Genomic DNA, 48,120 nt, shown 5'->3' on the forward strand with positions numbered 1-48,120 from the left:
TGGCGGCAAACTTTGGCCAGCCGCTCCTGGTTCTGGGCGTAGGGGAGCAGGTACTTTTCCCTGAACTCCTTGGAGGAAGTGTTCACCCAGATGGTTTTGCCGGTCTCCTTGTCCTGCAGCGGTATAATGCCCAGTTTGGGGAAATCCTTCTCGCGCTTGTCCATGAGCTGCAGCACAATGAGATCATGTTTCTTGGCCAGCATGATGAGCTCGCGTTCGTAGTTCAGGTCAATGAAGTCGGAGATGAGGATGATGATGCTTTTGCGCTTCACCACGTTCAGGCAGAGCTTGATGCCCGCGCCAATGTTAGTTTTCAAAGACTGCGGCTGCAACACGGCCAGGGTTTTGATGAGGCTGTACGCGTGCTCATTGCCTTTGCCGGGCTTCAGGTAGCGTTCCTTGCCATCGCTGAAGCAGATCATGCCCAACTGACTTCCCTGTTTTAAGGCCGATAACGCCAAAATGCCCCCAATCTCCTTCCCAATGTCCATCTTCTGCGAGCCTGGCGTGCCTAAGGAATGGGAACCGCTTACGTCCAGCAGCAGGAACACGTTCTGTTCTTTCTCCTCGCGGTACGTCTTCACGAAGGTGCCGTGGCCTTTGGCCGATACGTTCCAGTCAATAGACCGCACGTCATCGCCGTACTGGTAGGCGCGTACGTCATCGAACTCCAGCCCAGAGCTTTTAAACACCGACTTGAAGTCGCCCTGCATCTGGGCGTCAATTGCCTTTCTGATCTGTATCTCGTACTTTCGTAGCTTCCTGACCAAGTCTTTCATACCTGTTGAGGTTGGTACAGCGTTAAAATTACCCAAACTTACGAACAACCGCGTGAAAAAACGTTTGTGCCTGCTTTTCCTGCCTTTCACCTTCCTGGCCTGCACCCCGGAGGGAGAGAAACCAGCCGATCTGATTTCTGAGGAGAAAATGGCCCGGATCATGATAGACGTTCACCTCACCGAGGCCGCCATCAGCCGTACCGTTCACCATTATGACTCTTCGCGGGTAGCCTACCGCGAGGCCCACAAGCGTATCTTACAACGCCAGGGCGTCTCAGACAGTGCCTTCAAGCACAGCTATGACTATTATCTGGCCACGCCGGCCACCATGGACAAGATCTACGAGGTCATCTTAGACAGCCTGAGTGCCCGCGAAGCCAAATTGACCGCCCAGACGGCTACCTCAGATTCTACCGTGGCTCCTTTGACGGTAGCGCGAGATACGGCAAATACCCGCCGGATCACCAGATTGAAGCGCATGCGTTCTGATTCTCTGAAATCGAGGAGAGAGGAACCTAAAATGATCAGATAAGTCGTTTCCCGTTGGGCACCTGAGCCTGCGGCTGCGCCAGCACAATGTTTCCCGCTTCGTCTTCAAAACCAGTGACCAGCACCTCAGAAAGCCAGGGGCCAATCTGCTTCTTGGGGAAGTTGGTCACGCAGATCACCTGTCTCCCCACTACTTCTTCTAACGAATACCGGCGCGTAATCTGTGCGCTGGATTTTTTTATTCCCAGTTCCCCCAGGTCTACCCAGAGCTTATAGGCCGGTTTACGCGCCTCAGGGAATGCCTCGGCACGTACAATCGTGCCTACCCTCAGCTCCACGGCCGTAAACTGCTCCCACGTAATCAGGTTTTCCATTGTATTCAGATTTTCCATAGTTAATGGCGGCAAGATAGCGGCTCCGGCCGTAAGGGGCAAATACGGCTAGATGGTCCGTAGAAACCTCTGGTGAAAGCCCGCGTATCCAAAGAGGCGGTACTTTTATTGAAGCTGCTTCCATCTAGAAACCACCAAACTATGAAAAACAACACGGGTACCACTTTATCTGTTTGGCAGCCGGGCGTAGAGATGCCGGTGACCCAGACCCTGAACAGCAACGTCACCGCCGATGTCTGCGTGGTGGGCGCTGGAATTTCTGGCCTCACCACGGCGTATCTGCTGGCCAAAGAAGGCAAGAAAGTAGTAGTGCTGGAGGCTGGCGAAATCTGCGGCGGCGAGACCAGCCGCACCACGGCGCACCTTTCCTGGGCGCTGGACGACCGCTATTCTACCCTGATCAAGGTCTTCGGGAAGGCGCAGGCGCTGCTGGCGTACGAAAGTCACCGCGATGCCATCCATAAAATTGAGCAGATCATCAAAGACGAAAACATCCAGTGTGATTTTCAGTATCTGCCGGGCTACCTGTTTCTGGGCGCCACAGACACTGAGGACCAGCTGGATCAGGAACTGGCAGCCTGCCGCGAGTTGGGCATCATGGATGTCGTGAAGCTGAAGCAGTGCCCCTTGCCCAGCGTGAGCGAAGGGCCTTGCCTGGAGTTTCCGCGCCAGGCGCAGTTCCATCCGGTAAAATACCTGTCGGTGTTGAGCCGCTACATTCTGGACCACGGCGGTGAAATCTACACCAACAGTCACGTGAAGGAGTTCGATACCGGCCTGGTGAACCGCGCCGTCACCGATGCCGGATTTGCCGTGAGCGCCAATCATCTGGTGGTGTGTACCAACACGCCCGTGAACGACCAGGTGACCATGCACACCAAACAAGCCCCGTACCGCACCTACGTGATCGGGGCCCGGGTACCCAAAGGAACTATCCCCACGGCGCTGTATTGGGACGATTCTGATCCTTACCACTACGTGCGCCTAGGTACCGTAGCGGGCGAGGAAAACCTGGAATCCGATATCCTGATCGTGGGCGGCGAGGACCACAAAACCGGCCAGAGCAACGGAGACGAAAGCGAGCGGTTCGATTGTCTCGAGGAGTGGACCCGCAAGAAGTTCCCGATGGTGCAGGACGTGGTGTTCCGGTGGTCGGGTCAGGTGATGGAGCCTGTGGACTTCATGGCGTTTATCGGCCGAAATCCCGGAGACAGCAAAAATGTGTACATCGCCACCGGCGACTCCGGGCACGGCATGACGCACGGCACCATAGCGGGCATTCTGATCACCGACCTCATCTGCGAACGGGTGAACCCCTGGGAGAAACTGTATGACCCGGGAAGAGTAACCTTCTCTACCGATTCGGCGAAGGAATTCCTGAAGGAAAACCTCAACGTGGCCGGCCAGTACCTGGATTGGGTGAAACCAGGCCAGAAAGAGAAGGACGCTATTGAGCCGGGTACCGGCGTGGTGGTGCAGAAAGGAGCAGGCAAAGTGGCCGTTTACTGCGATGCCCAAGGCACCCGTCACGAATGCTCAGCGGTTTGTACGCACCTGGGCTGTATTGTGCACTGGAACAACCTGGAGAACTCCTGGGATTGCCCTTGCCACGGCTCCCGCTTCGACCCCTACGGGAAAGTGGTGGCCGGACCAGCCTTGAAAGACTTGGAAAAGCTGTAAACTTAATAGTTATCAGTTATTGGTTGTCCGTTGTTAGTTTCTTGTCAACCGTCTGATGATGAATCGCCTTACATGATAAGAGCTTGGCAGAAGGACATCTGCCAAGCTCTTATCATGTAAGGCGATTACGTTTTAAGCATCTTTTACGGAAATCCTCTAAAAACTGGAAACCGATGACTACTTATACGCTTCTAATTGTTTTAAACGGAGCTCTACGGAGGCAATCCATTCCAGTTGTTGCTCTTTGTCTAGTCCGTGGCGGCTCTGGGCATCATAGAGGTCTTGCTCTTTGTGCCAGTTGTTGAAAGCTTCGCTGGCGTATCTGTTCAGGTCGGCGGCTCCGTTGTTGCAGGCGTTGGGGAGCTCGGCCAGCCGCTTGCGCAGGATACGGGCGTGCAGCTCGGTTAAGTCAAAGTGCAGTTGCTCGTGGGCCAGCAGCAGGGTAGAGGTCCTGTTGCGCGTCCAGGATTCTTTGGGTTTGAAAACCGCATCCACCTTAAACTTGAGCTTGTTGTTCTCGCACTTCACCTTCATCTCCATGTTGGTGGAGGTGAGGGCGTGGTGCTGGTTCGTGGGCGACGGATCACCGGCGAAATCATCCCAGGTAAGGCGCTTCTGCACCGCCCAGGGAATGTCTGCGCGAACGGAGGCAATCGGTTTAGAAGTGTTTTCAGGAAAAACGGCCAGAAACAGCGCGCTGATCCAGAGGGGTAAAAACGTAAATGACATAGTTGCTGCGGTAACACACTCCCTGCCAAAAGGAGTTTCCTCCTATCACAACTAAGTTACAAAAAAATTATTGCGGGCTAAGTCTCCTGAACCGGAAAAACAGCAGCAAAGCCGCAATGGTGAGTCCGGTAAACAAGCCCAGCCAGATTCCCACTGCACCCAACTCTAACCAGAAGCCCAGCGCAAACCCCAGCGGTAGCGCAATGAGCCAATACGAGAAAAGGGAGATCATGCTGGGCACTTTCACGTCTTCAAGGCCGCGCAGGGCGCCTAAGCCCACCACCTGCACGCCATCGGAAAGCTGAAAAATGGCCGCAATAATGAGCAGTTTAGAGGCCAACGCGTGCACCGAGACATCGTTCACGTAGAACAGCGGGATGAAGTCTTTGCACAGGATGATGAGCGTGGCACTGCTGGCCATGAACAACGCGCCCAGCACCAGACTGCTGTTACCCGCCACGTGCGCCCCGTACAGATCACCGGAGCCGCGCAACTTGCCCACCCTTATGGTAGCTGCCGCCGAGATGCCGCTGGCCATCATGTACGTCACCGAGGCCACGTTCAAGGCAATCTGATGCGCCGCCAGGTCGCGGGCACCCACCCAGCCAATCATGACCGCCGAGAAACTGAAAGCGCCCATTTCAAAGATCATCTGCAGCGAGATTGGAAGCCCGATTTTGAACATGCGGACCATGTGCGTCCAGGAGAGATTTGCCCAGCGCAGGTAGTGGCGGTACCGTTCAAACCGGCGGGCACGCAGTATAAAAGCAGTCATCATCAGGGCCATGAGCACCCGGGAGATGAGTGTGGCCCAGGCGGCACCGTTCAGGCCCAGCGCCGGAAACCCTAGCTTTCCGTAGATCATCACGTAATTCAGACCCACATTGGCTACGTTGGCGAAGATGGAGATGAACATGGATTGCTTGGTGAGGGAAAGCCCTTCGGCGAACTGTTTGAACGCCTGGAACACCATGAGCGGCACCATGGACAGAAACAGGATGTTGACGTACGGAATGGCCAGTTGCACCACTTCTTCCGGTTGGTTCAGGTAGGCAATGAGCGGCGACAGTCCCCAAAACGCCAGGAACAGCAAAACGCCCACAATCGTGTTCAGGAAAAGTCCGTTCAGCAGCACCAGCGCAATGCGGGTGTGGTTCTTACGGCCATCGGCGCGGGCCACCAGCGGGGTAATGCTGAAGGAGATGCCCAGGCCAAACACCAGCGTGATGGTGAAAATGCTGTTCCCCAGCGAAGCGGCGGCTAATTGGGCAGTGCCAATTCGGCCGGCCATGACGCTGTCTGCCACGCTCACTAGAATGTGGCCCAGTTGACTGAGCACCACTGGGTACGCCAGCCAAAACGTGTTTTTATAATGTTCGCGGTATTGAGCGGAGAAAATCACAGGTCCTTTTTTTAAGAGCCCGCAAAGCTACAGCTATTTTCCCTTGCCACTACAGACAAATGTCCGTGTTGGTATTTTGCAGCATGAAATCAGCTTTTGCTATCCACTGAGGCCAAAGGTGTAGTTTGGCTTTGGAGCTGTTTTCTGAAAAGAGGCCCCAAAACAGCATGGAATATAAACTAGAAGATGAGGCGATATTAACGATAGCTTTAGCGGAGGTCAGAAAACATGAGCATGTTCAGGTACAGCATTGAGTTAAAGCTGTGGTATGATTTTGAATAGCTAAAGCTTTGTCTTATTAATCGATATGAGGAAGCTCGATGCTTAGGAGACGAAGGCTTTGAGCCGGAGCAGCGCGCTCTCCAAAACCTCATCCGGTAAGGCGAAGGACATCCGGAGGGCGCCGGGCATGCCCATGTTGGTGGCGGGAAGCACCTCCAGACCTACCTGATCTTTCAGGGCAGCGGCCCATTCTTCCACCAACTGAAAAGGAGAGGAAGGGTTCTGCGGGGATAATAAACCGTCTACCTGTAAAGTGAAGTAGTAGCCCGCCTGCGGAACGGTGAATTTAATGCCCGGGAGCTGTTCTAAGGCTTGCTGAACGCGTTCCCGTTTTCCTTCCAACTCAGTTCTGAACTGTTGCCAGATGCGGTGCCGCTGCTGGGTGACGGCTACGGCCCCCGTCTGGAGAAACGGAGATACCCCGGAGATCAGTTTCCGCTGTAATTCGGTGGCGGTATGCAGCAGGTGGAACGGGGCAATGAGGTAACCCAGCCGCCAGCCAGACATCGCAAACGACTTAGAGAAGCCGTTTACTACCGCTATTCTATCGCGCAGATGTTCAAAGCGTAATGCGCTTGTTACCGGTCCGTGATAGCTTAGTCCGTCATAGATTTCGTCAGAGAGCAAGTGCAGGTTGGGGAACTCCTCCAGCAGGTGGGCCACCTGTTGCAGTTCCTCCCGGGAGTACACTTTGCCGGTGGGGTTTCCGGGATTCGTAAGAATCAGCAGTTTGGTATTCTGGTTGATTTTCGGCCGGATCGCCTCCACATCCAGCGCGTACGCCTGTTCTGGGTTGGCGGGCACGGTGACCAGTTTTCCCCCACTTTGCTGAATCAACTCCGGAAACGCAAACCAGTAAGGAGCCAGGGCAATTACTTCGTCTTCGGGCTGCAGCAGGCTTTGCAGGTACAGGTGAATGGCGTGTTTGGCCCCGTGGGTGATCAGAATCTGCTCCGCGGGCACGGGAACGCCTTCGTCCTCCAGGTACCGCTGCGCCAGGGCGTACCGCAGATCCGGTAAGCCTTCGTTGGGGCCATAGAACGTTTCATGCCGGGCCAACGCTTCCTGCAGGGCTTCTACGGCAGGGTTGGGTGTGTGGAAATGATTAAGGCCTAAATGCAGCGGAATGATGTCCATCGTCCTTCGTGTTTAGGATATACTACTGTTTTAAATGTAGGGGCAATCCCTTGTGGTTGCCCTTTGCTGTATTCAATGAAAGGGCAACCACAAGGGATTGCCCCTACTTAGACATTAGTGAACCGGCCGCAGCAGCACATCGGCGAAGCCGTGGCTGGGATCGGTAAATACGTCCTGTACCTTGAAGCCGCAGTCCTGCGCCATTTCCTCAACCTGCCGCAACGAAAACTTATAGGAATTCTCGGTGTGGATGGCTTCCCAGGCCTCAAACTGGAAGGTTTGGTTTAAAGCCCCGATGGTGACTTCCTGGGCTTTCCGGCTGATGAGGAAGCTACGCATGGTGCCTTCCAGCGGATCATACTCGGCGAAATGCTGGAACTCGTCCAGATCGAAATCGGCTTGCAGTTCTTTGTTGATGCGGTGCAGCAAGTTCAGGTTGAAGGCCGAGGTAACCCCGGCGGCATCATCATACGCTCTCCTGATTTTCTCCGGATCTTTCCGGAGGTCCAGTCCCAGCAGAAAGGAGTCCTCGGGGTGAAGGCTCTGCCGAAGGGTGCAGAGGAAGTTCTTCGCCTCATCCAAGTCAAAGTTCCCGATGTTGGACCCCAGGAATAGCACCACCTTGCGCTGGCGTTCGTGCTGGTTGAGCCATTCCAGCCCCTGGAAGTACTCGGCGGCCAGGGCTTTCACCGGCAGGGAAGGCCAGCGGTGGTGCATGTCTTCCAGCAGCAGGCTGAGTTGGTCCTGCGAGATGTCCAGTGGCACGTACGAAAAATCGGCCTTCATGCCCATCAGTTCAGAAAGCAGCAGCTTGGTTTTGTAGGCATCGCCGGCGCCCAGATCCACCAACTGGAAAGGCGAGGTCGTGTCCACCGCAAACAGGATCTCCTTCCGCTGCCGGGACAGAATCTGATGCTCCAGTTTGGTCAGGTAGTACTCCGGCAGCTCCATGATCTGCTGGAAGAGCTGACTTCCTTTGGCGTCATAAAAGAATCTTGATGAAAGCTTTTTGGGCGATTGGCTCAAGCCTTGCTTTACGTCCTGCGCCAGACCGTTGTCATCTGAAACGCGGGTGGGCAGCAGGTCAATCAGGTTATTCTGGGTAGTAGTGGAGGTCATAGGTACGGTGTGGTTTTATTTTTTAGCTAACCTGATGCCGGTGAATTGCCAGCGTTTGTCAGCGTGGAAAAAGTTACGGTACGTAGGCCGGATGTGGCTCTGCGGGGTGGCACAGGAGCCGCCGCGCAGAGCCAGCTGGTTCACCATGAATTTGCCATTGTACTCGCCAATGGCTCCGGGGGCCGTCACAAAACCCGGGTACGGAAAATACCCGCTGTACGTCCATTCCCAGACATTTCCGAGCAGCTGTACGACCTGTTGCCCGTCCTGGGGCACCTCTGAGGCGATGGGTTGGTACACGCCGCTCTCCAGGAAATTACCCTGCGGCAGCGGGTTGGCGTGTAACTGCGCCAGGGCTTCCCACTCGAACTCGGTGAGCAGCCGGTGCCCCGACCAATTCGCATAGGCCAGTGCCTCGTAGAAGCTGATGTGGGTGACCGGGGCCTGCAGGTCTACTTTCTCCAGGCCGTGCAACGTGAAATGCCACCAGTCCTGGTCTTGTTTCACCCAGTACAGCGGTGCCTGCCACTGCTCTTGCTGACACAGTTGCCAACCTTCCTCCAGCCAATACCTGAAATCTGAATAGCCACCCGCTTGTATAAAAGCGAGGTACTCTTCATTGGTCACCAACGTTCGGCGGGCCTGGAACTCGGCGAGGTAAACGGGGTGGGCCTGCAGTTCATTGTCAAAGCAGAAGCCGTCGCCGGAATGCCCGATGGTGTACATGCCGGCCGGTACGGTGCTCCACTCGTTTTGGGCCTGTTTTTCAGAAACGGGCCCTGAAATGAAAGTGTTCTTTGCCTGATATGCGGGGAGCAAGGGGTTGCAGCTGAGAATGTATTTGATGTCCGTGACCAGTAGTTCCTGGTGCTGTTGCTCGTGCTGCAGGCCCAGCTCCATCACGGCCTGAATATTTTCCTCAGCCAGCAACTGTTCTGAGGCCAGCGCTTTTTCCATGGCTTCGTCCACGTGTTTCCGGTAGAGGTAAATATCCGCCAAAGGCGGGCGGGACAAGGTGCCCCGGTCCGACCGGGCTACCCGGCTGCCCATGCTGTTGTAGTACGAGTTGAACAGGAAGGCGTACTGCGGGTGAAAAGGTTGGTAGCCGGAAACGTGCGGAATTAAAATAAAGGTCTCGAAAAACCACGTGGTATGCCCCAGGTGCCACTTCGGCGGACTAACATCCACCATTGGCTGCATGACCGTATCTTCGGGGGTAAGCGGAGCGCATATTTTTTCGGTCTGTTGCCGTATCTGTTGGTATCTGGTGAGCAAACTGGCGGGCTCTGGTGAAATTGGGAAAGACATGTGTATACGTATTTACCCTTTCTAAACTACTTTTGCCCCGAAAGGTTATACCTTCGCCAGCCCGACAAACGCCTATGCCCTTCGTTCTGACCCCTTTTTCCCGGGAACTGTCTTTCAAGTTTGATGCCCGTACTTCCCGCGGAGCCATGAAAACGCACCAGGCCCATTTCGTGCGGGTGCACCACACCGACCAGCCCGAACTCCAGGGCTGGGGAGAATGCTCGCCCTTGCCCGGCCTCAGCCCCGACTATTCTCCCCATTTTCCGCAGCTGCTCAGAAATCTCTGTACTCAGTACAATTCGTTGTCTGTGCCTGAATTAGGGATGGAGGAAGGAATGGAGTTCTGGAATTCCCTTTCGCAGTGGCCATCCATCTGCTTTGGGGGAGAAACCGCCTGGCTGGATTACCTGCGCGGCGCCAAACGAATCCTCTACAAAACACCTTTCGTGCGCGCGGAGCAGGGCATCAGAATCAACGGACTGGTTTGGATGGGCGATCCGGCGTTTATGCGCGAGCAGATCGTGAAAAAGCTGGACCAGGGTTTCCGGTGCCTGAAACTGAAGATTGGCGGGCTTGATTTTGCCCAGGAATTGAAGATTCTGAAAGAAATCAGGCGCGTGGCCAGTCCTGAGGAACTGGAGCTTCGGTTAGATGCAAATGGGGCTTTTTCCACCTCAGACGCCGAAGAGAAAATCCGCCGGTTGGCCATGTACCACATCCACTCGCTGGAGCAGCCCATCCAGCCCGGGCAGTTGGAAGACCTGCAACTCCTGTGTCAGGTATCGCCCATTCCCATTGCCCTGGACGAGGAACTGATTGGCATAAGAGGGAAGGAACAGAAATGGAACCTGCTTAACACCGTCCGGCCACAGTACATCATCATCAAACCCACGCTGGTGGGCGGTCTGGTTAGTAGCCGCGAGTGGATAGAAGTGGCGAAATCACTGGGCATTGACTGGTGGCTGACCTCCGCGCTGGAGTCGAACATCGGCCTGAATGCAGTCGCGCAGTTTGCCTCTGATGTGGCCAGTCCGCTGCCGCAGGGCCTTGGCACCGGTCAACTGTACCACAACAATTTCGCCTCGCCGCTGGAGATCAGGGGGGAAGAACTCTGGTACAATCCTGAAAAGCCCTGGGAATTGCCGGGATGAGTGCTTAGCGTTTTAGGGCCTTTTTTACTAAAACAGCTCTAGATCAGATTTTATTCTCCCAGCAGTTTTTTGACCAGCGCCGGAACGCCCACGGTGGCTTTTTCCTGAATGATGGTGAAGTTCCGCCGATGAGAGACGGGCGGCGTGTTGGGGTCGATGAGGTAGATGGGCGTGTCGTGCGGAGCAAAGGAAAGCAGCCCGGCAGCCGGATACACCTGCAGCGACGTCCCGATGATGAGCAGGTAATCGGCGGTCATGGTTTCCTCGGCGGCTTGCTCAATGAGCGGAACGGCCTCGCCAAACCAGACGATGTTGGGACGCAGCTGGGAGCCTTTTTCGCAGAGATCGCCCAGGTTCAGTTCCCAGCCTTCCATGGGATAAATGAGGTGCTCGTCTTGGGTGCTGCGGCTTTCAAAAAGCTTGCCGTGCAGGTGCAGGATGTGGGAGGAGCCCGCCCGTTCGTGCAGGTTGTCTACGTTCTGCGTGATGATCCGCACCTCATATTTCTGCTCCAGGTCCACCAGTGCCTTGTGGGCCGCGTTGGGTTCAACGCCCAAAGCACTTTTGCGGCGTTGGTTGTAGAATTCCAGCACCAATTTGGGGTTCTTCTGCCAGCCTTCCGGCGAGGCCACTTCCATGACGTCATGTCCTTCCCACAGCCCGTTGGCATCTCTGAAGGTGGCCAAACCGCTTTCGGCACTGATGCCGGCTCCCGTTAAAACAACAACTTTCTGCTTCATACCAGATGTTAGACGCTAGATTTAGTGTAAAATGAAGATACGGGAAAGTGCTAAAAAATACCTCCGTTTTAAGGTTTGTTTCTGAAAACAAGCCTCAAAACGGAGGTAAATACAGTCTAATTTTTAGCAACCAGCTAGTATTGCTAAAGCTTAGCTGGCTTTTTTCTTGGTAGTGGTAGATTTCTTGGCTGCTGCGGTTTTGGTGGTGCCGGTGCTCTTTTTAGCCGCGGTTTTCTTAGCCGGCGTTTTCTTTGCCGCCGGGGCATCTGCCGCCGGAGCCGCTTTCTTCTTGAATCCGCCCCGGGCTGGTTTGTCTGGGGTAGCCTCGGCTAAAGCCAGGCATTGCTCCAGGGTCAACTCAGCGGGTTCCTGACCTTTGGGGATCTTCACGTTTTTCTTGCCCACGCAGATGTACGGCCCGAAACGACCGTTCAAGACGGTCACCTCAGGGTTTTCGGGGAAGGTTTTGATCATCTTCTCGGCATCGGCTTTGCGCTTGGCTTCAATGAGGGCTACCGCTTCGGGTTCTGTTACCAGCAGCGGGTCCAGATCTTTGGGTAGCGAATAGAATTTGCTGTTGTGCTGAATATAAGGTCCAAATCGCCCGATGGCCGCTTTCATGTCCTTGCCTTCGTACTCGCCAACAATGCGGGGGAGTTTGAACAATTCCAAGGCCTGCTCCAGCGTGATGGACTCAATGAAAGTACCTTTGCGGAGGCTGGCGTAGACGGGTTTGGCATCAGTGCCTTCCACTTCCTCGCCCAGCTGCACGTAGGGTCCAAAGCGGCCCAGCTTCGCGATTACTTTCATGCCAGACACCGGGTCAACTCCCAATTCCCGCGCCCCGCTCACGGAAGAGCGTTCTACGCTGGCGCTGGTTTCAATGGTTTGATGGAAACTTGAATAGAACGTGTCCAGCATTTTGTCCCACTGCTTTTTACCGGCGGCAATCTCATCAAATTCTTCCTCTACCCTGGCAGTGAAGGAATAGTCAATCACGCTCTCAAAATGCGATACCAAAAAGTCAGTCACCACCATGGCAATATCGGTGGGGAAGAGCTTGGCTTTCTCGGCGCCAGCCATCTCGGTTTTCTTCTGGGTAGAGATCTGATCGTTCTCCAGCGTGAGCACGTTGTAGGGTCTTTCCTTCCCTTCGCGATTGTCTTTTTCCACGTAGCCGCGTTTCTGGATGGTGGAGATGGTAGGCGCGTACGTAGACGGACGGCCGATGCCCATTTCTTCCAATTTCTTCACCAAACTAGCCTCGGTGTAACGCGGGGCGGGGCGGCTGTAGCGCTCAGTGGCTTGCAGGCGCTGCAGATTCAGGGACTTACCTTCCTGCAACGGAGGCAGCATGCCTTTCACGTCATCGTCCGCAATTTCCTCGTCATCGGTAGACTCGGTGTACACTTTCAGGAACCCTTCAAAACGGATGACTTCGCCCGTGGCGATGAGTTTCTCCGGCTGGCCGCTGATGATGATACTGACGGTGGTTTTCTCAATCTCCGCATCGGCCATCTGTGACGCAATAGCCCGTTTCCGGATCAGGTCGTAGAGGCGTTGCTCGTTGCGATCAGAGCTTACCTGGATGGCCGCAAAGTCCGTGGGCCGGATGGATTCGTGCGCTTCCTGCGCTGATTTTGATTTTGTTTTGTACTGGCGCGTTTTCACGTAGTTTTCGCCAAAAGTGCGCGAAATCTCGGCCGCAGCCGCTGTCATCGCATCCTGCGAGAGGTTCACCGAGTCGGTACGCATGTAGGAGATCTTACCGGCTTCGTACAAACGCTGGGCTACCGTCATGGTCTGCGCCACGGAGAAAGACAGCTTTCGGCTGGCTTCCTGCTGCAGGGTAGACGTGGTGAACGGCGGAGCCGGGGTGCGTTTCGTGGGCTTTTTCTCTAAACTCTCAATAGAGTAGGAGGCGCCAATGCAGCGCTGCAGGAAATCCTCCGCCTCGGCCTGCGTCTTGAAGCGGGTGTTCAGTTCCGCCTCCAGACGTTTGCCGCCGGCCTCCAGCTGGGCTACTACTTTATAGGAAGAGACCGCTTTGTGGCGCTCAATTTCCCGTTCCCGCTCTACCACCACGCGTACCGCAACAGACTGTACGCGGCCGGCGGAGAGCCCGGTTTTTATTTTTTTCCAGAGCACCGGCGACAGCTCAAAACCCACCAGGCGGTCCAGCACCCGGCGGGCCTGCTGGGCGTTTACCAGGTTGGTGTCAATGGTGCGCGGGTTTTCTATGGCGTTGAGAATGGCATTCTTGGTAATCTCCCGGAACACGATGCGGCGGGTTTTGGCCTCGTTCAGGTTCAGGGCTTCAGACAAGTGCCAGGAAATGGCTTCTCCCTCGCGGTCCTCATCGGACGCTAACCACACGATTTCCGCTTCCTTGGCCAGTTTCTTTAATTGCGAGATCACCTCCCGCTTGTCGGGGTTGACCACGTAGGTGGGCTTAAAGCCGTTCTGAATGTCAATGGCGTTGTTGTCTTTGGGGAGGTCACGCACGTGCCCGAAGCTGGATTTCACTACGAAATCCTTCCCCAGGTACCCTTCAATAGTCTTGGCCTTGGCCGGTGACTCCACAATTACTAGGTTTTTTATCATATATATAATTAGAGCAGGGCGGTGCCCGAAAATTTTTTCAAAGATGTAGTAATTTATTGAGACAATCCAACCACTATCTTTAGGGCAATTGTTCCAAGTGAGGTAAAAGAATATACCTTAGGGGGGTAAAAAGGTTTTTAAGGACACACTCGCATGAAGAATCTACTGTTAATGCGCCACGCGACAGCCGAAGAAAAAGCTATCTGGCAAAAGGACTATGACCGTGAAATCACACTTTTTGGGGAGCGCCAAGCCGGAGAGGCGGGTCTCTGGCTTAAAAACCAGGCGTTGTTGCCTGATCTGATTTTATGCAGCTCCTCCATCAGAACCCGCCTCACGCTGGACAACCTGCTGGAGCAAATAGGGCAGAAGATTCCCACCCAGTACGAGCGGGATATTTACTACGGCTCTGAGCCGGACCTGCTCTCCCTGTTACACGGCGTGAGTGATGAAGTGGATACGCTCCTGTTGATAGGGCATAACCCCACCATCTCTTTCTTCGCTTCTGCGCTGGCCAATGAAGAAGTGTCATTTAACCCAGCGGCCATCGCGCACCTGCACTTCAACGGGTACTCTTGGGAGAACCTGCGGGCAGGCACCTGTAAGCTGCATTTCCTGTACCAGCAATAATCTTCCTATTTAGGGGCCGTTTTCCCGAAAGGGGTCTTAAAATGTGAAAGACCCTTATAATTATTTGTAGTTTAGCGGCTCGATCTACCTCAAGAAAATTTTTCGTTTTTTTCTGTAACCTATGGCAGCAACAATCGTATCGGTCATCAACCAAAAGGGAGGTACTGGTAAAACTACCACCACCATCAACCTGGGAAGCGCCCTGCAGAAGCTGGGCAAACGCGTGTTGTTAATCGATCTGGATCCTCAAGCCAACCTCTCGTATTCTTTGGGCATCACGGAGCCCGCCTGCACCCTCGCAGATGTTTTTTCCGGCAAAGACAAGCTGGCAGACTGCATCCAGGAACGGAATGGGCTGTTTGTGGCCCCCGGCACCAATGACTTGGTGGACGTGGAGATCTCCCTGGTCAACCATGAGGAGCGGGAACGGTTTTTGCAGCACATGTTTGAGGAGGTGCAGGACTTTGACTACATCCTGATTGACTGCCCACCTTCTTTGTCGCTGCTCACGGTAAATGCGCTGGCCGCTTCCAACGAGGTGTTGATTCCGCTGCAGATGGAGGTGCTCACGCTGCAAGGTCTGGGACAAATCCTGAACACGGTGCAGCAAATCAAAAAGAACCTGAATGAAAAGCTCAAAGTGAAAGGCATAGTGGTGGTCATGTATGACAAGCGCCGCAAGCTGAGCTCAGAGATTGAAGATTACCTGAAAGAAAACGTGGACGAATACATTTTCCAGCAGCGCATCCGGCTGAACGTCAAACTCGCCGAGGCCCCCTCGTTCGGGCAGAGCGTGTTGGACTATGACGCGGCTTCGTATGGGGCGAAAGATTATTTGGGCTTGGCTAAAGAATTTATCACTATTCCATAGCAGCGGAACTTCCAGAAGTCTTGTATTATTAGTAAATTGCGAGGATGTCTGAGCAAGAGGGCATCAGAAAAAATAAGATATCGGCAGAATAAATGCCACACGAGATAAAACGCTCTTCAATTCAAAGATAAGATGGCTTTAGGTAAAAACTTGAAACTCAACAAGGACAAACTGATTGGGAAGACGGAGGCCGAGACACCCGTGGAGACCCCCACGGATGCCGCTGCCGCTACGCCGGTTGAGGTACCGGCGGCAAGTCAACCTGATGAAATGCCCATAATAGAGCCCGTGAGAGAGATTGCGCCCTCAGCGGTTGATCTTCCTTTGGCTGAGTCCAATGGGAAGTCTGCCGTTTCAAGAGGTCGCGCAGGAGGAAAAACATTGGAGAAAACAGACAACAAACCTGAGAAAGCCGTCACTGAACCTGAGAACGACCAGGCCCGCAAGAGCAATTCTCCGCGACAAGCCACTCAGAATCAGGATTCTGATTATATCAACGAGCAGCTGAACCGCGTGCTCTACGCCCTGGATGCCTTTAAAAAAGGAGACGTTTCGGTGCGCCTTACCAAACAGAACAACGACATCTTCTCTGAGATCGCCGAAGCCTACAACTCCATGGTGGAGATGATTGGGGGCGTAGGAGGCGAGGTGTCGCGTATCTCCAAAGTGGCTGGGGTCGAGGGAAACCTGAAAGCCCGTGCTTCCGCTGAGAGCGCCTCTGGTTTCTGGAAGGACATGATCAACAACATCAACGGCCTGGTAGACTCCATCGCCGTTCCGGTATTGGAGGTAGGCAAGGTACTGAAGAACATCTCGCGCGGTAACCTGGACGAGACGTTCCAGATTCCCGTATCCGGTGACTTCAAGGTCATGGCCGAAACCATCAACCGTACCATTGACAACCTGAACCTGTTTGCCGGTGAGGTAACCCGCGTGGCCCTGGAGGTAGGTACCGAAGGGAAACTGGGCGGCCAGGCCTCGGTGCCGAACGTAGCCGGTATCTGGAAAGAACTGACAGATAATGTAAACGCGATGGCTTCCAACCTGACTCTTCAGGTGCGGGACATCGCGAAAGTAACCACTGCCGTGGCCCAGGGAAATCTGGACCAGAAAGTAACCGTGGACCTGAAAGGGGAAATGCTCCAGCTCAAAGAGAACATCAACCAAATGGTGGACTCTCTGAACATCTTCGGGGATGAGGTAACCCGGGTAGCCCGTGAAGTGGGTACCGAGGGTAAATTAGGTGGCCAGGCGAAAGTGCCGAACGTAGGCGGGGTTTGGAAAGACCTCACCGACAACGTGAACACCATGGCCTCCAACTTGACCTCTCAGCTTCGTGACATCGCGAACGTAGCAACCGCAGTAGCGAAAGGTGACCTGACCCAGAAGATCACGGTAAACGTGAAAGGCGAGCTAGCCGAGCTGAAGGACAACCTGAACCAGATGGTGGACTCCCTGAACATCTTCGCGGACGAGGTAACGCGGGTGGCAAGAGAAGTAGGAACCGAAGGTATCTTGGGTGGCCAAGCCAACGTGCCAAAAGTAGCGGGTGTTTGGAAAGAACTGACCGACAACGTAAACTCCATGGCGTCTAACCTGACCCTTCAGGTACGGGACATCGCCAACGTTGCGACTGCGGTAGCAAGAGGTGAGCTGAGCCAAAAGATTACGGTAAATGTAAACGGCGAGCTCCTTCAACTGAAAGATAGCTTAAACCAGATGGTGGACTCCCTCAACATCTTCGCCGGTGAGGTAACCCGCGTGGCGTTGGAGGTAGGTACCGAAGGTAAATTAGGCGGTCAGGCCACCGTGCCGAACGTAGGCGGGGTTTGGAAAGAACTGACCGATAATGTGAATTACATGGCGTCTAACCTGACGCTGCAAGTACGGGACATCGCCAATGTGGCAACCGCGGTAGCGAAAGGCGACTTGACCCAGAAAATCACCGTGGACGTGAAAGGCGAGCTCCTCCAACTGAAGGACAACCTGAACCAGATGGTGGACTCTTTGAACATCTTCGCCGGGGAGGTAACCCGGGTAGCCCGTGAAGTGGGTACCGAAGGTAAACTGGGCGGACAAGCCACTGTTCCGAATGTGGGTGGAGTTTGGAAAGACCTTACTGACAACGTGAACTACATGGCCTCCAACCTTACTTCTCAGGTGCGCGACATCGCTAACGTAGCGACCGCTGTAGCGAGAGGAGACTTGAGCCAGAAGATCACCGTTGGGGTAAAAGGCGAATTAGCCGAGCTGAAGGACAACCTCAACCAGATGGTGGATTCCCTCAATATCTTCGCGGGTGAAGTAACCCGCGTGGCGTTGGAGGTAGGAACCGAAGGGAAATTGGGCGGACAAGCGGCCGTGCCGAACGTAGCCGGTACCTGGAAAGCACTAACCGATAACGTGAACTCCATGGCGTCCAACCTGACGCTGCAAGTACGTGACATCGCTAACGTAGCTACTGCGGTAGCGCGTGGTGACCTGAGCCAGAAAATCACGGTAAATGTAAAAGGCGAGCTCCTCCAGTTGAAGGACAACCTGAACCAGATGGTGGACTCCCTGAACATCTTCGCCGGGGAGGTAACCCGGGTAGCCCGTGAAGTGGGTACCGAAGGTAAGCTAGGTGGTCAGGCAGCGGTACCGAACGTGGCTGGTACCTGGAAAGCCTTAACAGATAATGTAAACTCTATGGCGTCTAATTTGACGCTACAAGTAAGAGATATCGCAAACGTAGCCACAGCGGTAGCGCGTGGTGATCTGAGCCAGAAGATCACCGTTGACGTGAAAGGCGAACTCCTCCAGTTGAAGGACAACCTGAACCAGATGGTGGACTCTCTCAACATCTTCGCCGGGGAGGTAACCCGGGTAGCTCGTGAGGTAGGTACCGAAGGAATCTTAGGAGGTCAGGCCAATGTGCCGAACGTGGGTGGGGTTTGGAAAGACCTCACGGAGAACGTGAACTACATGGCTGGTAACCTGACCTCTCAGGTACGGGACATCGCCAACGTAGCGACTGCGGTTGCAAGAGGTGACCTAAGCCAGAAGATCACCGTTGATGTAAAAGGCGAACTCCTCGAACTGAAAAACAACCTGAACCAGATGGTGGACTCCCTCAACATCTTCGCCGATGAGGTAACTCGGGTGGCAAGAGAAGTGGGAACCGAAGGGAAACTGGGCGGCCAGGCCAACGTGCCGAAAGTGCGCGGTACCTGGAAAGAGTTGACCGACAACGTGAATTCCATGGCGTCTAACCTGACGCTCCAAGTGCGGGACATCGCCAACGTGGCAACCGCGGTAGCGAAAGGAGACTTGACCCAGAAAATCACGGTAGATGTAAAAGGAGAGCTTTTGGAGCTGAAGAACATTCTGAACCAGATGGTGGACTCCCTTAACATCTTCGCCGGCGAGGTAACCCGCGTGGCCCTGGAGGTAGGAACCGAAGGGAAACTGGGCGGCCAGGCAGCCGTGCCGAACGTAGCCGGAACCTGGAAAATGCTCACCGACAATGTGAACTCCATGGCGTCTAACCTGACCTCTCAGGTACGGGACATCGCTAATGTAGCCACTGCGGTAGCGAAAGGAGACCTAAGCCAGAAAATGACCGTGAATGTGAAGGGTGAAATCCTTCAACTGAAAGATATATTAAATCAGATGGTGGACTCCCTCAACATCTTCGCGGGTGAAGTAACCCGCGTGGCGTTGGAGGTAGGTACCGAAGGTCGTCTGGGTGGTCAGGCTTCAGTGCCAAATGTGGCCGGAGTTTGGAAAGACCTCACCGACAATGTGAACACCATGGCGTCTAACCTGACGCTGCAAGTGCGGGATATCGCGAACGTAGCAACAGCGGTAGCGAAAGGAGATTTGACCCAGAAGATTACCGTAAATGTGCGGGGTGAGTTGGCCGAGCTGAAAGATAACCTGAACCAGATGGTGGACTCCCTGAACATCTTCGCCGGGGAGGTAACCCGCGTGGCGTTGGAGGTAGGTACCGAAGGTAGATTGGGTGGTCAGGCTTCCGTGCCGAATGTGGCCGGAGTTTGGAAAGACCTCACAGACAATGTGAACGTAATGGCCTCTAACCTGACCACGCAGGTGCGGGGTATCGTGAAAGTAGTAACGGCGGTATCTAAAGGTGACTTAACCCAGAAACTGACCTTACAAGCCAAAGGTGAATTAGCCGACTTAGCCGATACCATCAACAGCATGGTGGAAGACCTGAATCGCTTAGCCGGTGAGGTAAGCCGGGTGGCTAGAGTAGCCGGGGTAGAAGGGAAACTAACCGAGCGGGCCACGGTGCATGGTGTATCTGGTAGCTGGAAAGAACTGGTTGATACCTTAAATGACCTGTTAGAGTCCATCGTAACGCCGGTGCTGGAAGTGTCCAGAGTAGTACGTTCCATTTCTGAGGGTGATTTAACTCAAAAGGTGGAAATCCATACCGCTGGTGATATTCTGGCCATGTCCAACGCCTTGAACTTAGCGGTAGACAACCTGAATGCCCTATTGGGTGAAATCAACGATTCATCCCTAATCGTGGGTTCGTCTTCTGAAGAGATGGCGGCCAAAGGGTTGGAGATGAACCGGGTAACGGTAGACGTAGCCTTGGCCATGCAACAAATGGCGGAAGGTGCGCAAAACCAAGCCTTGAAAACAGACCAGGCCTTCAAACTGATTGAAGAAATCATGAAGGCCACCAAAGAAACCGCGAACAAAGCTGATGTGGTGAACCGTTCGGCGGTGATGGGGGAGGAAACTTCTCAATTAGGTCTGAAAACTGTGGCCGAGGTGGTGCGCAACATGGAAGAGATTTCTTCTTCTGCGGCTCTAACCGCCAAAACCATTGAAGTACTAAGTACCCGTAGCCAGGAAATCTCCAAGTCACTGGGCGTAATCACCGACATTGCCGCTCAAACTAACTTACTGGCCTTGAACGCGGCCATTGAGGCGGCCCGTGCGGGTGAAGCAGGACGTGGTTTCGCGGTAGTAGCCGAGGAAATCCGGAAACTGGCCGAAGGCTCCCGGAAATCAGCCAGTGAAATCAGCACCTTGGTAGACGATGTGAAGAAAGATACCTCTTCTGCAGCGGCGGCGATCGCGACCATGGAAGGCCGCGTACTCAAAGGAAAGAACGCCACGTTTGAAGCGTCCGGCGCCTTTAAGAACATTGCGACTTCCAGCGGTGAGACGCTGCGCAGTGCCCAGGACATCCTGGTGTCAACGGAGGTACAGAAAACGTCTATCGGGGATGTAGTGAAGTACGTGGAGGAAGTGGTAGCCATTGCGGAACAGACCGCCTCCGGTACGCAGCAAGTGGCCGGTACTGCCAAACAACTGTCCGGCTCCATGCAAGAGATGACCTCTGCCAGCCAACGCCTGAATGACATCGCCGATGACCTCCAGATGAGTATTTCGGCCTTTAAACTTGTCAATGGCAACTTGATCTTCCCTAACCGGAATAGCCGCAAGTTGACGGCGGTGCCACCTACCCGGAAACGCGTTTTTACCGGCGACGAGGCGAATGACGCTGAATTTGACAAGCGGTTAACCAGTAAAAAATCGCTTAAAAACAGAGGTCAGGAATAATGGAGTCTCAGAACATACGAGATAAAAAAGAGAAGGTAGTTGAGGAGAAGGTGCATCTCATTGTCTTTAAACTGGGCAGTGAAGAATACGGCGTCCGCATTGATCAGGTGAAGGAGGTAACCATTACCCCTGAGATCACCCGTATGCCCAAGACCCCTTCTTTTATAAAAGGAGTTTCCAACATCAGGGGAGATATCATCGCTATCATGAACCTGGAAGAGCGCTTCAAAATTGAGCGCCCTTCCGGGCCATCTAGCCCGCATACCTACACCCTGGTGATGGAAGCGAAGGATTATACCATGGGCTTTATCGTGTACGAGGTGCCGCAGTCCCTGACGTTGCCGGTCTCCAGCATAGACAAAGCCCCAGCCTTTATTCAGGACATCAACATCAATGAAAACTTCATTGAAGGCATCGGGAAGTATGATGACCGGCTCATCATCGTGCTGGACATCTTCAAGATCCTTACCTCAGATGAAGTATTGCAATTGAAATCATAGTGCTCATTATCGACCTTATTACTTATGGAAATCACGGATAAAAAAAGAATCTTAATTGTAGATGATTCCTTCTACATGCGCACTATGTTGAAAAACATGCTGCTGGACGCCGGGTACGATGTGGTAGGGGAAGCTCCGGACGGGAAAACCGCCCTGCAGATGGCTAAGGAAAAAATTCCGGATCTGGTTACGCTGGATGTGATCTTGCCAGACAACACCGGTTTAGATGTGTTGAAAGGAATCAAGCAAGATAACCCAGACATGAAAGTAGTGATTGTCAGTGCCGTGGGGCAGGAGGTGATCATGAACGAAGCTGCCGAGTACGGTGCCCTGCATTACATCATCAAGCCTTTCTCTGAAGACAAGGTGTTAGAAGCGTTGAGCAACGCTTTTAAAGAAGAATAGGAAAAACAAGTTTAAAACGCGCCACACCTTCACCCTGTGCACCAAACAAAGATCAGAGTTTTAATTGGGGATACCTCTGTACGCTCAAGACTTGTGCTTTCTGGAATGATTGACGCCGAACCTCAGCTTGAGGTGGTAGATACAGCCCAGTCACAGGAGGAATTGCTGCACAAAGCATTTTCTTCGCAGCCAGACTTGATCGTGACCCACTATGGCCTGACCATGAGTGGCCGGGTTCCTCTGTTCAGGCGGGTGTTTGGGGAGAAATCTTCCCTTTTGCTGATGGTTTCCCAAAATCTGGCCCAAAACGCAGACTCTATCACCAGTACGCTGGAGAAAACGGGCTTTGCGAATTATTCATCGGCCAGCGGAAAAGTTGCCATGCGGGAAGCTGCCAAAGCCGGTCTGATGACCAAGCTGCGGGAATTGGTGAACAGCTACTCGGCTTCCTATTCCATGAAGCCAAAGGTGAAAGAGCAGACCAGAGACCGGTGGCTGAACTATACCAATTCGGTACGGGTCAACACAACCGCGAAAGAGACGCCGCTGTCATTGGTGGTGATTGGAGCTTCTACCGGCGGCTCTGCTGCCCTGGAATACCTCATCAGAGATCTTTCTATTCATCAGCCCACCGTGGTGTTGGTGGCCGTGCACATGCCGGAGAAATTCACCAAGCGGTTGGCCCGCAGGTTGCAGAAACTCACCCACTGGCGCGTGGAAGAAGGATTTGAGGGCATGCGCCTGACCGCCGGAACCATTGTGATTGCGCCCGGTGGGCAGAACATGCGCGTCCAGAAAAAATCATTGCACCTGTCACCCTATACCATCTCGCTGGAGCCGTCGTCGGCCATGGATACGCCTTCGGTGGATGTCCTGATGGAGTCTGCCGCCCATAGTGCCAAAGATCAGGTATTGGGCGTCATCTTAACCGGAATGGGACAGGACGGCACCGCCGGGGCGCAGGAGATCGTGAACCGCGGCGGCCTGGTGATCGCTCAGAATGAAGAAACCTCCACCATCTTCGGAATGGCTAAGTCAGCCATTGAGAGTGGGGTAGTCAGTGGCGTTTTCCCCTTAGGGCAGATAAACGCCATTATGCACCGGTTTGTGATGAACCGTAATTTGAGCCACGTGCTCCAACAGAAACTGGTAGGATGAAGTCGAGAGATCAGGAATATAAAGAGATATTTATAGCCGAGGCTCTCGAGTATTATGATGCGCTGAACCGGCACATCAGTGATCTGGAGAAAACCCCGGAAGACGAGCAAGTACTGGCTGAGGTGTTCAGGTTACTCCATAACCTGAAAGCCAACGCCAAAGCCATCGGCTACGAAACCATCGCCGACGTTTCCCATAAGCTGGAAACCGCCTTTGGCATGATCCGGAGCAAGGAGCTGAATTTTAGTGATGAGGTGGTGACCGTTCTTTTTGACGGCATTGACATGCTGGGGGAGATGATCACCGGCATTGACGGCACCAAGGAAGTGGAACCCAGCCAGGCGCTGCTCCGCAATCTGGACATCGTCATCAATTCACAGGCAGAGAATTCCACTGAACTGTCAAAGGTTCAGAAACACTATACGTCCAAAAACCTCTCGCTTTCTGATCTGATTTACATTCAGATCAAGAAGCTGGACCACTTGTTGAACCTGGTAGGGGAGCTGATCATTGACCGTGACCGGATCTTCTCCATCAGCAAGGAACTGGACAACGATGACCTGAAGAACGTCAGCGCGCACCTGTACCGCATCACCGAAGATTTGCAGTACAGCGTCATGGATGCCCGTCTGGTAAACGTGGGCTCGCTGTTCAACAAGTTTCCGCGCATTGTGCGGGACATTGCCGTGGCCGAGAAAAAGGAAATCAACCTGGAGATCTCCGGGTCTGACATCCAGATTGACCGGAACATCCTCCAGATCATCACCGATTCGCTTTTGCACCTCATGCGGAACGCCATCTCGCACGGGATAGAAAAGGCCGATGTTCGGAAAAAGGCCAAGAAAACGCCCAACGGCAATGTCATGCTTTCGGCGCAGAATGACCGTGACACGGTGATCCTGAAACTGACCGACGATGGCAAAGGCATTGACCAGGAGGAGGTGAGACGCGCCATCGTGCAGAGAGGTTTCCTGTCAGCGGATGCCGCCGGTGACCTGCGCGATACCGAGGTGCTGTCCTATCTGTTTGAGCCCGGCTTTTCGCTGGCCAAGGAAGTAACGGAAGTATCTGGCCGGGGTGTAGGCCTGGATGTGGTGAAAAACGCCATCGACTCCATTGGCGGCCGTATCAGAGTAGATTCCAAGAAAGGCGAAGGAACCACCTTCACGCTCTTCCTGCCTACTTCCATTGCCGTGAAAGGAGCGTTGCTCTGCCAGGTAGAGGAGAATTTCTACGCCATTCCGCTGATGCACACCGATTCGGTGGTCGCTTTGCCCACCGAGGAACTGCACGAAGTGGGAGAACTGCTGGTGGCGGATATCAACGGGGAGACCATCACCATTGTGTCTATGCGCGAGCTGTTCAATAACGATCTCAGCCAGTACGCCGTTAAGAAAAGCGACTTACAGGGCGAGGCGCAGAACATCATCATTGTGACCTACAACAACCGGAAACTGGGGCTGATCGTGGACAAACTGCTACGCCAGCAGGACATCGTGATCAAAGCCCTGAGCAAACCGGTCAATACCATTGAGATATATGCGGGGGTAACTCTTCTGGGTTCGGGCAAAGTGTGCCTGGTGCTGGATGTGGCCGCTATTACCCGCTACTTTATTGCCAGAAGATAAGAGCTGATGGGAAACAACAATTTTATAGCCTGATTCATGGAGCTTCAAGTAAATGAACTAGAGCGGGATATTATCAAAGAAATCCTGAACATAGGACTGGCCCGGGCCGCTGACTCTTTTGCCGTCATCGCCAAGGATCGTGTATTGTTGAAAGTGCCAGACCTGCAGTTGATGGAGGCCGAGGAGCTTCTGAAGATTGTGCGGGCGTATGAAAACTCGCACACCATCATTCAGTCAGATATCAAAGGGGAGCTGAACGGCTCTACCCTGATGTTGTTTTCCGAGCTGCACGTGGAGCAACTCTCCAGAGTGTGTCTGGGCATGACGGTGAATGGAAGTGACCCGCTCACCGAGATGCAGGAATCCCTGCTGCTGGAGGTGAGTAACATCATTACCGGGGCCCTGGTCACGCAATTGGCCAACATCCTCAAATCCAACATCTACGGTTCGCCGCCGGTGGCGCCCAAGCATGACATCGCCGAGTCGCTGAAAGGCATTTTCACGGACCATCCGCTGTTTCAGCCGCTGGTGTTCACGGTGATTACCCAGTTCACCAACAACTCCAAAATGGTGGAGCTGCCGCTGCTCCTGTTTTTTGACACCAACACCTTCATTAAAATATTGGAGATTATCCGGTCTTATAATTTCCTCACCAAGTAACCACTTAGTGGTTTTCACAAGCAAAAGAGCCGCCCTGTGCGGCTCTTTTGCTTGATGAGAAGCCAGGAAATTCCGTTTTGTGGTCGTTTTAAGAAAAATAGACGCGAAACGCAAGGAAGTTCTACCTTTCCAATAAGGTATCTTTTTTGTTGTTTTGCGCGTCTGAACAATAAATAGAACTAGATTAACGCTTATGGACGCTTTAGGAAGACATATTCTGGTAGAGTTTTACAACTGCTCGCCGGAGTTGATGAACGATGTGGTACACATTGAGAACAGCATGGTAGCAGCGGCCGAGACCGCCGGGGCCACGGTCATCAACAGTACCTTTCACCACTTTTCTCCCTATGGCGTATCGGGTGTGGTAGTGATCCAGGAAAGCCACTTGGCCATCCATACCTGGCCCGAGTACGGTTATGCAGCCGTAGATTTGTTTACCTGTGGCGATTCCGTAGATCCCTGGGTTTCCTATAACTACCTGATTGACGCGTTCAAGGCCAGCCACGGCTCTTCCATGGAATGCCTCAGAGGCCAACAAAGCCTGCTCAAGCGCACCGATTTCACCGTGGAAGCCCGCGACTCAGGTCAGCCGGTTGCTTCCATCCCGCGCATCACCCGCGATGTGTGGTTTACGGAGCGCGATGAAAACATTGCCCTTTCGCTAAAACACACCGGAAACCAGCTCTACAAAAAACAATCGCCTTACCAGAAGGTGGAGGTGTTTGAAACGCTGGCCTACGGCAACATGCTCACCTTGGACGGCATGGTGATGTGCACCCAGAAAGACGAGTACGTGTACCACGAGATGATCACCCACGTGCCTTTCTTCAGCCATGGCAACGTAAAACGGGCGCTGGTGATTGGCGGCGGCGATGGTGGTACCGTGCGTGAACTGCTGCGCCACGACAGCATTGACGAAGTGGTGTTGGTAGAGATAGATGAACTGGTGATTGAGGCCTGCAAAGCCCACCTGCCGGAGACCGCCAGCGCCTTCGGTCATCCTAAACTGAAACTGTTGGTGGAAGACGGCATCAAATACATTCAAGAGTGCGCCAACGAAGCTTTTGACCTGATTATCGTGGATTCCGCTGATCCGGTGGGCCCGGGCGAAGGCCTGTTCACCGCCGAGTTCTATTCTGAAGTGCACCGTTGCCTCACCGCCGAAGGCGTGATGATCACCCAAAGTGAGTCCCCGCGCTTCAATACCAAAGTGTTCGTGGAGATCTTCGAGACCTACAAAGGCATTTTCGGGCAAGATAACGTGCATTGCTATCTGGCGGCCATTCCTACGTACCCCACCGGTACCTGGAGCTTCTCGTTTAGCACAAAAGGCAGCAACGTGCACCCTAAGAAATTCAACCAGGAGGCCGCCGCCGCGTTTTCAAGGGAGCAAGGCCTGCGCTACTACAATGAAGACATCCACGTAGCCGCCTTTGCCTTGCCAAACTTCGTAAAAGATTTACTTTCCTCTAAAGCGTAGTACTATGAGCATGAACATGCCCACCATGTGCGACTCCAAGCACAAGAAAATCACTTCTTTTGATCAGAACGGCGTTGGCGATGTAGGCAGTGGCCTGTTCGGACTTCCGTTCACCGAGGAAGAGTCTGAGGTAGTAATTTTCCCTATTCCGTGGGAGGTGACCGTTTCCTACAACGCCGGTACCGCCGAAGGGCCTACCGCCGTAAGGGACGCTTCTCCGCAGCTGGATCTTTTTGACCCTGAGTTACCCAACGCCTGGCACCTGGGTATTCACATGCCGGCGGTGCCCGAGGATTGGGCCCTGGAAAGCCAACGCCTGCGCGAAAAAACGGAAGCTTATATTGACTTCCTGGAGAACGGCAGCAAAGGCGATTCTGCTATCCATGACGCCACTATTGAAGAAGTAAACCGCCGGGGCGAGGATCTCCTGCAGTGGTCAAAAAAAGAGACGTTGGCGTACCTGGAGAAAGGGAAGTTGGTGGGCGTACTGGGCGGTGACCACAGCACCCCGCTGGGTTTTATGCACGCTTTAGCCGAAAAGCACGAAGAATACGGCATTTTGCAGGTAGACGCGCACGCCGATTTACGCGATGCCTACGAAGGTTTCACGTACTCGCACGCGTCCATCATGTTCAACGCCCTCAAACTGCCGCAGGTGAAGAAACTGGTGCAGGTGGGCATCCGGGACCTTTGCCAGGCTGAGGCCGACCTGGTGGATCAGTCCAACGGACGCATCACCACGTTCTATGACAGCAAGATCAAAACCAAGATGTTTGAAGGAACTTCCTGGCGCAAGCAGTGCAAGAAAATCATCGCGCAGCTGCCCCAGAAAGTGTACATCAGCTTTGACATTGACGGGCTGGACCCTAAACTTTGTCCGGCCACTGGTACCCCGGTGCCCGGAGGTTTTGAGTTTGAAGAAGCCGTGTACCTGATCAAAGCGCTGGTGAAATCCGGCCGCGAGATCATTGGCTTTGACCTGTGCGAAGTGGCCCCCGGCGACAGTGAGTGGAACGGGAACGTAGGCGCCAGGCTGCTCTACAAACTCTGTAACTGGATGGCCGTATCTCAGAAAAGATTAGAAGCCTCACTATAACTTATCACTATGGGATTCATCCTCAAGATTATCATCACCGGCATCGTAGCCCTGGTGCTGGCGCAGTTTTTCCCGGGCGTCACCATTGACGGCATCTCCAGCGCCATTTTACTTGCATTAGTGCTGGCGATATTAAACGCCGTGGTTCGGCCCATTCTGGTGCTTTTGACCATTCCCATCACATTCCTGACGCTGGGGTTGTTTTTGCTGGTCATCAACGCTATCATCCTGTACATGGCCGATTACCTGCTGGACGGGTTTAATATCAGCGGCTTGCTGACCGCCATTTTGTTCAGTTTGGTGCTGTCTATTGTGACGGCCATCATAGATGCCATCTTCTAGGTTGAGTTCTTTATTGCTAACCATTTTAGATAGCCCGGAAGTTTTCCGGGCTATTTTTGTTTATAGACACACGTGAGAAAGGAAAAAAGGCGTTTTTGGCGTATTTTTGTCAAAACGATTAGGAAATGGGAGTAAAGGAAGCACGCGAGGCGCTGAAGCTGTATTTTGGTTATGATCAGTTCCGGCCCGGTCAGGAAGACATCATCACCAGCGTTCTGGATAAGCGGGACACGGTGGTGCTCATGCCCACTGGCGGCGGCAAATCGGTGTGCTACCAGGTGCCCGGCTTGGTGATGCCCGGCCTGAGCGTGGTGGTTTCTCCCTTGATTGCTTTGATGAAAGACCAGGTGGAGGCGCTGCTCGGCAACGGCGTGAATGCCGGTTACCTGAACAGTTCCCAGTCGGCTAAAGAGCAGCAGTTGATTGAGCAGCAGTGCTTTGACGGCCGCCTGAAAATGCTGTACGTCTCGCCGGAGAAACTGCTCTCGGCGGGATTTTTCTCGTTCCTGAAACGGCTGCAGATCAATCTGTTCGCCATTGATGAGGCGCACTGTATCTCGGCCTGGGGCCATGATTTCCGGCCCGAGTACCTGCAACTCAAAAACCTGAAACTGCAGTTTCCTGAAGTCCCCATCATTGCACTGACTGCCACCGCAGATCGGCTGACCCAGCGTGATATTCTTACGCAGCTGTACCTGCAGGATCCCAAGGTGTTCATTTCCTCCTTTGACCGGCCCAACATCTATCTGCAGGTGCAGCCCGGCCAAAAACGGATAGAAGCCATTCTGGATTATCTGGAGGAACGTCCTTTTCAGCCGGGCATCATCTACTGCCTCAGCCGGAAAGCCTGTGAATCTTTGGCGGCCAAACTGAAGGAGAAAGGCTACAACGCTGATTATTACCACGCGGGTTTATCGGCTAGGGACCGGGAACAGGTGCAGGAGAAGTTTCTGCAGGACAACATCCAGATCATGTGCGCCACCATTGCGTTCGGGATGGGCATTGACAAGTCCAACGTGCGCTGGGTGATTCATTACAACCTTCCCAAAAACCTGGAAAGCTACTACCAGGAAATTGGTCGCGGCGGCCGCGATGGCGCACCCGCCGAGGCGCTGTTATTTTACAGCTTAGCCGATGTCATGACGCTGCGCGATATCGTGACCCAGGGTGAGAACAGCAAGGAGCAGGCTTTGTCCCTTGCCAAGCTGGACCGCATGCAGCAGTTCGCGGAAAGCACCAGTTGCCGCCGTAAAACGTTGATGCACTACTTTGGGGAGGAATATTCCCGCAACTGCGGCAATTGTGATATCTGCGATAATCCGCCTACCTCGTTCAACGGCACTGAACTGGCCCAGAAAATCTTATCGGCGGTAGCCAGAACCAAGGAAACAGTTGCCTCGGCGCAGGTGGTGGACATTCTACGCGGTTCCCGTAACCAACTGACCTTGACCAGAGGCTATGACCAACTGAAAACCTTCGGCGCGGGGCGCGATGTGCCCTCGCAGGATTGGCAACGGTACATCCATCAGCTCATCAATCAGGGAATTCTGGAAATCGCCTATGATGAACACGGAGCCCTCAAGTTGACCAACGCCAGCCAGGAGGTGCTTTTTAAGGGCAAAAAAGTAGAACTGGTCAAATTCCAAGCACCACTGCCCAAAGAGGAGAAAGAGAAACGGCAGAAGAAATCCAGAAGTGGCGTGGAGACGGCATTGTTCGAGCACTTGCGGCATCTCCGGAAACAATTGGCCAACGAGCGCAATATTCCGCCGTATGTAGTGTTTACGGACAATACCTTACAGGAAATTGTGGAGCAACGGCCTACCAACCGTCCGGCTTTCCTGGCTATTTCTGGGGTGGCGCAGGCCAAGTACGAGCAGTACGGGGAGATCTTCATCAACGCCATTCTGAGCTTTCTGGCCCAGCAGGCAGAGCAGCAACAGGTAAAACTAAAGGGCACCACGCACCTGGTCACCTATGAGTTGCTCCGGCAGGGGAAAACCCCGGAGGAAATCTCGGAGCAGCGGCAGGTGCAGATCAACACCATCTATTCGCATCTGGCAACGCTTTACCAGCAGGGTTATGAAGTGGATCTGAAGCCTTACCTATCAGAGTGGGAGTATAGCCGGGTGCGGGAAGGAATTTTGCAGACCAAGCAAACCGCCGCCCTGAAACCCATCTTTGACTACCTGGAAGGCGAGATCGATTACCTGAAAATCAGGCTCGGAATTGGTCGGTTCAACAAGGAAAATAGCTAAAGCTGATCTAGTAGCTGCAACGTCTGCTAAACAGCGCCAGCCTGTTTTTGTTCTAATTTCTGAAAAGAAGCCCCGAAATAGATCAACTATTCTGAATATTATATTTATCAAAGAAAAAGGCCCGCATATAGCGGGCCTTTTTCTTTGATAAAAGAGCTGAGATTATTTCATAGCGATAGGATCTGGCGTGCCGTCTGGGTCGTTGGTCACGAAGCCTTGTGAGTTCACAATGCCGCCGTTTACGGCCAGAATACCAGCTACGTGAGGAGCCGCGTAAGACGTTCCGTTGCCGGTGGCGTATCCGCTGCCTTTCCAGGTGGTTCTGATGTCAGTACCAGGAGCAGTGAAGTTTACTGAGGCTCCAAAGTTGGAGGTAGGGTTGAAGCTTCCGTAAGAATTCATGTTGGAAACCACGTACACATTTGGCGCGATGATGCGGGCCGGAGAATCTACTTTGCAGTCAATGTAGCTGTTACCGGAGGCCACGGCAATAAAAATACCACGGGCGGCTGTTTTCTTCACCAGGTCATCTAACATGCTAGAGGCAGCTACGCGTAAGCTCATGTTCACCACATCACCTGGCTGCGCGTTCTGGAACACGTAGTTCATGGCAGAGTAGATACGGGTAAGCGTTCCGTAACCGGTGTTGTCAAATACCCGCAGGGCTACGATAGTGGCATTGGCAGCAACACCAACTACGCCTTCGTTATTGTCTTTGGCACCAATCACGCCGGCTACGCCTGTTCCGTGACCGTAACCATCTTCAAAAGAAGCATCGCCGGAGATGAAAGACTTGCTGCGTACCATGTCCACGTTCAGGTCTGGGTGGTTGGTCTGCACGCCTGAGTCAATTACCCAAACAGTTTTGCCAGTACCATCACCGTACCCTACGCGGGCTACTCCCCAAGGAATAACTTGGGTGGATGTAGTAGTAGTGGTAGTAACTGTAGACGATGTTGCGGTTTTGCCAAGCGATACCGCTTGCTCAGGTTCTATAAAGGCAACATTCAGGTCGGCACGCAGGAGATTGATTTCTTCCTTGCTGAATGACCCGGAAAAGCCGTTCAAGGCTCCCTGGAACATTTCACGGGCGCGGCCGATTTCCATTCCATTTCTCCCCAAAATTCTTTCGCGTAATTCACTAACCGATTGTCCTTTTTTGTCTTTCAGGATAACAATGAACTTACCCGGAATAACTTTAGAGGAAGAGGTAGGCTCTACCGCTAAATTGGCGGCTTCTTCCACCATCATGTCTTGCTGGCAACCCGAGATAGAAAAAACGGAAGCCAATGCAAAAAAGGACACTGCTTTCTTAAACGTAGCTGAATTCATAAATTTAATTAGTAAAAAATGCTCATAAGTTGGTTTAAACTGGACAATACCAATAATAGATCTGCTGATATTAACGCTACAAAGGTAGTATATAATCCAACTTATCTCCAAAATTTACTATAAATAAATATGGGTGGGTAAGTGCTTTGGATTGAGCCGAATGGCCCCTCATGCCTTTATATAAAAGATGTGCGCGGCACCTTACCAAAAATAATGATAACAATCATTTTCTGAAGAGAAAAAAATGGGCGCGAAAGAAATTAAGATGCCAATAATTTTAGTTGTTTGCTAAAGAATTAGTACTTTTACTTTGTAAAACAACCTATCCACTTTCCTATGCTGAGCACTAACCTGAAATATCTAAGAAAGCAACTCAATCTGACCCAGGTACAGCTGGCCGAAAAGCTGGAGATAAAGCGATCCTTGATAGGTGCCTATGAAGAAGGGAGAGCGGAGCCTAAGCTGGCCACGTTGATGAAGATGGCGCAGGTGTTCCAATTGTCAGTAGATGAGTTAATCAATCCTGATCTGCCCAACACATTCAAGTCTGGTTCTTCCAAGCGCCAGTCCAACGTAAAAGTGCTGTCTATCACCGTTGATTCACAGGACCGCGAGAACATAGAGCTGGTGCCGTACAAAGCGAGCGCCGGTTACCTGAATGGCTACTCTGACCCAGAGTTCATGGAAGAACTTCCTAAGTTCAGGTTGCCCATGATCCAAAGCCCTGGTACGTACAGAGCTTTTGAAATCAAAGGTGATTCCATGCTTCCTATTCCGTCCGGGACGGTAATTGTGGGTAGGTACGTGGAGCAGTGGCAGGAGATCAAAGACGGAACGCCTTGCATTGTGGTGAGCCTGCAGGAAGGGATCGTCTTCAAGCGGATCTACCATCAGCAGAAACAAACGGCCTTGCGCCTGCACTCTGACAACCCCAGCTACGCGCCCTATGATGTGGCCTTAGATGAGATTGTAGAACTCTGGGAAGCGAAAGCTTACATCAGCACTACCTTCCCGATGGCGGAGATCTCTCTGGATAAACTGACGTCCCTGGTTCTGGACCTGCAACAGGAAGTAAAGAAACTGAAGACTAGCAAGTAATCTATCATTGGTCAGGATAAGGCTGTTTAGGGGCTGTTTTCAGGAAAACAGCCCCTAAACAGCCTTATTATTTATATAGGAAACGCAGAATAAACCTCAGGGGCAAGGGTACGTATTTATCAAGTGAACATCAACTCCCTATCTCATGATCAAAGTGATTTCCGCCTCAGATAGACACCACGCCTCCCACGGTTGGCTCGATTCTTACTTCCTCTTTTCTTTCTCAGACTACTATGATATGGATAACGTGCAATGGGGACCCCTTCGGGTTTTCAACGACGACTATATCAAAGCCAACAGCGGTTTCCCGGAGCACTCGCACTCAGAGATGGAGATTGTCACCATTGTGCTGGAAGGGGAGGTGACCCACAAAGACAGCTTGGGCAATGACACGGTCATAAGAGCCGGCGAGGTGCAACGCATGACCACCGGCACGGGCGTAAGCCATTCTGAGCACAACAGCACCGACCAGGACCTGCACCTTTACCAGCTCTGGTTTTTCCCGAACAAGAAAGGGCTTACCCCCAGCTACGAGCAGAAGGCCATTGACTTCACCGACGAAAAGAACGAACTGATTCCGTTGGTAACCGGGCAGAAGGTGCTGGAAGACGTGGTGTATATCAATTCCAATTCCACCATCTACTACGCCAACCTGAAGGAAGGAAAAGAAATAGACTTCAAGACATTCCCCATCCGGAAGGGGCTGATCTACGTGACCACCGGTGAACTGTTTGTCAACGGAATACAAGTCCAGAAAAATGACCAAGTACGTTCCTCTGATGTGGATGCCTTGCGCATCAAAGCCTCCGCTGACAGTACTTTTATCTTAATCGATTTACCGGGGGTAGAGGCGAATTATTAATTAATCAACTTCATAAACGTAAAGGCGCATCCATACGGTGCGCCTTTACGTTTTAGGCCCTTTTCACGAAAACAGGCCAAAAACCCATGTTGTAGAATTTGGTCTTATCTCATACCAGCTTTTCAAGCAATCACCTTCCAGCTTTTCAAGCAATCACTTTCAAGCTTTCAATAAGCTCCTCAAACTTTAAATAATTACCTCCAGTTTTCAATTAAACTCCTAAAGCAAAGATCAGGCTTTCTAAAACAGATCAGACAATTCAGCTGAATTCTGACAACCCAGCCGCCATTGTTGGTGTTCTCACCAACAATCCAGCCTCAGGCACCTTACAAGTTGCGAATAATGTCTGCAAGAGCAGCGGTTGCACAATTAGCTTTACTGAAAAAGCTTTATAGATTGAAATACTTTCCTGCTAATCCAGTCTCACTAGAATAAGTCTTTAATCTATTGCAAAGAAGGAAACTTGCGCCTCTCTAAAATGGTAAGTCTCTGTTTCAAGGCTCCTTTATCAAAAACACTCCTATAACGCCAGTTTAAGCGGATGCTTGCACCAGGCAATATCCCGTTCAACCACTAAGATTTAGTAACTCTATGCAGGCTCAATATCAGGTGCTAATCGATAGAAATTGCTCCGTACTTGCCGCTTGATCTATAATCCGTATTTGACGTAAGACTGGAAACATGTGCGGGTATTCACCTTGCCGCAAGAAGAAGCTGCCTTATGTCTATTCATCGGTTCATTTTGTGTTTTTGGGCTCTTTTTACAATTATGGCCCTAAAACCTCTGGAGAGTACCGCCTACGGAGTGCTGACGCATCAGGCCATTATAGATGTCGCCTGGAAGCCGTCTCTTGTGCCTTTGTTGAAGAAGAAATTCCCGGAGGCCACTCCTGAGCAACTGCAGCAAGCACATGCTCACGCTTACGGCGGAGCCATTATTCAAGACATGGGCTACTATCCCTTCGGAAACACGTTCTTCACAGATCTGACCCACTATGTGAGGAGCGGCGACTTTATCATCGCCTTACTGGAGGAAGCGCACACCTTAAATGAATATGCCTTTGGACTGGGAGCCCTGGCCCATTATTACGCCGATAATTACGGTCATCCTTTAGGCACCAACCTCTCCGTTCCGTTGGTGTACCCTGAGATGAAAGCAACCCACGGCACCAGTGTCACCTATGAAGAAAACCCACTGGCCCACGTGAAAATGGAGTTTGGGTTTGATGTGCTGCAGGTTGCCCGCGGAAATTACGCCCCGGAAGCGTACCGGGACTTCATAGGCTTTGAAGTAAGCCAAGAGTCGCTGGAGCGGGCTTTCCAAAAAACGTATGGTTTGAAGTTGGGTAGCCTGTTTGTAAACCTAAAGTTGACCATCGGGTCATTCCGCCGCTCGGTAAGCACCCTGATCCCCAGTCTGACCAAAGCCGCCTGGAACCTGAAAGCTTCTGACATCAGAGCCGCAAAACCGAGCACTACCCGTCGGGAGTACCTGTATAGAATCAGGAAAACGGACTACCACCAAAAATGGGGGAGAGAGTACCAGCAGCCCAACCTGTTTCAGAAAGCATTGAGTTGGTTGTTGCGCGTGTTGCCTAAGATAGGGCCAAACCGTGCGCTGTCGTTCAAACCACCCACTCCCGCCGCCGAAAAGCTTTTCATGGAGAGTTTCAATGTCACTTCGCAGCAGTATAGCTCTGGTCTGCTGAAACTATCTTCCACCATCACCACTTTGTCCAACACAGATTTAGACACCGGCGACCGCACCAAACTTGGCAACTACGGCAAAGCCGATGAAACCTATGCCGCCTGGTTAGAGAAATTAGACAAAGAAGAATTCGCCACCCTCACGCCAGAAATGAAAAAGAACTTACTCCAATTCTACTCAAAAGCTCCCACCCCCAAACAGCAGGATAAAAAGACCCAAGAAGAGTGGGAGAAAACGAAAGCTTTATTGACGAAAGTGAAAGCACTGAATTAAATCAATCATTTTGTGCTGTAAACTAACCGGAACGTAAAAGAGGCAGCTATGAAAGTAGCTGCCTCTTTTCTTACTTTCCTTTCAAGGTTCTGTCTTCGATAACTCAACCTTTAACTATTCGCCTCTTCTAGGTTCTCTTCCTCCAGAGGATTTGTCTCCAGTAAGTGCTCCGCTACTGAGGGAGCGTTTTGAAGCCATTGGGTTTCCATGGTTTTGCTGGTGCGGGCGCCCAACTTTTTGAGCAGTTCTACCTTCTTCAGCAGATTTCCGTTTCCTTCGGAGAGCTTGTTCATGGCGGCATGGTATTTCTGCTGGCTCCGGTCCAGGTTTACGCCGATGTCTTTTAAGTCTTCCAGGAAATTGGCGAATTTGTCGTACAGCTTGCCGCTTTCTTCGGCAATGCGCAGGACGTTGCGTTTCTGGCTTTCCTGTTTCCAAACGCTGGCCACGGTTCTGAGGGTGGCCAATAGGGTAGAAGTGGTCACGAACACGATGTTCCTGTCCAGCGCCTCCAGAAAAAGATCCCGGTCGTGCTGGATGGCTAGGTTGAAGGCCGGCTCAATAGGAATGTACATCAGCACGAAATCGGGGGAGTGGATGCCGTGCAGGAACTGGTAGTTCTTGCGGCTCAAATCTGAAAAGTGGGTCCTGATGGCTTGGACATGACTTTTCAGATAGACCTGCTGTTGTCCTTCATCTTCGCAGTTGCAATACGCATCATACGCCACCAAACTTACTTTGGAATCAATGATCAGGTGCTTGTTGTCGGGTAGGTCCACGATCACATCGGGCCGGAACACTTTAGCGTCATCGTGTTGGAGGACCTGCTCGCGCCGGTAGTGGACGTTCCGTTCCAGGCCAGATTTCTCCAGCAGGTTTTCCAGCAGGTACTCGCCCCAGTTGCCCTGCGCTTTTTTCTCGCCCCGCAAAGCCTTGGTCAAGTTCAGGGCATCCTGGCTCATCTGCTGGTTCAGGCTGGCCATGTAGGTGATCTGTTCCTTAAGAGAAGTGCTGTCCTTCAGGGTTTTCTCATACGTTTGCTCCACCTTGTTCTCGAATTCCTTGATGCGCTCTTTCAGCGGAGATAAGACCTGCTCCAGATTCTCAGCGGAGGTTTTCCGGAAGTGCTCGGCGTTGGTGACCAGTACCTGATTAGACACTTGCGTGAATTGCTGCATGAACGTTTCGCGGAGGTGCGACAGCTCGGCGCGTTCATCGGAGAGCTTCTGCTTCAGGTGGTAGATGTCGTTTTCAGCGCGGGTGACCTCGGCGTGCAGTTCCATCACCTTGCTGTTCTCCCGGCGAAGCTGCTCCTGCAGCTTCTGCATTTCGGCCTGGGCCGCTTCCTGCTGCTTGAGGGCGAAGGCTTTGTCTGCTTCCTGGTTTTGGAGCGAAGTCCGGAGGGCGGCTAACTTGCCTTGGACCAGAAAATAGGCGAGAATGGCACCAATCAGAAATGAAAGAAGGGCAAGCGTTATGTCCATGGCAGAGCAGCTATATCAGGTGAAGGAACATCTAAAGATACGGCAAAAGTGCCCAAGCCTAAAATTTTTTGCAATTAGTAATAGGGTTAGCAAGGGAGTTGGCTGTCACTAGTGAGAAGCTGCCTTATTTTTGATCGAACAAATGGAAAAGTACGTGGTTACTTCTGGAGGTTTCGGGTATTAATAGAGTATCGGAACTGATAGCTGCGGAAGGAGATTTTTGCGGTGGCAAGGAGTTGAACGGGAGCGAGGTAGCGGCGGCAACAGGGTATCCTGAAATTAAGGAACTATATTTCCTTTTCAGGGGATGAAAGCGCAACTTTCGGCGTTAGTTCCGTAAGGCAGGGTGAAGTACTGGAAAACGATTTGTATTTGAGAAACGTGTTACTATCAAGAAAAGTAGGAGTGAAGCAATTTATACGCCGCAAGCTGTGGGAGCCGGTGCTGGAATTAGTGAAGCAAGGCATCACTCCGCACCAGTTGGCGTTGACCATAACCCTGGGCGCGGGTTTCGGGATGGTTCCTTTTCTGGGGCTGACCACCTTGTTATGTACTTTCTGGGCCATCCGGTTCCGGCTCAACGTGGCGTTTACCATTCTCATCGGGTACATCATGCAGCCCGTGCAGCTCGCCTTGTATGTTCCTTTTGTGGATCTGGGCCAGAGTATTTTCCCGGTGACACCCATTCCGTTCTCGCTGGACAAACTTACCAGCATGTTCCGGGCCGATTGGCTCAATGCGCTGCAACAACTTTGGTTGGCTAATCTGGTGGGCATCATGGCCTGGCTGCTGTGCTTTATCCCGTTCGGGTTTGCCGTGTATTTCTCCAGCCGCAAGGTGTTGCACCGGGTGCTTCCCGTCCAGCAAGTGGCCTAACGTTTTCGGCCTGTTTTTCAGAATCTGGCTTCAAAACCGTCTTTCAATCTTCCTTTCTTATCCGGGGTGAACAACGGCGCCGCTTCTAAACGGAAGCTGTGGTTTATACCCTTTTTTCTGGCGGATTCAGGGTTAAAGGAACACCCGGTCTTTCTATGCGTACGATTTACCTGAGCTTTCCAGCCTGCGGTGAACGTTGACGTTTTCTGCGGATGGTAGCCATCGTTTCATCAAATACGCAAGTTCATGACCACAATTCCGCAAGAGAAAGTGTTGGACAATTCTATTCGTCTGCTGCTGGAAGGGTTTCCTTTCATTCAGAACCGGGTAGAGCGGTTCAACTCCAATATTTTCAAGACCAGAATCCTGTTTCAGAACGTCATTTGCCTGCACGGTGAAGAGGCCGCCAAGATCTTTTATGATCCCGATAAGTTCATGCGCCTGGGGGCTATCCCCAACCGGATTCAGAATACCCTGATGGGGAAAGACGCCATCCAGACTTTGGATGGAGCCGCGCACCTGCACCGTAAAGCCATGTTCATGTCTTTGATGACCCCAGACAGCCTGCACCAGATCAACCGGCTCATGTCGCAGCAGTGGCAACGGTACATCAAGAAGTGGGAGCAGATGGAGCAAGTGGTGCTCTTTGAGGAGGTGCAGGATCTTCTGTGTCGCGTGGCCTGTGCCTGGACCGGGGTGCCGCTCAAAGAAAAAGAAGTTCGTAAACGGGCCCAGGATTTTACCGCCATGGTAGACGCTTTCGGGGCCGTGGGACCAAGGCACATGCGCGGCCGGAAAGCCCGCAAAAGAGCGGAGAAGTGGATTGAGAAAGTCATCCAGCAGATCAGGAAGGGCGATTTAGAAGTGCCAGACGGTTCCCCTGCCCACGTGATGGCGTTTCACCGCGACCATGATGACAACTTGCTGGATAAGCACATGGCGGCGGTGGAGCTGATCAACCTGCTAAGGCCAATCGTGGCCATTGCCACGTACATCACATTTGGCGCTTTGGCGATGCACGATCATCCGGTGGCGCAGCGCAAAATTGCAGATGATGAAGAGAACTACGTAGAGTGGTTTGTGCAGGAAGTGCGCCGCTTTTATCCTTTCGGTCCGTTTTTGGGAAATCGGGTCAAAAATGACTTCAGCTGGGGCGGGCACGATTTCAAGAAAGGCACCCTGGTTTTCCTGGACATCTACGGCACCCTGCACGACCCTAACATCTGGGAGCACCCTCATGAATTCTACCCGTACCGCTTCAAGCACTGGAAAGGCAGTCCCTTCGATCTGATTCCGCAGGGCGGCGGCGATCATTTCTCCGGCCACCGCTGCGCCGGCGAGTGGGTGACCATTGAAGCCATGAAAGTGTCCATGGTGTACCTGGCCAAGCACATGACCTACGAGGTGCCTCAGCAGGATTTGAGTTACAGTCTAGTGCGGATGCCCACGCGGCCCAAAAGCAACTTCATCATCACCAACGTGAAAGCGAACGAACTGCCCACCCAGGTGGATAGAACCGTTCTCTCCAAGTGCCCTTTCCATCACACTGCCTGATGGTAAAGGTTTGCTGAAAAGCGGAGGGTGTAAATTCCTTTAAGACAACGTGCTTACGTTTCGGGCCTGGTTTTCAGAAATCCGACCCGAAACGTTTCCGGGCACTAACGAGGTCTGAAGGCAGATGCTTCGTTCACGGGAGAAGAATCGGCTTGCCGTTTTAAGGGTGTTTATCAAAAACAGGCGGAAAACGGAAAGTTCCTTTCAGGAGTAGGGTTAACCCCCAAAGTAGATGTCTATCAGGAAAATAAGCCTAAAAGGTGCCGAAGAAAGTTGGAGCTTAAAAAGGAACAAGCTAACTTTTAGGCCATTTCTCACTCACGTAAACCTTCCGTTTCCAAATGAAGTCATTCTTAACGCTGGCAGTGGTCTTCTCCTTCAGCACCCTTTCCTTTGCTCAAAGTGATATCCCATCGGCTAAGCCCGGAGTCCAGTACGGCAAAAAAGTAAAAGCGGCAAAGGCCGTGTCGGCGGATAAACTGGCGCAGAAAGTTACCCCAGAGGCACCGTTCGCGGGTCAGATGGAGGGTACCGTGGTGGAAGTCTGCAAAAAGAAAGGCTGCTTCATGAAACTGGCCCGGGAGAACGGCGAGTCCATCATGGTGAAGTTCACTGATTATGCCTTTTTCATGCCGCAGGACATTGTAGGCAAGAAAGTAGTGCTGGAAGGAACGGCTACCATGAAGGAAACCTCGATGGAGCGCTTGCAGCACTTCGCCGAAGACGCCGGTAAAAGCAAAGAGGAGATTGCCAAAATCACTAAACCTGTGCAGGAAATAGAGATCACCGCTGATGGCGTGCTGGTGGTGAAGTAAAGCACGAAGGAGCTTTTTGGTGCCAGAACAGGACAGCCGGAAAGCCGTCCTGTTCTGGCCTGACTTGCCTTTACCAAAACTGCCCTTTACGCATTAACGTCATTACCGTACCTGCTTTTTGGGGCCGATTTCAGGAAATCGGCCCCAAAAAGCAGGTTTGTGTTAGCCACGGGCGCAGATGCTTTTATAGGCGCAGTATTGGCAGGTCTCCAGATCATTGGTCTTCCGGATGGGTTCCTCAGGGTCCAGCATCCGGAAGACCAATTCTTTTAAAAGCCGTTCAGAGGTTTCCATGAAATCAGCGGGCGCTCCGGCGGCGTCTATGAAGGGAAGATCAGAAGTGAGCACCCCCGCGCCCAGGTTCCGGAACGAGATGATGCCTGCCTCAAAGTCATAACTCGATTTGGGCAGGTTCAGGACCTTGCTTTCCAGTAGACTGCCTTTCTGGATCTCTTTGGCCAGAATGTAGCGGTACAGCCAGAGTTGGCGCACTTTGTCCAGATGGCGGTCGTGGAGCAGGGTGGTTTCCAGATCTTCGGGGTTCACCTTCAAGTTACGGGCCTCTACTTTCCCGGTTTTATAGTCAATTACGCGCAGGGTGTGGCCGCTGAGATCAATGCGGTCGGCTTTTCCGGCGATGCGCACGGGCACCTTTTCGCCGGAAGGCAGCTTCACGTCCAGCTCGGTGAGCAGCGTTTCTTCCAGTTGCAGGATGTACAGCGGCAGTTCCTCTGATGCTTGCAGGTTCTCCAGATAACGGGTCAACAGCTGCACGGCCACTTGGTACAGAATCAGGTTCATGCCCTGTTCGGGCAGGTTGCCCAGCGTACCGCGCTTGAACTCCAGTTGCACCTTCTTGGGCAGATTCGCCAGCATCACGGCCACATCAGCTGGCTGGATGGGCTTGGCTTCCTCAGCGAACGGCCGGAAATAATCTTCCAGCACCTGGTGCACAATCGTCCCGAAGGTATCGGCACCCACCAGTTCATCAATCTCGTCCACTTCCTCCAGCTTGGCAATCCGGCTGAAATAATATTGCAGCGTGCAGTTCACGTACTGGTTCAGGTGCGAAGGATAGAGCCCGCGCCGGAGTTGCTCTTTCAGTTTGCCCAGCACCACCTCGTCTTTCTGAATGATGATGTCCGGCTCGTATTCTTTCGTGTCCAGCTGCTCCACCACCGCCGTCAACTCCCGGAACTTGATGTTGGGATTCCGGAGCGCCAGGTCGTGCTGCAACTGCAGAATGAAGCGGCTTTTCTCGCCGGAGCCGTACGTGTCTGAGGGCAGCACGTAGAGCAGGTTCACGCGTTTGGCGCGCTGCAACAGCCGGTAGAAGTAATACGAAGTAATGCTCTCTTGCTCAGCGTAGGTAGGCAGCCCGAACGTGCGCAACACATCATACGGGAACAGCGAGTTCTGCTTCTTAGGCTGAGGCAGCACGTTCTCATTCACGCTAAGGATGATGAGGTTCTCAAAATCCAGGGCGCGGGTCTCCAGCATCCCCATGACCTGCGTGGGGGAAATCGGTTCACCGCTGAACGGGAGCTTTGTGCTACTGATCTGCTCGTAAAGGAACTTCTTGAAACTGCGCACCGAGATCTTGTGCTCGCGGCAGTCAAACAAAGAATCCAGCCGCTTCACGATGGTGTACAGAATGAAGAGGTACTCCGTTTCGATGGGATTTTCAGATTCCACCCTATAAATGCGTCCCAGTGCGTCCACCAGGTGGTACAGGGTGTCAATGAGGTCGGTGCAGTCGTTCCAGGTCCGGAAGAGGGTGATGAACATCGGGTGCTCGCGGCCCAGCTGGATGATCTCCTGTGCGGTGAGCAGCACGCTGTTGCGCTGCACCATCTCGTCCAGCACGTGTTGGAACAGGTCCAGGTCGGTTTCGCGCTCCGCGATGCTGTTCAGGTACTGCTCGTAGCGGCGCAGAAAAGGGTGCTGCAACAGTTTGGTGACGGCCAGGTGGTGGTAGCGATTTACTTTGTAGCCGGTGTCAGTGGGTTGCACAACGCCCGTGAGGTGCACTTCAAACAGCAGATCCACCAGGTTGAACAGGGGTGTGCCTTTGAACGAGAGACCCATGGTGACGTTGTAATCCGAGACTTCGTCTGAGATGGAGTGCAGCACCGGCAGGAGCAGGGTTTCGTCCGGCAACACGATGGCGATCTCCGCTTTGGGGTCCTTTTCCCGAATCTCGCGCAAAAGCTGCCCGGCAATCTTGCCCTGCATGCTGGCGTTGGCCACACCAATGGCGTTGATTTCCTTCGTGTCTTGCAGGAGCAGGTTCTGTTGCCAGTTCCACTCGGGCAGCGGCCACTTGGCTTTGTAGCGTTTCAGGAAATGACCGGCCCGTTTGTCAGACTCCGGGGCCATGTAGTAGTCATCGGAATCAAAGAAAACATCGGCTTTGCCGGCTTCCAGCAGCGTCTGGATGATCTTCTGCTCGGCGTTGCTCAGGGCGTTCAGTCCCACGAACACGTACCGGAAACAGCCTTTGTCGCTCTGCGCGATGTCTTTGATGCGGCTGGCCACCATCCGGAAGGCCATGCCGGTATACGCCTGCTTGTCTTTGGCGAGCTTCTCGCGCAGGGCGTGGTAAGTCTGCTCCAGATTCACCCACAGCTGGAAATACTGCTTCACGTTGGCCGTGGGCACGCTGCTGCCCGGCTTGGCGGGGTCCCAGCGCTCCAGGGCCTTGGCCTCGCTCAAGTACTCAAATACCGCCTTGGGGTCTACCAGCTCCATGTCCATGCGCGAGAAATCCTCCAGCAGCGTAGCCGACCAGCCCACAAACTGGTCGAAGTCCAGCTTCGGATCGAAGCGCAGCATGATGTCATACAGGTCCAGTTGCAGGTGCAGCGGCTCCAGCACGTCCACGTTGGCCATGTTGCAGACAAACTCCTCCATGGAGTAAATCTGCGGCGACCAGATGCCGGTGGGCGCCGCCTGCGCCAGGGCGTTCTTGAAGTACAGGGTGGCCCGGCGCGTGGGCAGCACAATGCACAGGTCGCTCAGTTGCTCGGTGTAGGTCTGGTAGATGTGTTCAGCGGTTTGCCGAAGGAAGGATTGCATGGCGCGGGGCAGTATCTGGTAGCACGTTTCAAGAAGCAAGTTACAACCATTTTAGCCCTGTTTTCCGGAAAACAGCCCCAAAACACATTTTCTCTCGTTTGCCGCCAATTAGGTGGCCCACGAGACCGATGTAAATTTCCCAGCTTCGTACTACCTTATTTATCCTTAGCTGCCGGAACCATGAGCCGATACGCCATTTCAGACATTCACGGGTGCCTTGCCACTTTCCGGTACCTGGTAGAGGAGGAGCTGAAGCTTCAGCCCACTGACACGCTGTACCTGCTGGGCGACTACATTGACCGCGGTCCCGACTCCAAGGGAGTGATCGATTTTATTCTGGAACTCCGCGAAAAGGGATATCCTGTCATCACCCTCTGCGGGAACCACGAGGAGCTGATGCTGCAAGCCCGTAAAGAACCTGAGTACCCGGAAATCTGGCTGCACAACGGTGGAGTAGAGACCCTGAAAAGCTTTGACACCCTCTCGCTGGAAGCAATCCCAGCCAAGTACTGGACCTTTCTGGAGGAACTAGAACTCTACGTAGAACTGGATGACTACCTGCTGGTGCACGCAGGATTTGACTTCAGCCTGCCCAACCCGTTCACCGACCGGCGTTCCATGCTTTGGATCCGGGACTTTGAGGTTGATAAAACCGTGCTGGGCACCCGAAAGATTGTCCACGGCCACACGCCCACCTACCTCACCGACATCCAGGCCTCGCTCCAGGAACCCTTAGAAGACGACCTCAACATTGACGGCGGATGTGTGTTCACCAGTCGCCTAGGCTACCTCACCGCCCTGAACCTGGATACCCTGAAACTTCACGCCGTAGCTAATAGGGAAGGTAAGTAATGAGAGAGGTGAAGCGGCATAAGTTGTGGTTGATGAGAATAACACCAACGGCGAAAACTGAAGTGTGAACGGCGCGTGAAGAGTTAGAACCAAAGCGAGGAAGTAGAGGTTGATTGGGCCGTTTCTGCTCAAGTTATGTTTTAAGGCCGATTTCCTGAAAACAGGTCCAAAACACCTTATGAGCCTCACGGCTCACTGAAGTTTCAAACTTCAGCTCATTTTAGGTCCAAGTTGGAAACTTGAACCAGTTCTATTTTTATAACTTAACGGCCCTACTCCCAGAATGGAATAATGCCCTGCCAAAAAAAGTTCCCCACCTTGGCTAAGGAGGGGTTGGGGGTGGTTCGCTGTCTCAGGTAGCAAGAACTTCCACTAAACGCACCGCTAGGAAGAGCCCAAAACCAGTCTTTCGGGTGAGCGCCTTTGTTTTAGACCTGGTGCCGCGCATGCGGCAGGCCTGCTGGCCAAGGCTAAAACAACAGCGCGAACCCGGAAGACGGGGCCTCGCGGCCGTGAGCGCACGGAGGGAAACCATGCAACAGCCAAGCGCATGCACCCACGCCAACAGCGGCCCTACGCCAGAGACAAACGAAAGGCATTCCCTAACTATTAAAAACCACTAATAAAGGCCAAGCCATCACCTTCAGCAACTCACCTTTAAAACCAAAAGCAACAAAAAAACGCCTGTAGGCGAACATCCCCACAGGCGTTTTTCAAACTATTATAGGCGTACGCCAACTCTTCTTTATTTCTTCTGCGCTTGCGCCCAGGCATCCATTTTCTTTTCCAGCACGCTGAGCGGCATAGTGCCGTCTTTGAGGAGCTCGTCATGGAAAGCAGCCAGTTTAAACTGATCGCCTAGTTCTTTCTCGTATTTCTCGCGGAGTTCCTTGATTTTGAGCTGGCCTATTTTGTAAGAAAGCGCCTGCGCGGGAGTAGCCATGTAGCGCTCGATCTCCGCGATGGCCCCTTCCTCCGAGATAGCTTCGTTGGCCATCATGTAGGCGATGGCTTCCTCGCGGGTCATGCCTTTGGTGTGCATGCCTACGTCTACCACCAGGCGCACGGCCCGGTGCATCTCATCCCCCAAGGCACCCATGTACTGGTACGGATCGGTGTAGAGGCCCAGTTCTTTGCCCAGTGACTCGGTGTACAGCGCCCAGCCTTCGCCGTAGGCGCCGTACCAGCTGAAGCGGCGGAACTTGGGTAAACTTTCGTTTTCCTGCTGCAGCGAGATCTGGTAATGGTGACCCGGAATGGCCTCGTGCAGAAACAGAGACTCCATGCCCGAGGTCGTGTTAAACTTGGTGGCCTCTAAGATGGGCACGTAGAAAATACCGGGACGGGTACCATCTGGAGAGCCCTGGTTGTATTCCGCGGAGGCAGAAGCTGCCCGGAACGCCTCGGTTTGCCGGATCTCGAACGGAGTTTTGGGCGTGCGGCCGAACATCTTCTGGAGGTTGGGCGCAATCTTGGTCTGGATTCCCCGGAAGGCGTTCAGCACCTCCTCGGGGGTCTTGTAAGGCGTGAATTTAGCGTCATTGCGCAGGTAGGTGAAGAACTGCTCCATGGTTCCTTTGAACCCCACCTGGTCTTTCACTTTCACCATCTCGCCGTTGATGCGTTTCACCTCCTGCTGCCCGGTTTTGTAAATGGCATCGGGCGATAAGTTGGTGGTGGTCCAGTATTTCACTAAGTACGCGTACTGGTCCTTGCCACCCGGAATTTCCTGGATGCCGGTGGTAGTACGCGCCTTGGGCAGATACTCCTGCTGTAGAAACGTGGCCAGTTTCTGATAAGTAGGCACTAACTGGGTGCTGATGGCTTCTTTGTACGCCTGCGTGAGGCGGGTACGGTCGGCGGCCGGAACCTCGGCGGGGAAATTCTGGATGGGGCCGTAGAACAGGCTTTCGGTGGGATCAGTGACCACCATGCTTTGCATCTGCGGAACCATCTTGGTCACCAGCGGTTTGGGCAGCACCACGCCCGCCGCCATGCCGCGGCGCAGGTTGCTGATGGCGCTATCGGCCCAGACGGTGAAGCCCTGCACGCGGCCCAGCCAGTTCTCGTAGTCTTTGGTGTTCTTGAACGGCTGGTTGCCCGTGCCCGAGCCCAGCTGCCCCATGGAGAGCGGCAAGCCCCAGAACTGCTGGAACGGGATCATCCAGGTATTGTGTTTGAGGCCTTCCAGCCGGGTTTTGGTCTCGTATTCAAAGATGTCGTAGCTGATCTGGTCGTTGGCGTTCAGGTCTTCGCGCTCAAACTGGTGCAGCTTGTCCTGGTACTGCTGGTAAAAGGTTTGTAGGCTGTCCCGGAACGACTGGGTATTGTCATTGGGCAGCAGGTGGTTGTAGCGGTTGTCGCCCTGGGCAGTGGCCTCCAGTGGAAAGAAGCGGGCGTTCTGCTCCCAGAAGTCTTCAAATAGGGTGAAGAGCTGGGAATTGTTGGCTACGTTGGCCGCCGCGGTAGAATCTGCCTTCTTTTGGCAGGAGGAGAGCAGCGCTCCGGCCACCAGGGCCGACAGCATCAGTTTTTTCATAGTGTTTTGTTTGTTCGTAGGTGCGGGCTCTAAGATAGATAACAAAAGGCAAGACCCGTTACTCCTCTTCCAACGGCTCTTAAAAAAAATGGGTGTCCGGATTAACCCCCTATTTTAGAGGTGTTTTCACGGAAATGGCCCCAAAACGCCCCAGCGGGTACGGCGGCAACTGGTTGTTCTGACTAGCCGAAGGGCCGCAGGACTTTACGATCTACCCTTTGGGAGTGGGCACTTTTTCCTATCTTCAAGCTTCTATTCTCAAACTTGAATTTACCTCCTTACTTGATATTATGCAGGCTTACTTAGATTTGATGCGCCACATTCTGGACAACGGCGTGAAGAAAGAAGACCGTACCGGCACCGGTACGTTGAGTGTGTTCGGTTACCAGATGCGGTTTAATTTGCAGGAGGGCTTCCCGCTGGTGACCACCAAGAAGGTGCACCTCAAGTCTATCATCTATGAACTGCTGTGGTTTCTGCGCGGCGAGACCAATGTGAAGTGGCTTCAGGAGCGGGGCGTGAGCATCTGGGATGAATGGGCCGATGCCAACGGCGACCTGGGGCCGGTGTACGGCTCCCAGTGGCGCTCCTGGCCCACGCCCGATGGCGGCCACATTGACCAGATTGCGCAGGTGATTGACCAGATCAAGCGCAACCCAGACAGCAGACGCCTCATTGTGAGCGCCTGGAACGTGGCCGAGGTCAACAACATGAAACTGCCGCCCTGCCACGCGTTCTTCCAGTTCTACGTAGCCGAGGGCAAACTAAGCTGCCAGCTTTACCAGCGTTCTGCCGATGTGTTCCTGGGCGTGCCCTTCAACATTGCGTCCTATGCGCTGCTCACCATGATGGTGGCGCAAGTCTGCGGTTTAGAATATGGCGAATTCATCTGGACCGGTGGCGATACGCACCTCTACACGAACCACCTGGAGCAAACCCAACTCCAACTCACCCGCGAGCCACGCCCGCTACCCAAAATGAAATTGAACCCTGAAGTGAAGGACATTTTCGGATTTGAATTTGAGGATTTCACGCTGGAAGAGTATCAGCCGTGGCCGGGGATTAAAGCGCCAGTGGCGGTGTAGGGAGATATTTAAGGTAAATTTTTTATTAATAATTATATATGAGAGCAAGTAATTCTAGGGCGTGTTGACAATTAGTGTAGCAGGATCATGGCTGCTGCTAGGAAAACGAATCCGGCAAAACTGCCGGCTGTCTTCTCGTAT

General features: G+C 53.0%; 36 protein-coding genes. 23 read left to right on the forward strand and 13 right to left on the reverse strand.

What is annotated here, in order from left to right; translation table 11 throughout:
* Positions 1 to 779 (reverse strand): DUF58 domain-containing protein (locus H7U12_RS21905; RefSeq protein WP_186642056.1); only part of this gene is annotated, 779 nt, incomplete at its 3' end.
* A 52-nt stretch (positions 780 to 831) separates the two neighbouring features.
* On the opposite strand from H7U12_RS21905, the gene H7U12_RS21910 reads away from it, so the two are divergent.
* Complete coding sequence (locus H7U12_RS21910) at positions 832 to 1,311, forward strand: DUF4296 domain-containing protein (protein WP_186642057.1); 480 nt, start codon at positions 832 to 834, stop codon at positions 1,309 to 1,311.
* Here H7U12_RS21910 and H7U12_RS21915 read toward each other — a convergent pair.
* Positions 1,304 to 1,642, reverse strand: coding sequence for a tRNA-binding protein (locus tag H7U12_RS21915; RefSeq protein WP_186642058.1), 339 nt, complete (start codon positions 1,640 to 1,642; stop codon positions 1,304 to 1,306). The genes H7U12_RS21910 and H7U12_RS21915 overlap by 8 nt on opposite strands.
* 159 nt (positions 1,643 to 1,801) lie before the next feature.
* On the opposite strand from H7U12_RS21915, the gene H7U12_RS21920 reads away from it, so the two are divergent.
* Positions 1,802 to 3,340, forward strand: coding sequence for an FAD-dependent oxidoreductase (locus H7U12_RS21920; RefSeq protein WP_186642059.1), 1,539 nt, complete (start codon positions 1,802 to 1,804; stop codon positions 3,338 to 3,340).
* A gap of 177 nt (positions 3,341 to 3,517) precedes the next feature.
* Here the strand turns inward: H7U12_RS21920 and H7U12_RS21925 are convergent, their stop codons facing one another.
* The 5 genes from H7U12_RS21925 to egtB form a co-directional block, all read right to left on the reverse strand.
* Positions 3,518 to 4,069, reverse strand: coding sequence for a DUF922 domain-containing protein (locus H7U12_RS21925; RefSeq protein ID WP_186642060.1), 552 nt, complete (start codon positions 4,067 to 4,069; stop codon positions 3,518 to 3,520).
* 67 nt (positions 4,070 to 4,136) lie between these two features.
* A complete protein-coding gene (locus tag H7U12_RS21930; RefSeq protein WP_317170808.1) occupies positions 4,137 to 5,471 on the reverse strand; it encodes an MATE family efflux transporter in 1,335 nt (444 codons plus the stop codon).
* A gap of 324 nt (positions 5,472 to 5,795) precedes the next feature.
* The gene (locus H7U12_RS21935) at positions 5,796 to 6,890 is read right to left on the reverse strand and encodes a pyridoxal phosphate-dependent aminotransferase (protein WP_186642061.1); all 1,095 of its coding nucleotides are present in this window, start codon (positions 6,888 to 6,890) and stop codon (positions 5,796 to 5,798) included.
* A 114-nt stretch (positions 6,891 to 7,004) separates the two neighbouring features.
* The gene (gene egtD, locus H7U12_RS21940; RefSeq protein WP_186642062.1) at positions 7,005 to 8,009 is read right to left on the reverse strand and encodes an L-histidine N(alpha)-methyltransferase; all 1,005 of its coding nucleotides are present in this window, start codon (positions 8,007 to 8,009) and stop codon (positions 7,005 to 7,007) included.
* Positions 8,010 to 8,024: 15 nt separating this feature from the next.
* Positions 8,025 to 9,317: an ergothioneine biosynthesis protein EgtB gene (egtB, locus tag H7U12_RS21945; RefSeq protein WP_186642063.1), complete on the reverse strand. Its 1,293-nt coding sequence runs from the start codon at positions 9,315 to 9,317 to the stop codon at positions 8,025 to 8,027.
* 74 nt (positions 9,318 to 9,391) lie between these two features.
* Here egtB and H7U12_RS21950 point away from each other — a divergent pair, with 74 nt between their 5' ends.
* On the forward strand, positions 9,392 to 10,468 hold the full coding sequence (locus H7U12_RS21950; protein ID WP_186642064.1) for an o-succinylbenzoate synthase: 1,077 nt from the start codon (positions 9,392 to 9,394) through the stop codon (positions 10,466 to 10,468).
* Between the two features lie 50 nt (positions 10,469 to 10,518).
* Here H7U12_RS21950 and H7U12_RS21955 read toward each other — a convergent pair whose 3' ends face one another.
* Together H7U12_RS21955 and topA are read right to left on the reverse strand one after the other, a co-directional pair.
* Entirely contained in the window at positions 10,519 to 11,208 is a 690-nt protein-coding gene (locus tag H7U12_RS21955; RefSeq protein ID WP_186642065.1) for an SIR2 family NAD-dependent protein deacylase, read from the reverse strand.
* Positions 11,209 to 11,358: 150 nt separating this feature from the next.
* Positions 11,359 to 13,812 carry a type I DNA topoisomerase gene (gene topA, locus H7U12_RS21960; protein WP_186642066.1) on the reverse strand — a complete coding sequence of 818 codons (2,454 nt, stop codon included), beginning with the start codon at positions 13,810 to 13,812 and terminating at the stop codon, positions 11,359 to 11,361.
* Positions 13,813 to 13,965: 153 nt separating this feature from the next.
* Between topA and H7U12_RS21965 the strand changes: the two genes are divergently transcribed.
* The 12 genes from H7U12_RS21965 to recQ all read left to right on the forward strand — a co-directional run bounded on the left by H7U12_RS21965 (position 13,966) and on the right by recQ (position 30,423).
* Entirely contained in the window at positions 13,966 to 14,442 is a 477-nt protein-coding gene (locus H7U12_RS21965; RefSeq protein ID WP_186642067.1) for a SixA phosphatase family protein, read from the forward strand.
* A 121-nt stretch (positions 14,443 to 14,563) separates the two neighbouring features.
* Positions 14,564 to 15,313, forward strand: coding sequence for a ParA family protein (locus H7U12_RS21970; protein WP_186642068.1), 750 nt, complete (start codon positions 14,564 to 14,566; stop codon positions 15,311 to 15,313).
* 150 nt (positions 15,314 to 15,463) lie between these two features.
* On the forward strand, positions 15,464 to 20,896 hold the full coding sequence (locus tag H7U12_RS21975; protein WP_317170809.1) for a HAMP domain-containing protein: 5,433 nt from the start codon (positions 15,464 to 15,466) through the stop codon (positions 20,894 to 20,896).
* Positions 20,896 to 21,396 (forward strand): chemotaxis protein CheW, encoded by a 501-nt coding sequence (locus tag H7U12_RS21980; protein ID WP_186642069.1) that lies wholly within the window; start codon positions 20,896 to 20,898, stop codon positions 21,394 to 21,396. Before H7U12_RS21975 ends, H7U12_RS21980 begins: the two co-directional genes overlap by 1 nt.
* A 24-nt stretch (positions 21,397 to 21,420) precedes the next feature.
* A complete protein-coding gene (locus H7U12_RS21985) occupies positions 21,421 to 21,801 on the forward strand; it encodes a response regulator (protein WP_186642070.1) in 381 nt (126 codons plus the stop codon).
* 105 nt (positions 21,802 to 21,906) lie between these two features.
* Entirely contained in the window at positions 21,907 to 22,959 is a 1,053-nt protein-coding gene (locus tag H7U12_RS21990) for a CheB methylesterase domain-containing protein (RefSeq protein ID WP_186642071.1), read from the forward strand.
* Positions 22,956 to 24,587: a chemotaxis protein CheA gene (locus tag H7U12_RS21995; RefSeq protein WP_186642072.1), complete on the forward strand. Its 1,632-nt coding sequence runs from the start codon at positions 22,956 to 22,958 to the stop codon at positions 24,585 to 24,587. The genes H7U12_RS21990 and H7U12_RS21995 overlap by 4 nt, the downstream gene beginning before the upstream one ends.
* Before the next feature lie 36 nt (positions 24,588 to 24,623).
* On the forward strand, positions 24,624 to 25,247 hold the full coding sequence (locus tag H7U12_RS22000) for a chemotaxis protein CheC (protein WP_186642073.1): 624 nt from the start codon (positions 24,624 to 24,626) through the stop codon (positions 25,245 to 25,247).
* A gap of 193 nt (positions 25,248 to 25,440) precedes the next feature.
* The gene (gene speE, locus H7U12_RS22005; protein ID WP_186642074.1) at positions 25,441 to 26,727 is read left to right on the forward strand and encodes a polyamine aminopropyltransferase; all 1,287 of its coding nucleotides are present in this window, start codon (positions 25,441 to 25,443) and stop codon (positions 26,725 to 26,727) included.
* 4 nt (positions 26,728 to 26,731) lie between these two features.
* Positions 26,732 to 27,823 carry an agmatinase family protein gene (locus H7U12_RS22010; protein WP_241749623.1) on the forward strand — a complete coding sequence of 364 codons (1,092 nt, stop codon included), beginning with the start codon at positions 26,732 to 26,734 and terminating at the stop codon, positions 27,821 to 27,823.
* Between the two features lie 9 nt (positions 27,824 to 27,832).
* The gene (locus tag H7U12_RS22015; RefSeq protein WP_186642075.1) at positions 27,833 to 28,165 is read left to right on the forward strand and encodes a phage holin family protein; all 333 of its coding nucleotides are present in this window, start codon (positions 27,833 to 27,835) and stop codon (positions 28,163 to 28,165) included.
* 125 nt (positions 28,166 to 28,290) lie between these two features.
* Entirely contained in the window at positions 28,291 to 30,423 is a 2,133-nt protein-coding gene (gene recQ, locus H7U12_RS22020; RefSeq protein ID WP_186642076.1) for a DNA helicase RecQ, read from the forward strand.
* Positions 30,424 to 30,585: 162 nt separating this feature from the next.
* Here recQ and H7U12_RS22025 read toward each other — a convergent pair whose 3' ends face one another.
* Positions 30,586 to 31,755, reverse strand: coding sequence for a S8 family serine peptidase (locus tag H7U12_RS22025; RefSeq protein WP_186642077.1), 1,170 nt, complete (start codon positions 31,753 to 31,755; stop codon positions 30,586 to 30,588).
* Between the two features lie 336 nt (positions 31,756 to 32,091).
* On the opposite strand from H7U12_RS22025, the gene H7U12_RS22030 reads away from it, so the two are divergent.
* The 3 genes from H7U12_RS22030 to H7U12_RS22040 all read left to right on the forward strand — a co-directional run bounded on the left by H7U12_RS22030 (position 32,092) and on the right by H7U12_RS22040 (position 35,696).
* Complete coding sequence (locus H7U12_RS22030) at positions 32,092 to 32,853, forward strand: LexA family transcriptional regulator (RefSeq protein ID WP_186642078.1); 762 nt, start codon at positions 32,092 to 32,094, stop codon at positions 32,851 to 32,853.
* A 145-nt stretch (positions 32,854 to 32,998) separates the two neighbouring features.
* The gene (locus H7U12_RS22035; RefSeq protein ID WP_186642079.1) at positions 32,999 to 33,715 is read left to right on the forward strand and encodes a pirin family protein; all 717 of its coding nucleotides are present in this window, start codon (positions 32,999 to 33,001) and stop codon (positions 33,713 to 33,715) included.
* A 769-nt stretch (positions 33,716 to 34,484) separates the two neighbouring features.
* Positions 34,485 to 35,696 (forward strand): zinc dependent phospholipase C family protein, encoded by a 1,212-nt coding sequence (locus tag H7U12_RS22040; protein ID WP_186642080.1) that lies wholly within the window; start codon positions 34,485 to 34,487, stop codon positions 35,694 to 35,696.
* A gap of 110 nt (positions 35,697 to 35,806) precedes the next feature.
* On the opposite strand, the gene rmuC is transcribed toward H7U12_RS22040, so the two are convergent.
* Positions 35,807 to 37,180, reverse strand: a complete 1,374-nt coding sequence (gene rmuC, locus H7U12_RS22045) for a DNA recombination protein RmuC (RefSeq protein WP_186642081.1) — start codon at positions 37,178 to 37,180, stop codon at positions 35,807 to 35,809.
* 405 nt (positions 37,181 to 37,585) lie between these two features.
* Between rmuC and H7U12_RS22050 the strand changes: the two genes are divergently transcribed.
* From H7U12_RS22050 to H7U12_RS22060, 3 genes are all read left to right on the forward strand, one after another.
* Positions 37,586 to 38,056, forward strand: coding sequence for a DUF2062 domain-containing protein (locus H7U12_RS22050; RefSeq protein WP_186642082.1), 471 nt, complete (start codon positions 37,586 to 37,588; stop codon positions 38,054 to 38,056).
* Between the two features lie 246 nt (positions 38,057 to 38,302).
* Positions 38,303 to 39,610, forward strand: a complete 1,308-nt coding sequence (locus H7U12_RS22055) for a cytochrome P450 (RefSeq protein ID WP_186642083.1) — start codon at positions 38,303 to 38,305, stop codon at positions 39,608 to 39,610.
* Between the two features lie 341 nt (positions 39,611 to 39,951).
* Entirely contained in the window at positions 39,952 to 40,425 is a 474-nt protein-coding gene (locus H7U12_RS22060) for a DUF4920 domain-containing protein (RefSeq protein ID WP_186642084.1), read from the forward strand.
* Positions 40,426 to 40,587: 162 nt separating this feature from the next.
* Here H7U12_RS22060 and H7U12_RS22065 read toward each other — a convergent pair whose 3' ends face one another.
* Entirely contained in the window at positions 40,588 to 43,503 is a 2,916-nt protein-coding gene (locus H7U12_RS22065; protein WP_186642085.1) for a PD-(D/E)XK nuclease family protein, read from the reverse strand.
* A 180-nt stretch (positions 43,504 to 43,683) separates the two neighbouring features.
* Here H7U12_RS22065 and H7U12_RS22070 point away from each other — a divergent pair, with 180 nt between their 5' ends.
* Positions 43,684 to 44,355 carry a metallophosphoesterase gene (locus H7U12_RS22070; RefSeq protein WP_186642086.1) on the forward strand — a complete coding sequence of 224 codons (672 nt, stop codon included), beginning with the start codon at positions 43,684 to 43,686 and terminating at the stop codon, positions 44,353 to 44,355.
* A gap of 745 nt (positions 44,356 to 45,100) precedes the next feature.
* Here H7U12_RS22070 and H7U12_RS22075 read toward each other — a convergent pair.
* Positions 45,101 to 46,894, reverse strand: a complete 1,794-nt coding sequence (locus tag H7U12_RS22075) for a DUF885 domain-containing protein (protein ID WP_186642087.1) — start codon at positions 46,892 to 46,894, stop codon at positions 45,101 to 45,103.
* A 290-nt stretch (positions 46,895 to 47,184) separates the two neighbouring features.
* Between H7U12_RS22075 and H7U12_RS22080 the strand changes: the two genes are divergently transcribed.
* Positions 47,185 to 47,979, forward strand: coding sequence for a thymidylate synthase (locus H7U12_RS22080; protein WP_186642088.1), 795 nt, complete (start codon positions 47,185 to 47,187; stop codon positions 47,977 to 47,979).
* Positions 47,980 to 48,120: the final 141 nt, after the last annotated feature.

Source organism: Rufibacter sediminis (assembly GCF_014269285.1).
GTDB classification, from domain to species: Bacteria; Bacteroidota; Bacteroidia; order Cytophagales; family Hymenobacteraceae; genus Nibribacter; species Nibribacter sediminis.

Excerpts from the sequence above, each read along its gene's own strand:
- H7U12_RS21915 (WP_186642058.1), bottom strand. The coding sequence starts at position 1,642 with ATGGAAAACCTGATTACGTGGGAGCAGTTTACGGCCGTGGAGCTGAGG.
- H7U12_RS21920 (WP_186642059.1), top strand. The coding sequence starts at position 1,802 with ATGAAAAACAACACGGGTACCACTTTATCTGTTTGGCAGCCGGGCGTA.
- H7U12_RS21925 (WP_186642060.1), bottom strand. The coding sequence starts at position 4,069 with ATGTCATTTACGTTTTTACCCCTCTGGATCAGCGCGCTGTTTCTGGCC.
- H7U12_RS21935 (WP_186642061.1), bottom strand. The coding sequence starts at position 6,890 with ATGGACATCATTCCGCTGCATTTAGGCCTTAATCATTTCCACACACCC.
- egtD (WP_186642062.1), bottom strand. The coding sequence starts at position 8,009 with ATGACCTCCACTACTACCCAGAATAACCTGATTGACCTGCTGCCCACC.
- egtB (WP_186642063.1), bottom strand. The coding sequence starts at position 9,317 with ATGTCTTTCCCAATTTCACCAGAGCCCGCCAGTTTGCTCACCAGATAC.
- H7U12_RS21950 (WP_186642064.1), top strand. The coding sequence starts at position 9,392 with ATGCCCTTCGTTCTGACCCCTTTTTCCCGGGAACTGTCTTTCAAGTTT.
- H7U12_RS21955 (WP_186642065.1), bottom strand. The coding sequence starts at position 11,208 with ATGAAGCAGAAAGTTGTTGTTTTAACGGGAGCCGGCATCAGTGCCGAA.
- topA (WP_186642066.1), bottom strand. The coding sequence starts at position 13,812 with ATGATAAAAAACCTAGTAATTGTGGAGTCACCGGCCAAGGCCAAGACT.
- H7U12_RS21965 (WP_186642067.1), top strand. The coding sequence starts at position 13,966 with ATGAAGAATCTACTGTTAATGCGCCACGCGACAGCCGAAGAAAAAGCT.
- H7U12_RS21970 (WP_186642068.1), top strand. The coding sequence starts at position 14,564 with ATGGCAGCAACAATCGTATCGGTCATCAACCAAAAGGGAGGTACTGGT.
- H7U12_RS21980 (WP_186642069.1), top strand. The coding sequence starts at position 20,896 with ATGGAGTCTCAGAACATACGAGATAAAAAAGAGAAGGTAGTTGAGGAG.
- H7U12_RS21985 (WP_186642070.1), top strand. The coding sequence starts at position 21,421 with ATGGAAATCACGGATAAAAAAAGAATCTTAATTGTAGATGATTCCTTC.
- H7U12_RS21990 (WP_186642071.1), top strand. The coding sequence starts at position 21,907 with ATGATTGACGCCGAACCTCAGCTTGAGGTGGTAGATACAGCCCAGTCA.
- H7U12_RS21995 (WP_186642072.1), top strand. The coding sequence starts at position 22,956 with ATGAAGTCGAGAGATCAGGAATATAAAGAGATATTTATAGCCGAGGCT.
- H7U12_RS22000 (WP_186642073.1), top strand. The coding sequence starts at position 24,624 with ATGGAGCTTCAAGTAAATGAACTAGAGCGGGATATTATCAAAGAAATC.
- speE (WP_186642074.1), top strand. The coding sequence starts at position 25,441 with ATGGACGCTTTAGGAAGACATATTCTGGTAGAGTTTTACAACTGCTCG.
- H7U12_RS22010 (WP_241749623.1), top strand. The coding sequence starts at position 26,732 with ATGAGCATGAACATGCCCACCATGTGCGACTCCAAGCACAAGAAAATC.
- H7U12_RS22015 (WP_186642075.1), top strand. The coding sequence starts at position 27,833 with ATGGGATTCATCCTCAAGATTATCATCACCGGCATCGTAGCCCTGGTG.
- recQ (WP_186642076.1), top strand. The coding sequence starts at position 28,291 with ATGGGAGTAAAGGAAGCACGCGAGGCGCTGAAGCTGTATTTTGGTTAT.
- H7U12_RS22025 (WP_186642077.1), bottom strand. The coding sequence starts at position 31,755 with ATGAATTCAGCTACGTTTAAGAAAGCAGTGTCCTTTTTTGCATTGGCT.
- H7U12_RS22030 (WP_186642078.1), top strand. The coding sequence starts at position 32,092 with ATGCTGAGCACTAACCTGAAATATCTAAGAAAGCAACTCAATCTGACC.
- H7U12_RS22035 (WP_186642079.1), top strand. The coding sequence starts at position 32,999 with ATGATCAAAGTGATTTCCGCCTCAGATAGACACCACGCCTCCCACGGT.
- H7U12_RS22040 (WP_186642080.1), top strand. The coding sequence starts at position 34,485 with ATGGCCCTAAAACCTCTGGAGAGTACCGCCTACGGAGTGCTGACGCAT.
- rmuC (WP_186642081.1), bottom strand. The coding sequence starts at position 37,180 with ATGGACATAACGCTTGCCCTTCTTTCATTTCTGATTGGTGCCATTCTC.
- H7U12_RS22055 (WP_186642083.1), top strand. The coding sequence starts at position 38,303 with ATGACCACAATTCCGCAAGAGAAAGTGTTGGACAATTCTATTCGTCTG.
- H7U12_RS22060 (WP_186642084.1), top strand. The coding sequence starts at position 39,952 with ATGAAGTCATTCTTAACGCTGGCAGTGGTCTTCTCCTTCAGCACCCTT.
- H7U12_RS22065 (WP_186642085.1), bottom strand. The coding sequence starts at position 43,503 with ATGCAATCCTTCCTTCGGCAAACCGCTGAACACATCTACCAGACCTAC.
- H7U12_RS22070 (WP_186642086.1), top strand. The coding sequence starts at position 43,684 with ATGAGCCGATACGCCATTTCAGACATTCACGGGTGCCTTGCCACTTTC.
- H7U12_RS22075 (WP_186642087.1), bottom strand. The coding sequence starts at position 46,894 with ATGAAAAAACTGATGCTGTCGGCCCTGGTGGCCGGAGCGCTGCTCTCC.
- H7U12_RS22080 (WP_186642088.1), top strand. The coding sequence starts at position 47,185 with ATGCAGGCTTACTTAGATTTGATGCGCCACATTCTGGACAACGGCGTG.